Raw genomic sequence first — 51334 nt, 5'->3', positions numbered from 1 at the left:
AAGGAGCTGGCCGGCGCTTTCTATGATGGGCAGGACATGTTCCGCGATGGGCGGATGACGCGCACGGAGCGTTTTCGCATCAAGGCGGGGTCGCAGTCGCAGTTCGTCGCCACCTACTGGAAAGACTTCGTCGTGCTGGCGCGCGGCACTCTGGCGCAGATGCTCAACGATCCCGGACGGTCGCAAGCGGACAAGGATGCGATCTACGACGCCCTGCTCGAGGAGCGCGGCGCTTACACCGACGAACAACTGGCCGCCCCCAGCATCATCCAACTCAACTGAAAGGGCCGCACCATGGCCAAGAGCAAGTCCGTATCCGAGCCCGTCGTTGAAGTGGCGGAACAGACCAAGTGGCGGGCAGAGGATGCCCTTCGCGACCTGACCCGGGCTGAAGAGCACCGCGCCGACGCCAAGCTGATGAAAGAGGTCGAGAAGATGCGCAAGGAGAAGATGAAGGCGCTTGCGGCGATCAAGTGTGAGACTTCGCCGATGACGCGGAGCGGAAAACAATGAGGCCAGACGTAGATGAAGTTGTTGTCGCAGAGCTGGGTAACGGTGTTGTCTTGATGCAGGAAGGCGGCCACGGAGTGCCGTGCACGACATGCAGTGGAGATGGCTACATCAGTTCACCGGCAACAGCCTTCCGCCCGGCCGGCCGCCCGTCCAAGTGCCGATACTGTCAAGGTCGTGGGTATGTGGTCGACAGTTGGACAGATATATTTGTGCCCAAGATGAATGACATCCCGCTAAGCGCTCGCAGTCGTCATTTGATGACGGAACCGGTTCAGCTTCTTCTGGCCGAACGCACCAAAAGCGAGATTTGGGCCGCGTGGGAAGCCGAGAACGGAAGCTCCGTCCCGGCATAAAACCCGAACGGAGGCGGTTCCTCCGATATCCAACCCTGAAAAGGTGAAAATCGAATGGCTGATGAAGTCGTAGCCCCCGTTGCCGATGCGAATGTGGCTGTTGCCCACGCCTCTGATGATATTCCCGTCGAGACTTCCACCCGCGAACCGCTGGTCGTTGCCAAAGAGCCGGCAGCCGATGACGCGGCAACCGGTGCGGATGCCGGCGAAACTGACGCAAGCGCTGCCACTGCTGCCGCCGACTCTGGCGGCTCCGACGCCGAACGCAAGAAGCCGCCGAAGCTCCCCGATTGGGCGCAGGCGCAGCTCAACAACATGGCCGCCGAAAAGCGGATTGCCGAACGTGAGGCCAAGCGCCTGGCTGATGAAGTGGCCGCCCTCAAGGCACCGAAGACCACTCCTCCCGTCGCTACCCAGGCCGACGCCGCCGCTGCGCAGAACACCGCGCCTCCCGGCGGCTATAAGACCGACGCCGAATTCAACGCCGCGGTTGAAGCTGCAGCGGCACAGCGTGAGGCAACGGCCCGCGCCCAGCAGCAGCAGGCCGAATTTGATGCGGCGTGCAACACCGCCTACACCGCCGGAAAGTCGACCTTCGGGGAAGATTTCGACGGCGCCGTTGCCAACCTGCAGTCGGTGGGCATCATGACCCGCGATATGCTCGATCTGATCGTTGCCACCGACGACCCGGCCAAGGTGCTCTACGAACTCGGCAGCGACCCCGACAAGGCGTCTGCCATCCTCGCTCTGCCGCCGGCCAAGCGCGCGGTGGAGATTGCTAAGCTATCCGTGGTGCCGGCCGCCAAGAAGGTGCCGACGCCGCTCTCCAATGCACCTCGTCCCGTCACCCCCATCGATGGCAGCGCCCGCACCAGTGCGGAGCCCAGCGACAACGACAGCGACGAAGTGTTCTTTGCCAAGCGCGAAGCCCAGCTCCGCGCCCGCAACGCCGCCTGAGACTGCTCTGATCCGAACGCGACCCGGACATCGGCCGCTGATACCGCTCGCACAAACCATGCGCCCTACGAGCAGCGCATCGTACCCGGCACGATAGCCCCGAGACGGCCCGCTTTCACCTCGCTTACGGGCAGCGAGAACGTCACCGGCACAACCTAGGCCTAACCCATCCGCATCCCTGCGGACGCCTTCGCGCGTGCCTCGAAAGCAACTCGGCCAATCGAGGACATCCCCCATGGCTAACTCTCTGCTCACTACGAGCCGCATCACCCGCGAAGCCGTGATGCTGTTCGTCAACTCCAACGCCCTTCTGGCCAATGTCGATCGTCAGTTCGATAGTGACTTCGGCAAGGCCGGCGAAAAGATCGGCTCGCAGCTCCGTATCCGGCTGCCCAACGACTACGTTCCGGTCAAGGGCCCGGCGGCGTCCATCCAGGACACCACGGAACAGCAGACCGTCCTGACGCTCGCCACCCAGGCGCACGTCGACGTGTCGTTCAGCACCGCCGATCTGCTCCTGAGCGTCGACGACTTCCGCGAAATCATCCTCAAGCCGATGATGAACAACCTGGCGGGCCAGGTCGCGGTCGACGTGATGGCGACGATGGAATACGGGTATATCCCGCTGCCCAACGTCAACGGCTCTTCGCCTATCGCTGCGCCGCTGACCGCCACGACCGGCGGCATCTGCAACATCGCGCCGAACTACGCGGCCGATGGCACGACGCTGATCTCCCCCTCGAGCGGCACGCTGCTCGATGCCCGCGCCATCCTCGCCAATAACTCGGCTCCGAGTGGTTCCCGCAAGCTGGTTTTCGATCCGCGCACCAATGCTCGCGTCGTCAACTCGCTGACTGGCCTGCTCAACCCTGCGACCAAGCTCTCGTCGCAGTACGAGTCCGGCCAGATGATGAGCGGCCTCGGCTATGCAGCCATCTTCGAAGACCAGACTGCTATCAAGCACACCACCGGCACCTTTACCGCCGGCACGGTGAACGGCGGCAGCCAGACCGGCTACACGCTGACCACAAACGCCATCACCGGCACCCTCAATGTTGGTGACATCATCACCATCGCGGGCGTCAATGGTGTCAACCGCGTGACCAAGCAGACCACCGGCGAACTGCGCACTTTCGTGGTGACGGCCAATGTGGCCAGCGGCGCGACCTCGATCCCGATCTACCCGGCGATCGTGCCTCCGGTGAACGGCAACGCGGTTCAGTACCAGACCGTGACCGCCTCCCCGGCGACTTCCGCGGCGATCACCATGATCATCGCGCCGGGCGTGACCTACCGCAACAACGTGGCGTATGCGCCGGAATGCCTGACGATGGTGAGTGGCGAACTTCCGCTGCCCAAGAACGTCGACGCAGCCCGAGCCAAGTACTCCAACGTGTCGATGCGCATGGCCACCCAGTGGCAGGTCGGCACCGACCAGGAAGTAACGCGCTTGGACACTTTGTATGGGGCTCTCCTGACCCGTCCGGAGTGGGGCGTTCGTGTCCCGGACGTGACGCCGTAACCGTCCACTTTTTGAACCCACGGGCCGCGAGCAATTGCGGCCCGAATTCCCTTGGAGACATTCCATGACCGAAGAGCGCGAATATCCCCGGTGGGTACATTGCCCCGGCACGATCCCCGGCAAGAAGTCGGCACTGGTGAACAGTTCCGAGGCCGAAGCCGCCCAGCTCGCGGCGTGGGGCGTTGCAGACGAGCCGGCCCCCTTGGTCGTCAACCCTCTCATTCCCGCCCCGCCGGCAAGCGAGCCATTCGACCACGATGGCAACGGCAAGCCAGGCGGCTCGCTGAAACCGGCTGGCGCTGATCTACCAGCCCTTCGCCTCGCCTACAAAGCGAAGTTCGGCAAGCGAGCTTTCCCCGGCTGGGACGCTGCCGAGATCACCAAGCGCATGGCGGCTGACTGATGAGCGGCCTCACCAACTCCACGTTTGGCGATATCGTTCTCGCGGCGCTGCGCAACACCGGCATTGTCGGTCTTGGTCAGACAGCGACTTCCGAGGACATGAACCAGGCTTGCGCCGCGCTCAACGACATGATCGCGCAATGGCAGCAGCGCCGGTATCTGGTTTATCGGCTGGTGGAGCAGTCGGTGCCCTGCAATGGGCAGCAGTATTACGAGATCGGACCCGGTGGCGATATCTCGGTGGCCGAGCGCCCCGCGGCGATCAACGCCGCCTTCGCGCGCCAGACCATCAGCGACAGCCCCAACCAGATCGACTACCCGATCACGGTCCTGCCGTCTCGGGAGACCTACTCGCAAATCGCGATGAAGTCGCTGCAGAGCTTTCCGCAGTGGTGCTGGTATGACGCCGGCACCCCGTTGGGGAAACTCTACGTCTACCCAGTGATTTCGAACCAGTTCGAACTGCATGTCATCTTCCGCCAGCAGCTTCAGACCGCGCTAGCATTGACCGATGAGATCACCCTGCCGGGGGAGTACCGAGAGGCTCTTGTGTACAACTTGGCCATTCGGCTTTCGGCCAATTACGGGGTTCCGCTGAGTCCGAACGTTGCTGGCTTGGCCAAAGCAGCGCTTGAAACGATGCGTTCGGTCAACGCTCAAATTCCGACGATGTCAATGCCAAGCATCCTGCGCAACGACGTTCGTTGGAATATCTTCAGTGATCAGGCCGGCCCGGGCACGTACTGATGACTCGCGTTCCCCTCCTTGGCGGCGCCTATCAGAGCCGCTCGCTGATCGCATCCGCCTCCGAGGCCGTGAATCTGTACAGCGAGCGCAATGCCGAGGACGGGCAACCCACAACCCCCGCAACGTCCTATCCCACGCCGGGGCTCGCACTCGTCACGGCGCCGCCCTATCCGTCCAACATGCGGACGCTCTACCGGGCCTCGAATGGCAGCCTCTACGGCGTCATCGGCCCCACGGTCTATGCCATCTCGAACACCTATGACTACACGCTGCTGGGGACCATTCCGAACGATACCTCCCCGGTGTGGTTTGCGGATAATGGGCAGGCGATCGTGCTCGTCGATGGGTCGGCGGTCGGCTACGCCATCGACATGACGACGGATGCGTTCGGGACGATCACCGACCCGGCGTTCTATGGTGGGACTTCGGCGTCCTACCAGGACACGTTCTTCATCTTCAACCGGCCGGGGACGGACCAGTTCTATATCTCGCTGAGCAATGTCAGCTACGATATGCTGACCGGCACGCCGGGCGGGGTCTACGTTGGGTCGATCACGACACCCGGTTCCGGCTACGTCGATGCGACCTATACCAGCGTTCCTCTGACAGGCGGGACTGGCTCGGGAGCGCTGGCGACGATCACCGTATTGGGCGGGGCAGTTACCGCTGTCACGATCACCGACGACGGCCAGGACTACACCATTGGCGATGTGCTCAGCGCCAGCAACACGAACCTTGGCGGGTCGGGTTCGGGGTTTGCATACTCGGTCGACGGCATTCATGGGTCGGCGTTCGATCCACTCGACATCGCAGCCAAGACCGGCTCGGCCGACAACATCGTTGCCGCTCCTACGGTGCATGGCGAGCTGTGGTTGATCGGGGAATTGACCACGGAAGTGTGGTATGATGCCGGCGCCGCGGACTTCGCCTATCAGCGCATCCAGGGCGCGTTTGTGGACCACGGGTGCGCCGCGCCGTACTCTATCGCCTCGGTCGATATTTCGCTGCTGTGGCTGTCTCAGGATCGGCAGGGCAACTGCATCGTCCTGATGACGGAAGGCTACTCGGTCAAGCGCGTCTCAGTGCATGCGCTCGAGGCAGAGTGGCAGGCCTACGAGACCATCGCGGATGCCATCGGCTACGTGCACCAGATCGAAGGGCATGCCTTCTACGTCCTGACGTTCCCGACTGCGGACACGACCTACTGCTACGACCTGTCGGAAAACCAGTGGCACCGCCGGGCATCGATCGATGGCAACGGGGTTCTACATCGGCACAGGTCGAGTTGTTTCGCCTTCGCCTACGGGCTCAACCTCGTTGGGGACTACCAGAACGGCAACCTCTACAACCTGACCAACGAGGCCTTCACCGACAACGGAGTAGATATCCCGCGCATCCGGAGGTTTCCGCACCTGATCGAAGACGGCAAGCGCGTCGTCTATGACGGGTTCCAGGCTGACATGGCAACGGGGCAGATTACCTCGGGAACGACGGACGATCCGCCGAAAGTGTACCTGCGGTGGAGCGATAATCGGGGCTTCAGCTTTGGCAACTATGTCAGCCAGTCGATGGGCGGGCCGGGGCAGTACGACGTTTCGATGCAGTGGAACCGGCTTGGCTATGCCCGTGATCGGGTGTTTGAGCTGAGCTGGTCCGCCAATACCGATACCGCGCTTCAGGGGTGTTGGGTCAAGGTCAGGCCGGCGATTTCGTAGTGACGGAATCTGGCGGATTTGCTATAGAAAACGGGTGCGAAGCAGTGGTCGAAGACTGCCGCGCACCCCTGAGCAAATCGATCGAAAGGTGATCAAAATGCCTAATGAGAACGTAGCCCCCGAAGCCGACCCGTACAAGCTTCTGCCGTGCCCGTTCTGCGACGGCGAGGCTGAGACCGGGTTCGAAGATTCCCATAACGGCGGCCATGTCAGATGCACCCAGTGTGGAGTGATAGGCCCGGTGTGGGCAAACGACACGCTAGAAGCGGTGGTCGGGTGGAATAAGCGTCATCTGGGGTACATGCGGTTGCCAGATGGAGTCGACGCCATGCTGCCGGAGCGCAGCAAATGAGCAAGACATTCGACGTTTGGATGGAAGGCTACGCGGCAAGTGGCGATAGTGCTGATGCTACGCTTCTCGCATCAGGTGTGGAGGCGGATGACTTTGCGGCTGCCGTCGAGATCGTGGTTGAAAAGCACAAACTGGAGCATCCCACCGAAGTGGACTACTGGGGCAAGCGCAACGACGGAAGCTGGGCCTTCTATGCGTGCCGCCTGTTCCAGACCGAGGCAGAAGCCAGAAAGTCGTTCGGCTAAATGCCTAACGTCAACAACGCTGCCATCGTCCCAAGCTCCGCCCAGCCCATCGCTGATGCACGCGGCTTCGTCACGACGCCATGGCAGCGGTTCTTCAACGCCATCGTGAGCGCGGCGGCCCCAATCCAGCCGGTAACGCTCACTGGCTCGCCTTTCGCCTATCGTGCCGGCTCTGGCGGCAATCTCGCCATCAGCGGTGGCACGGTGAGCGCAATAACCATCACTCGGGGCACCACGGCAGTACCGACTGGCGCGACCTCGGGGACGTTCCCGGTGGCGAACGGGGATGTGGTTTCCATCACTTACACGGTCGCGCCGACTGTGAGCTTTATCCCGATCTGAATCGGAGAGTGGAATTGAACCGACCTCAATGGGGAAACCTAGCAATCGCGTTGACCCTCCTCTTGCTGGTTCCTGGCTATTTGCTTTTGCGCGGCTTCGGCGTTGAGCCGTTCTCCGATTTCCCACCGCAGTCGGTGATCTTGGCGTCGGTTCCTGCCATGTTGTTCGTCGGACTTCACGCGCTCAAGAAGGCATAACCAGTCGTAGCCTCCGTCCGATTTCCAAGGCCCCTTCACCGGGGCCTTTTCTATTGGAGCCACCTTGCCCCTGCCAAATCTTTCAGTCTGCCGAGAGTTCTCGGCGGAGCGCATCAACGCGATCATCGCTCACCCCGAGGTTCGCCCTTGGGTCGGCATGCCACAGCAGGGCTACATCGACCTGACCCCGATGGTGGCAGACCTCCGCAATGTCCTCCTGATGGGGCAGGGCGGTGGCTTTTTCTTCCACCAGCTCTTGCCGGGGATCTACGAAGTCCACACGCAATTCCTCCCCGAGCATCGCGGCGCCAACGTCCTTCAGGCTGCGGCCGATGCTGAGCGGTTCATGTTCACCCGCACCGACTGCCTCGAAATCCGCTCCAAGGTGCCGGAGCATAACAAGGGCGCCATCGGGTTCGCCCGGGCCATGCACTACGAGCTTCAGTACGAGCGGGCCACCGCCTGGCCAACGGACAACGGCCCTGTGGCGGTCAAGTACTTCGCCCGCACCCTGAACCAATGGGCCAACCGCTGCGAAGGCGTAGAGGCGACCGGGCATTGGTTTCACGAGAAACTCGAGGCCGCCAAGCACGCCGCTGGCGCAACGTCACCCATCCACGATGACGATCTAATCCATGACCGGTTCGTCGGCGCCACCGCAGAGATGATCATGGCCGGGCAACTGGCCAAGGCGATGGGTTTCTATCGCCAGTGGGCAGTGTTCGCCGGCTACGGGCCGATTTCGATCATCGCTGAGTATCCAGTCGTTCTCGACATCGGGGACGCGCTTCTAGCCATCAAAGACCAAGATTTCGAGGTGTTGCTATGCCGGTAGGCGCGGTAGTCGGAGGCGTTCTCGGCGCGGGCGCGTCCCTCGTCGGCTCGGGGATGCAGGCGAAAGCCACGAAGGATGCCTCCAAGGTCCAGTCCGAAATGTACGAAAAGACGAGGGGCGACCTTGCGCCTTATCGGACGGCTGGCGAACAAGGTACGAACGCGCTCATGGCGGCGCTTCCCGACCTCAACAGCAAGATCAACCTTGATCAGGCATGGCTTGAACAGACCCCAGGCTACCAGTTCAACAAGGCTCAGGGGCTCAAAGCTGTCCAGAACAGCGCTGCGGCTCGGGGCCTTGGCACTTCTGGCGCTGCCCTCAAGGGGGCGGCGGGGTATGCTACAGGCCTCGCTGACTCCACGTATCAGACCCAATTCGGCAATGAAATGGCACAGCGAGACGCTCGGTATAACAGGCTGATGGGCGTATCCAGCCTCGGCCAGAACGCTGCTGCACAGACGGGCAATTTTGGGACACAGACCGCCCAGAGCATTGGTCAGAACACCATTGCCGGCGGTACGGCGCAGGCCGCGGGACTCGTCGGGGCCGGCAATGCCCTGATGGGCGGTGCGCAGAACTATCTCGGCTACAATCTAGGCATGCAGCAGCTCGGCAACCCCACGAAGAACCTCTGGGGCGTCAATAGCGGCACTGGCGGTTACACTGGACGGGTGGGGTAAGGGCAATGGCTGAAGTCGATACGTCGTTTTACCCGCGCGCCCCTGAACCCGGCGCCTTCCTGAACACGGCAGCCGGCTATGTCGGACTGGCGAACGCGGGCGAGCAGAACAAGCTCCTCCAGACCCAGAACAAGCAGACCCAACTCGACCTCGTGAACAACCAGGTCGGCACGTTGGTCAACGGCTTTTCGACGCTGGCGGCAGTCCCCGACCTCAGTGCCGACCACTTCGCAGACTTCGGCCAGCGCATGGTGCAGGAAGGCATTATCAGCCCGGAAATCTACGCTGCCGAAATGAAGCAGGTTCAAGCCGCACAGGGCAATCCTGATGCGCTTCGGGCCCTGGCTGGCAACTACAGCCTTCGGGCCCTCGATGCCGGCCAGCGCTTCAGCGCACAGTACGGCACCGCCGGGACGATTGATCAGGGCAACGCGCTTCTGCCAGTCACGACCTCGCCAATGACCGGCATTCACCCGATCGGAGCGCCGATCCCCAAGACGCTGTCGCCTTCGGAGCTTGCGACGCCTGCGACCATTGGCACGACGCCGGAAGGCCAGCCCATTACCGGAACCACGGGCCAGTTGCTCGAAAAGGCCGGCGTCAACCCGCTCACCGCCATGCCGAACCCGCCTGCGCTCGATCCGAATAATCCGCTGATGCCAGTGGCTCCAGCCGAGGCCGGCGTGGTGACGACCCTTCCGGTCGGTGACGTGGCGGCCATGGAAAAGGTTGGCGGCGCATCCGGTGAAGACCTCGCGGCAGCCCGGCTTCGTGAGACCAACTTCCAGCGCGATATCCTGCCGCTCAGCAAGGCTATCCCCGCCTTGGAGGCTCTCGGCACCACCGGCACCGGTCCCGGCACGGAACAGATCAACGAAATCGCCTCGTTCCTGCAGTCCATGGGCGTTCCGGGCATCGACGCGACGAAGGTCAAGAATTTCGATGAGGTGCGCAAGTACCTGAGCCAGTACGCCCAAGCCGGCGATCCGAGCACGAACGACAAATTGGCCGCGGCGTTCGCGGCGAATCCGAGTGTCGGTGTTTCCAACGCGGCGGCCGTTGATGTGGCCAAGACCGCGCTCGCCCTACGCAAATTGCAGAATGCCCAGCTCAAGGCATTCGAAGCGTCGGGCCTGCCGGAAAGCCAGTTCACCAAGTTCGCAGCCCAATTCAATGCCGAGCAAGACCCCCGCGCCTACGCCATCGACATGATGGATGACAAGGCGCGGGCTAAACTGCTCGGGGACTTGAAGGGCGAAGAACGGGCCAAGTTCGCCAAGTCGCTGCGCAAAGCGATCGATCTTGGTCTCGTGACCGCGCCGCGAGTCGCGAATGGCCAGTAATCCGGCAAAGACGTATATCGACGGCTTCGTTGCGCGCGGCTTCTCGCCCGTGCAGGCAGCCGTGCTGGCGGGAAACTTCGCTCAGGAGAGCGGGTTCAACACGGACGCCTACAATCCCAAGGAGGATGCGTACGGCGGTATCCAGTGGCGGCTAGACCGCAAGACCGGGCTCGAGCAGTACGCCAAGGATACCGGCCGCAAGGTCAACGACCCCGATCTGCAAATGGACTACGTCGTCAAGGAGATGACCGGCAACGAGGCGGCCAACGCGGCTGAGTTCCTTGCCGCTCAAGACCCGTTGACGGCCAACAAGTCGCTGAAGAAGTTCATCCGATACGGCGACAATTCCGAGAACGCCCGGCTCAACAACGCGCTGTCCTATATGGGGCAGCCGAGCACTGGCGGTGGCAATGCCCTGATGGCTAGTAACGCTCCGGCCGGTGGTGGTAATCCTCTGTTCGTCAACCCGTCGTTCGGCGGAGCAGAGATGCCCGCACCTGCTGCATGGCCGTCCGCCTCGCCAGTTGCCGCGCCTGCCACGGACGCACCTGCGAATGATGATGCGCTGCTCAATCAGTTCGCGGCTCCTACGGCTCAACCTGGCGGGCAGAGCGACGACGATCTGCTGAACTCGTTTATGCCCGGTGCGGCTGCCCCGGCTACGACTGGCGGCGATGCTGCGGATGAAGATCTGCTTCGGTCCTTTCTCCCCGCCACGCCGGGTGAAGGCGATATCGCCACGCCGCCGGCCGGACTGGTGCCCGGTTCGAAGGAATACGCCGATTGGGCCGTTGAACAGGCGCGTGCTGGCAAGAGGTTGCCACAGGTCAGTGAAATACCAGAGGACCAGGCCGGGGCGCCTACCGGTTTGCTAGACAAGGCGCACGCCGCGGCTGCCTCCTACATGGATGCCATGCCGGTCGTCGGGCCAGCATGGCTAGACCTGGCTGAGAAGGCCCGCGCCTCCGTCCAAGGCATGCCGCTGGACACAGTGAAGGAGGAGACGGCCGCCGCGCGGGAGGCTAATCCGATGACATCCAATGCCGCTGGTGTGGCCGGTACTGTACTGCCGATGCTGGCGGCCGGCGCAACGACTGCGGGCGGCAATCTCCTTGGCGTAACCGGCCCGATCGCACAGCGCGTGCTGATGGGCGGCGCCAGCAATGCGCTTATCTCGGGTGCCGATACACTCGCTCGAGGCGGGGATCTGGAACAGGCTGGAAAGAACGCGCTGATCGGCGGGGCGCTCGGCGTGGCGCTCCCCGCCGTAGGTGATGCGGTGGGCCAACTCGGCAATCAGTTTCTTGGCAAGACAACGCCGGCCGTTGCGCAACTCGCAGAAGCCGCTGTGAACAAATACGGTATCCCGATTGGGCCCGGCCAGATTACCGAAAGTCCGATGGTCAAGTTCGCGGACTCGGTCGTCAACAAGATGCCGTTCAGTGGCGGCACGGTCTCGAACGGGCAACAGGCTGCGGCCTTCAATAAGGCTGTTGCCAATACCTTTGGCGAAACGGCGGAAAAGATCACGCCCGACGTGATGGCTCGGGCTCGGGACCGGATCGGTACGGCGTTCGAAGATGCCGCTGCAAAAACGCCTGCCATCGCGGCCGATACCGCATTCGACCAGGCCATGCTGGATGCCGTCACCAATGCTCAGATGAACCTCACTGAACAGCAGATGGGCCCCATCCTGAAGCAGTTCGACAACATTGTCGGCAAGTTCCAGCAGGGCAGCGGTTCGATCACCGGTCGAGCCTACCAGGAGCTTACGAAGAAGGGGGCTCCGCTGGACGTTGCGCTGCATTCTGCCGATCCCGGCATTCGGGCATTCGCCCGGCAGGCGCGCGAAGCCCTGGACGATGCATTCGAGCGCTCGGCCGCTCCGGACGTGCTGGATGGGCTCAAGAACGCCCGATCGCAGTGGAAGGCGATGAAGACCGTCGAAGACCTCGTGGAGAAATCTCCGGCCGGAGATATCAACCCCGCGCTCTTGATGGGCGCTGTTCGCAGCTCTTACGACAACATGGCGTATGGGGCGGGTGGCGATCTTGCCGAATTGGCGCGCATCGGGCAGCAGTTCCTCAAGTCGCCTCCCTCAAGCGGCACAGCGGAACGGCTGGCCGTGATGAACATGCTGACCAAGGTCGGTGGGGCAGGTGGCTTGGCGGCCACCGCAGCGATGAACCCTGGGTCGATTCCCATGATGGCGGCGGTCGGTCTGCCGGCGGCGGGAGCCTACCTCTTGGCAGCCAAGGGCGGGGGGGCACTGCTACGCTCTGCGGCGCTTGGCAATAAGCTGATCGGCAATTCGCTTGGTCGGGCGGCAAACCCGGCGACCATGACTGGCGGGAATTTGCTGCTCCGTAGCGTTGCAGGCGCGACTGCACCTCGTGCGCCAGTGGAAATCACCGTCAATGGCGGAAATCCATTGCTCAGTCAGTAGCTCTTGCGGGCCGAAAGCCCTAGCAGTCCGCCCGCGAACAAAGAAAACATGGCGACGACCCCGAACAGGGTTTCGGAAGTCATCTCGTCGCGGCGGATGAACAAGAAGATCAACACGCCGATGAGGACGATGCCCAAGGCGCCCGCCAGTTTCGGATTGGCCGGGACGTGCCAGCGTCCGGTTCTCGGGTCGCGGATTTTGTAGTCGTCGGGACCAAGGTCAAGATCGGGCATGCGCGGCAAGATAGAGCAGCAGCCTTCAGTTCGCTAGAGGAGAGATGCAATGGCCGCATCCGCTTTTCCTTATGATCTGGTGCTTGTCGAGTGGGTAGATGCCTGTCGGCTCAACAATAGCTGGATCGACGTTTCGGAAGTGCCTGAGCCGTATCAGCACAAGTGCGTTTCGGTTGGCTTCCTATTTTCTGAGAACGAACACGGGCTAGTTGTCGTCCCTACCATTGGGGACACTGCCCATCCGGACAACAGCCACACCTACGGCGGCATGATGATCCCTGCCTCCGCTGTTATTCGGCGGAAGAAACTTCGGTAGCGAGCGCCTTGTCAACGAGGATGCGTATCGCCTCTGACTTGCTTGGGATGCGCTGCTGTTTTCGGCGCCATTCCTCAATGCGCTGTACCCAGCTTGCAGGCGCAACGACCTGAACCCGTTCGGTGGGGGAGTTATCATCAAGTCGGGGCGGCATTGTCGTTCCGGTCTGAATCGCCACGGGCATCCTTAACAGTCTCTTGCGTGTCGTGCTATGGTGTGTAATATCGGATGATAGCTTGATTGGCAAGATGGGGTAATCAGCCGATGAACGCAGCGGCCGAAACGATCACCGAAACGGCGACGATCTATGATCTGGCGCTCGAAAGTCTTGAAGCCGAGAGCGGCGATGTGCGTGCAGCAGCTAAGCGCCTCGGTGATCGCTTGCTTTCCGATGCTGACTTGCTGAGTTCGGTGCTTGAAGATGTAATCCAGGTTGCAGTCAGCAAGGTGCTCGACAGCAAGAACATCGGCCTGAGGCGGAGGATTTGGCGCTCGGAGGCCAATGGACCGGCATCGGTCATCGCCCTCGCCAATGGCATCTTCAATTCGATGTACGACTTCCCGCTGGCGGGCGGCGTGAAGCTTGGGGACGCGACCAAGGATCAGGTCTTGGCGCAGGCGAATAGCTACGGCACGGTCATTCAGGACATTTCCGTCAAGCGCCGGTTCATGCTGGCGGTTGCCGACAAGCTCACCGGCCCCGCTGTGAAGGTGCGGGATGTGCTGAGCGAGGATGAACTGCGCACGCTCAAGAGCGGGGCGCTCAAATGAACGATTTTCACGATACCCACTCAGTGGGTGAGGCCGGCCATTTGAATGTTGCGACCCAAAACGAGAGTGCCGGCCTCGTATTTCCCCCACAGGGGGGTGTGACCGGCCATTCTTCTTACGTGACCCATATCGATATAGCCGGTCACGAAATTTCCTCGCAAGAGGACGAGAGCGGCCAAGGTTGCCATGTAGCCCAACCAGTCCCCGCCGCTCTCGACAATTCCGCTTCGGCGGAGCCCGGCCATTGCTCCCCAGATGTCCAAACAGAAAGCGCCGGGCTATCTCATTCCGGGCAACCGGACGGCAGTGACCACAATCGAGACGAAACCCTCAAATCGACCGTCGCTGCCGACAATTCGTCTGTCAGCCCCCATTGTGCGGCAGATACCCATTCGCGAGGAGGGGCTGACAGACGGTTCATTGACCCGCAGGTAATGCAGATTGTTCAACTGCACCGCCTTCGCCGCCGATGGCTCAAGGCCCGCAATTCCCTCGTGTTGCAGGGTAAGGCTATATGCCGGTCCTTCGCAGCGGGGGACAAGGTCGCGGGATCGAAAGCATTCGCTCGCGTGATGGACGGGAAGCCGACTGAAGCGGATGCTTTCGTGGAAATGGCACTCATGCCCTTCATCCCAGCCATCCAGAAGTTCGACGCCGAACTGACCATGATCGAAAACCAGATGGTCAAGCTGGCGAAGAAGCTGCCGATAGCGCGGTGGGTGAATGACGTGCGCGGACTCGGCTGGGCTTCGGTCGCAGCTATCGTTGGCGAGGCAGGCGACCTGTCCGCCTACCCGACCGTCAGCGGGGTATGGAAACGCCTAGGGCTGGCGGTAATCGATGGCGGCCGGCAGCGCAGGGTAGCCAATGCCGAGGCCGCGCTTGAGCATGGGTATTCGGCGGAGCGGCGTTCCGTCGTTTGGGTGATGGCGGACTCTATGGCCAAGCACCAGCGGACCTGGATCGACAAGGAAACCGGCGAAATCAAGAAGGCACCGGGGCCCTATGGCGTTGTCCTTGAGACTGAAAAGGCCAAGGCGCTCGCGAAGGAATGGACGCCGCTCCACGCTGAAAACCACGCCAAGCGCGTCATGTCGAAGGCCGTTCTTCGAGACTTGACGTTGGAGTGGCGGAAGGTTGCTGCGCAATGACCGATAAGAAGAGCATGGCGGAGCTTGGGAGCCCGTTCTTCAACAGGCTGCCGGCGGACCCATACCCGGAAGGAATTGGTCAGAACATGGATTCAAACGCGAGTAACTCCAGCCGAGCGCTGGAAATCACCGGCGTGCCTGAGGCGGATGCCATCGACAAGGCTCTCGACAAGTACGACCGCCTGGCTGTCGCCATCGATCTAGTCCGAGAGTATTTGGCATCTGACTGGATATCGGAGGACTGCAAAGAGCACCCCCTGTTCGGGTGTGGCTCCTGCCGCGCCTTGGCGCTGGACTATGAATTGGTGTCTCTCAAGAACACGTTCATCTCCTTCGAGGACTCGGCAGAGTGACCGACATACCTGAAGACGTGATGAAGGCGGCGACAGAAGCGGTTTGTACCGCTTACGACGAGGGCGAGGCGATCATGACCGTGGCCCTCGCCATCCTAGCCGAGCGCGAACGGTCAAAGAAGGAGATAGCCGATCTCACCCGCCTCGTTTCAAAGGCGAGCGATTGGGCCATGGATCGCCGCTACGACCACGTCGATGGTCTACCGTTTTAGTCCGGTTTCTCCGCCAAGAACATCGCCAGCACTTCCTGAAGCTGCTCGGCAACCCCCCGGTTGATGCCGAGGGCAATGAACCCCTCGAACTCTGTTTCGAGCTCCAAGTACGCGGTTAACGGCTCAAGCGAGACAAGCCGGTAACTGCTGCCGAACAACCGCACGGGGTACTCCACCCCCAAGTGCAAATCCGGATTGAACGGCTTGGGCAGCAGCGGGTCTGAACCGTCGAAGTCGCGCACTTCTTAGCCCTCCTATTACCCACCGATCACCGCACACAACCAAACCGAACGTCAAGGCTCCCATCTCGGGGGCCTTTTGTATTGGAGCCCACATTGGCAACCCTGCTTCCGACACCTGAGATTTTCATCTGTGACGCCAACGGCAACCCGCTGGAAAGTGGCACGATCACCACCCTGATTCCGGGCACGAATACATCCAAGGCGACCTATCAGGACGCAGATCAACTCATTCTGAATTCGAACCCGATCGTTCTGGACTCGGCAGGCCGTGCCATCATCTACGGCAGCGGCTCGTACAGGTGGATCATCCGCGACAGTGCCGGGAATCTGGTTTACGACCAGTTGACCAGCGACACTTCGTCAGGCGGCATTGCCACTGGCGGAACATCGACCGGCTCTGCAAATGCGCAGATCGTGGCCGCCTCGAGCTTCAGCCAGCAGGACGGGCAGGCGCTAGAGTTCATCGCGGGGTTCTCCAACTCAGGGCCAATGACGGTCGCCCCGGGTGGCGGCTCGGGCATTCCAGTCCTAGTCGACACGTCGGCCGGCCCGACGCCTCTCGCTGGCGGTGAAATCGTTGCGGCAAATGCGGTGTTGCTGCTCTACGAGGCATCGCGGGGCGCCTTCCATGTGGTGAACCCAACGCCCGGCAGCTTTACTGGCGCGACGATCAGCAATTCGACGATCACCGGCTCTACGATTTCCACGACCACCATTACGCTGAAGCAGGCGACGGACCCAACGCCAACTGACGAAGCGGATATGCAGTGGTCGACGCTGTTCGACAACCTCAAGATCGGGGGCAACGGCGTCACCAAGCGGTTCTGGGCTGGCGCGGCACCAGGTGCGATCACGGGCTGCACGATTGCCAACAATGTGGCAGACGCCACCAACGATATCGACTTCGCCGCCGGCACGGTATCGGACAGCACCGCAGCGTTCTACATGACGCTGGGCTCGACGATCACGAAGCGCCTTGATGCAACGTGGGCGGTCGGCAACAACCAAGGCGGCTTGTTCTCGGGTGCGATCGCGAACACGACGTATCATTGCTTCATCATCCAACGGCCGGACACCGGAGTAGTTGATGCTGGCTTTGACACCGACCCTAACGCGGCCAACCGTCCGGCGTCCTATACCTATTATCGTCGGGTGGGGTCGATTGTCCGGGCTTCAGCGAGCATCCGGGCATTCAGCCAGAATGGCAACTATTTCTGGCTATCGATCCCGCTTTCCAGCTTCAGCACGACAAATCCTGGGACTTCTGCCGTAACGGCAACGTTGAGTGTCCCTACTGGGGTTGTCTATACAGCGATATCGTCGTGGAGATACCAGGATACCAATGCCGATATTGGCGAGTCTCTGTTGGTAACTGCGCTGGCCCAAGCCGACACGGCGCCGTCATCCACAGTGTTTTCACTTCGGTTTTTGGATAACAGCGGCGATGACGGTTCAGCGTCCGGGCAGTTGCAAGTGATGACCAATACGTCGTCACAAGTCCGCTACCGAGTGGATTACTCGGATGGCAATGTGAACGTGTCGGCGGTGACGTTTGGCTGGATCGATGACCGCGGCCGGTCGTGACCTAGAACTATCGTTGAAGGGTGGCAGAGGCGACGAACTCGCCCACACCGCCAAAATGGCTCGCCCATCCAGCCGACCAACCGACCGCCAAGAATAGCACCGCCCCAACGGTGCAACCGATCGCTACGATCAGATCTATCTTCTTAAGCATGCCGGGCAACGTAGCCCCAATTCCCCTCCCCATCAATCCCCGGAGTCCCCCATGTCCCAAACCATCCTGGGCGTGCTGGCGCTTGTCGTCGGCATTGCCTTTACCGGCTGGTACCTCATCGACCTCGCCGTTGTGAGCTACGCCCACAACACCACAGGCGGGGTGGTTGATCCTCCCGGCTTTTGGCTGCTCGCTATCGGCCTTGTGGGGCTGGCTGGCGGGCTGCCGCTGACCTTCCACTGGATCAACATCTGAGGCTGCCATGAACCCAAACGTCCCACCGGGCGCTTGCGGAGATTCATGGTCTGTTCTACAGTTTATGCGTGAGTGATCCGAAATTCATTTCCCTTACCAGAAGGGCCAGAGACCTGACCGGCCAACGGTTTGGCATGTTGACCGTCATCGGGCCAATCGGACGAGATAGTGCCGGTCGCCCTCGGTGGTTGGCACGGTGTGATTGCGGTGGTTCGATAGTAGACCAATCGGCCAACATAAGCAGGAACACAAGTTGCGGGTGCCACAGGTCCAAGCGAATGGGCGCGCTAAGGTTGGTGCATGGGCATTTTCGAAACCGCACGAGAACCCGCACCTACAATTCGTGGCAGGCGATGATAAAGCGCTGCGAAGAGATCGGCGGAGAGCACTTCCACCGCTATGGCGGTCGCGGCATCAAGGTTTGTGAACGCTGGCGCGACAGCTTCGAGGCGTTTCTGTCCGACATGGGCGAGCGCCCCGTAGGCAAGACGATCGACCGTATCGACAATGATGGCGATTACGCGCCTGGCAACTGTCGGTGGGCCACGCCTAAGGAACAAGCTGCGAACCGCGGCTAACTGACTACCAAAATCGGAGATAGACAATGGACCTTGCGAAGTTCTTCGCGGAGGTGCGCCCGCTATTCGGCGGCGCTCTCACGCAGGAACAGGTAGACGGCACACAAGCCATCCTCGACGGTTTCGAGCAGCATGGCGACGGCGACATTCGGCACCTGGCCTATTTGCTCGCCACTGCCAAGCACGAGACGGCGCACACCATGCAGCCGATCTACGAGCGCGGCGCCAAGTCCTACTTCAACAAATATGCGTCAACGACCGACAAGGGCAAAGCGCTAGGCAACGTCGAACCCGGCGACGGCTACCGGTATCGCGGCCGCGGATTCGTTCAGCTCACTGGCCGCGACAATTACCGGCGCGCTGGCGAGAAGATGAACACCAACCTGCTCGGCAGCCCCGACCTCGCGCTCGAGCCGCATGTTGCGGCCTGCGTGCTCATTCGCGGCTGCACCGAGGGATGGTTCACCGGCAAGAAGCTCGGTGACTACGCCACGTTCCACGACATGCGACGGGTGGTCAACGGCCTGGATCGCGCCGACGACATTGCCATGATCGCTGAAGGCTTCCTGCGGGCACTGAACGCCGGCAACGCAACCGCAGCGAAACCCGACCCCACCCCGATCAAGCTCCCGAAGCCGAAGCAATCGCTGCTCGGTCTCATCATCGAACTCATCCTCTCGCTGTTCAAGAAAGGGCCGCGCAAATAGCTTCAGTTCGCGATTTGTGCTATGAAAAAAGCGGGCTGATTTGGTGCTTCCAACACCGCCTCAGCCCTAACCAGCCCAACCTGTAAGGAGGTCGCGATGGCTGCAAAATCCATATGCACTGTTGACGGATGCGGCAAGCCCGCGCGCGGGAGAGGACTATGCCAGGCCCACTATCAGCGATGGCGCGCCCACGGCGATCCGCTGGCCGGGCGAACCGCTGAAGGCGAACCCGCTCGGTTCGTTGCCAGCATACTAAATACCGACAGTGACGCATGCATCATCTGGCCTTTCGCAACAAAACCGAATGGCTACGGGTCGGTCTCTGGGACTTCGGCGCACCGCTATGTTTGCATCGAGGCCCATGGCGCCCCGCCGACGCCTTCCCACCAAGCCCTGCATTCATGCACGAACGGCAAGAGAGGCTGCGTCAACCCAATGCACCTGCGTTGGGGCACCGCTCAGGATAACGCCGATGACGTTTTGCGGGACGGTCACCGCCAACGCGGCGTTGCGAACCACCGCGCGAAACTGTCGGCAGATGACGTACGGGCCATCCGGGCAGCCATAGGCGTGATCCCGCAGAAAAACCTCGCCGCAAAATACGGCGTTGCCGCATCGACGATTTCACTGATCGCCACCCGGAAGAACTGGAAACACTCACCATGACTCCTATCCGCTGGTTCGCCAGTAAGACCATTTGGCTGCAGATCGTCGGCCTCGTCATCACTCTGGGCAATATCGCCCTGACGCAGCTCCCGGGCCTTGGCCTCGATGCCCGCCCGATGCTCTGGTGGACGCTAGGGCTCACGGCCTTCGTCAACATCGCCACCTGGTATCTCCGCGCCGCACCCAATGAGCCCGCCCCGCCCGTTGGCACCAAGGCCGAAGTCGAGGCCACAAAGTGACGTGCCTCCTAGATCCGATTGGTTGCTTCACCGAGGGCCTGTCCTCTTGGTTCCACTCGATACCCCTGCTGTGGCTGCTAGGCGCCGCCGTAGTGGCCGGAATGATCCTCGGGGCTATCCTCGGTCGCTGGGGCGTCGGGGCCGCTGTGGGCGTGCTGGTGGCCATTCTGGCGCTATCGCGGAACAAGCCGGCTGAACCCGAGGTGTTCGAACACGAAGACCCAAAGCCCATCCGCCGCGTGAAGCCCCGGCCCGCGCACCGCGAAACCGTGTCCGACTGGTTCAAGCGAACCACCGGGCAGGACTGAACTAGTACCGCGTCTCCCCGTTACCTCTATCTATAGGACTTCGCCGGCAAATGAACGAGGCGCACGAAATGACGCTAGAGCAGTTCGTTCGGTCAAAATGGTTCATCGCTGCAGCTCGCACCATGGCTATAGTGGGCGGTACAGCGGTGACGATGGGTGGCGGCTTCGTCACCTGGGCTGTGCTCGATACCAAGGCGCAATCCGCCGCGGCCGTAGCTGCCGTCTCCCGCGTCGAGGTCGTGCAGGATCAGCGAGCCGACAAGGGCGATGATTTTCAGACCGGCATTACCATGCGGGTTGATCGGCTCGAGGATAAGGTCGACTCCGCGAACTACTCGCTGGCGAAGATTGAGGGGATCGTGTCGCAGATCGCGGGCAGGGCAGAGCCTAAGCCGGCGGCGTGGGCCACGACTGATCCGTTACCGTAGCTATTCCCCCTTGGGCTGAATGCTTGGAAGGGGACGCCTTAGGGTTAGTGGTGGGGAGGGGGGGCACAGCCCGGCGCAGCTTTGCGGCCACCACGGCAATTTGCTGTTCAGTGAGGCGTTGTCCGAATACCTCAGAGGTGACGCGGCGGACAAAGTTTTCGGCAGTTTCGCTCATCTCGCCTCTCTCAGGGCTACGGGGTGGCTACGAACCCGCCGCTAAACAAGTCCTCGGGAGCTTCGAACGCGGCGCGGCGGTCGGGGTATCGTTCCCAAGCGGCGTTCAATGCTTCTAAGAAGCCCTCGGATACGCCAAAGGCGCGCTCAAGCTGCCGATACATGTCGGCGCCGATCACGACTTTCTCTCTCGGGACACCCTGAACGGCCAACAGGATATCCACCGTCAGAGCGTCGAGCGACAGGTCTTTGCCGCCCATCCGGGCGGCCACATCCCAGGACGTCCATCCGCGCTCGTCCATTTCCTCTCCGAGGTACTGCGCAAGGCTGAAAACTTCGACTGGTTCAGGTGCTTCGCTCATCTCAAAAACCTATCATTTCCGGGCCAAATCGTCTATAAGAAACGGGCTGGCGAGTAGCGCGGGGGACAAACCGCGTGCCCCCGATCGGTGTCGGATACGGACCGCTTGCGGCCAACGTTACAAAGCCGACTGCCCGCCAGCTTCATCTTCCAAAGCCCATGCCCGTCCACTACTCCCTCGGAAGATCAGCATCATCATGAACCCGCCGGGTGGGTATGGGGGTTAGGCCTTCGGCGGGGCGTCAGGAACTTCCGACCAGTGCGTCACCACTTGCCCGTTTTCGTGCGGCCAGTAGTCCTCCCACTCGCCACCGAAGTCAGGCTCGCCGCGATAGACGCGAAGCCCGTGCGGTTCGCCGCCGCCGATCACCTCAACGTCGGGCCACCTGAACCCGTCGTCTAAGCCGCCCTCGTCGTCCGCGACATTCCAGACCCACACGTCGACTTTGATGCCTTCGGGGGCGCTTTCGATCTTCTTCCAGGTCGTCATTTCCTTCTCCTCAGAACATAGGGGTTAAGCGGGGAGGCGCGGGCCAACGATCAGCGAGCCGTTATCTCGGTTCCAGTAGATCACGGCATCCTCGCCAGCGGCCTTGCGCCGGTCGCGTTCGGCCATAGCTCGAGACGCGGCTGTTTCGCTTCCGAGGATATGCGCTATCCGCTTCAGGAACTCGTCGTCTGCTTCGGTGACCGTCATCTCGTTCTCCGTTGGGGCTAGGCGGCTACAGACTTCACGGGAAAATCCCGTGATCTATTCTGCCTTTTCGGACGGCTAACTTTTCAGCCGTCCTCTGGTGTTTTGAGACGGTTGGGTGGCACCGCCCCCGGGTTTCGGATGAGGCTATATCCTCTCGTGTAGGTATAGCCTAGACCGCCAGCGGTTCGGACTCGCTCGGCCAGAATGGCTCGCGCGATAATGCCGACCTCCGCCTCCTCCATGTCTTTGAGCGGCAGCAGACCTGAGGCCAATTCAACCCATACTGCCTGAGCTGCCTTCATCACGTCATTGGGTATGTCAGTCATCAGTGCCTCACTCCTTCTGGCGTAACGCCCTCGCACATGCGTTGAATTGAAGTTGCTGGGATGCCATGCTTCGCCTCGAGCTTTCGCCATGAGAGCCCGGTGGCACGGTCCGCACGAACAGCAGCGACTATCTTAGGTGAATCATTGCGGCGCTCGCGCCCGAGGGCGGTCAGCGCAAGGTCAACAAACTTGGGGCCGTATATCTTGCCATAGTGCGACCCTGCAGCCCTCTGTTTGTCAGATGGGCCGAACTCCGCAATCTTTGCAGCAGCCTTCTGAAGGTTCCTCATCACGGCTGCCTTTTTTGCCGGGCTCTGGCCGTGCTTTCGTTCGTTTTCTCGCATGACGCTGCGCATCTTCGCCGTCGTGGTTGCGTGCCCTTTCCTAATGATCGGGGCGTCAGCCATGTGCCGGTTGGGCACCTGTTGGCGCTTAGCTACGCTCCGAAGCTGTAGCTCCTTCATTCTCTCAGGTGTTGCTGCTGCAGCCACCTGCTCCCGCACCTTGTCCCGCAACTCTGGGCACGCGAGCCCAACCGTGTAGGGGATGCCATGCTTCTCGCGGTAGTCGTCTGGATCGACCCCGTGTATCGCTCGCAAATGGACGCCGAGCTTCTTGAGCCGACGCCCGCATTCCAGACATTCAATCCGAGGCTGCCCGAGGTAGTGCTCTAACTCTTCTTTCGTTTGGAACATGGTCACCTTTCCTCAGACAGTGACCGCCCCGTGCAGTCGAACAAATCTCGGGGAACATGCACGGAACGAAGCTAGCACATATTGGCATTGCTGACTCCCGTAAACGCCCGGAAACCGCCAGTTTTGCATAGGCCTCGCGCCTTCACACGGCGGGGGTCACAGGTTCAATCCCTGTCGCACCCACCATCCTATCAGGGGTTTGCACCGAATAAAAGCGGTGCTCACCCCGTGCAATCGATCCAAGAGCCTCAAAATTCGAGGCTCTTGGATGCCCTTCTCAGGTGAGTCGGGCTGAACCGTGCATAGACCTTGAACGTCACGGCAGACGAGCTGTGGCCGAGGTACTGCGCGATTTCTTCGAACGGCACGCCGTCCTCCGCCATCCACACTGCGGCCGTGTGTCGCAGGTCGTGCGGCGTGAGGTCGCCCAGCCCCGCGCGAACCGCAGCGGCGCCAAACCCCTTCTTGATATTCCCCACCTTCTCGCCAGCGTATTCGATCACGTATGGCGTCTGGGCAGCCTCGTGCGCGGCGCGCAACTCGGCCTCGAGCTGTTCCCCGAATGGCACGGTCGCACGCTTCTTGCGGTTCTTCTCACCGACCACGGTGAGGTTGATCCGCTTGTGTTCGAAGTCCACGCGGTCCCAGGTCAGCCCTAGCACCGCGGACTTGCGGCCAGCGGTCTGCAATGCCAGCCGCACAAATAGCTTCACGTGCGGTTGCACACAGCCCTCCAGCAAGCGCCGGGCCCCATCCTTGGTCAGGTAGCGGTCGCGCGGCGGTGGGGCCGCTGGGGCCTCAAAGCGGGCCGTGGCGACCTTGTTCCAGTTGAGCCCTTGCCGGATGACGTTGATCTCTTTCAGGATGGTCCCGTCGCTCCGCCCCATCGCCCGCCGATGCGTGGCATATTCCTCGCATAGCTCTGGCGTGATCTGGTCGGGGCGCAACGCGCCGAAGGTGCCCTTGGCGTTCGCCCATGCACCGATGAGGCGCACGTGGTCGCGGATTCGTCCGTCTTTGTAGTCGAGGTAAGCCTGCACGTAATCACCCACTGTAGATCCGACCGGCGCCGCCATTTCGCGGCGGAAATCGACTATGCGGCGTTCCGCCTCTTCGCGGTCTGTGGTACGAAGGGACGCTCTTTGTGTCTCTCCCTGCTCGTCGCTCCAGACGGCGTAGAACTTGCCTCGGAAGAGCTTGACCCTGTAGACTGGCATTCTTCGAACTCGTTGACGGCTTTTGCGGGGATGCGGATCAAGCGCCCAACGCGGAAATGGCGCAAGGTGCCGAGCCGGATGAGGTCGCGAACGTGCTGCGCTGAGACGCCCCAACGTTCCGCCAGTTCCTCGCTGGAAAATGGGCGATCGCTGATCAAAGCCACCCCCCGATCAAATCCCGATATGCCCACACAGCCCATGCAACGAGAACAGCCAGAGCTATAAGCAGGGCCTTGGTGGGTACGCGACGGGGAGTCATGGCTTCATCTCCGGCACCCAGACGATCATGCAGCGCAGGCCCGGAAACTTCGCCTCGCAATCGGCGCGACTGCCATCAACTCGCACCCCGCCGCCCGTGAGTACATTTACCACGAGAGCCGAAGCCAGCACCATTACACCGAGGCCCAACAGTCTGATGATAGCTGCCTTGGGGTTCATGGCATGGCCTCGGTTTCAGCGAGCTTGCGAAGGATGGCGTCACCGTGGCATCGTTGGGGCGCGCACCAACACACGAGGTTCCTGCCACGCAGCGGTTCAACGTCCAGCGTCGGCAGCACTTCGCGTTCGAAGCGGTCGCAGACCTCGTCTCGGTTGCCGTGCGTTCCGATCTTGAACGGATTGCCCCAAGGCGAACCGCGGCCGATGTAGATGTCAGCGCCGGGCGCGATAGGGTCACGGCGCTTGTTGAGGACGCGGCTCATGGCTTGCGCTCCTCTACCTGAAGAGCGGCCGGTTGGGCGTCATGGTCAGCGACTTTCATCCACCTACTGGCCGCTGCCTCCGGTTCGGTGTTCACAGGGTTCGCCTGCAGCAACGGTCCGCGCTGACCAAGTTCGGCCTTCAGTCTCTCGACTTCTGCTTGGGAGGCTGTGAGGGCGGAGGTTACGCGCTCCATCTGCTCAGTCAGGCGGGCGTTCGCATTGGCGTTTTCCTCCAGTTCACGCTCAAGGGTTGTGAGGGCGACGACGGCTTCGCGCTTCAGAGCGTTATTGGCAACGATTTCCCGGCTCAGGATATCGGCGCTGTCGTTAGCGCCCATCTTCCGAAGTGTGGAACCGATGATGCTCAGAAGCTCGTCGGCCTTCCAACTCGGAGCCAAGCGCTCCACCAGTTCGCCGGTAGTGGTTGAGCCCTGGGTCATGGGCGCTGCTCCTTGGCCCGCCGAATCATTGCCGGCCATGTGGGCGCAGCCTTGTCGCGGTTCGACCTGAACCAGTGAAGAAAGTACCCTTTCTGCGCAAAGGTGAGCGCGTCGAACGATGCTTTCTCCTTGTCATCGAGCAGGATGAAGGCGAGGCTTTTTGCCTTGAGTTCCGGATTGCTCACGGCCTCTCCCCCTGTTCGAGGGAGAGGAGGGCAGCAAGGCGAACGGACAACTTCGCGAGAGCCTCCGCAACGATTTGATCGTCGGTTCGCTTACCGAGCCACGGATAGCGGCGCATAGGGGCGGGGAGTATCGTCAGCTTCGTCATAGACCACCACCGGGGTTGGAGAGGGAGCGGACGGCGGGCTCAGTGATTTCGAGCTTTGTTCCAGCCGGGAACGTGTCTGCCGACAACTCGATTGTGGTGAGGCTATCGCCATCACCTCGGTCGCCTTCGGTGTGGCAGTCCCAGCGCAGCGAGCCGTCGTAGTCGCTCTCGACAACAGTTGCCCACATAGACGGGTCGCGCGTCGGGTTGTCCATGCCGTCCACGGTCCCCACTACCGACACATCGCAGCGCTCCGTCTCCCCGCTTCCCGGTGCCGGGATACCTGAAAGGGCGGAGAGCTCGCGCAATGCGATGCCAAGTTTGTGGTCGGCCGGCCCGGTCGGCTTGTTGGCGCGGACGAGACGATCATGCTCCGCTAGGCATAGCGCTCCGGCTCGGATAAGGTTGGAGCGTCGGTCCTTTGGCTTCCACCACTGCGCGTCCCACGGCCAACCCTGAGGGACGTTGTAGTCGGCGGAAAGGATGAAGACCTGGTTGGCCTGCCTATCGGTTCCGTGCCAGATGTAGAGCACAGCCGCTCGAAGCATTGCCCCGTCGTCGTGCTCATCATCGTGGGCCGGCGTCCAGCCCTCCACCGAGATTTGCCGCTGCCGCTCGGCAACGATCAAGTTCCACGGTAGCAGCTTCACTTCATGCTCTGACATGGGGATTAATCCTGGAGGGAGGCGCGAGCGCGGGCGACATTGGCGAAATGAAGAGCGTCCGACGCAGTGTCGAACTGATAGGGGCTCCACCAGTCTGCGGCGATCCAACGGCCCATCGGCACCCAAAGGAAGCCGAGCACGAGCCGATCGACGCGCCAGTCGAAGGACGACTGCCTAACCCTGGTTCGCATCGCGCCACCTCTTTGTCAGCAGGTCGGAATGGGCATCGCTGAACGCCTTCAGCACGAGGTCATAGGCGGCGTGAAGCTCTTCGATCGAATGCACCTTCACGGTCACGTAGTAGTCGCCAAACCCCGAGGTGCTGGTGATGAACGGCGGCGATGCCTGCCAGTCGATCTCTCCGAGCCGTCCGTCCGATATAGCTCTAGCTTCGGTCACAGTGTGGAATCCTCATCGATGAAAACGATGCTTCCGAAGCCGCTGCGAACACCAAAGCGGTCGCCTTCGTACTTCGGCTTTACGGGGGTGGATGCGCGCTTTTGCTTTGCAGCCTTGCGGAACCCGGCGCCCTGCATCTTTGGCTTGTCGCCACGGTCCCAGCCTGCCGTCACCAGACGGTCGCGCTTTGCCTTGCTGGCTGCGTCCGTAGCGTCCTTGGCGGCCTTGCAGCGGGTATGAGCCGGGCGAGCGTTCTTGTCGTCGTCAGCCCCGCCCTGAGCTAGGCTTTCGACGTGTTCAACGAACCACTTCTCACCCTGACGGATTTGCGTGGCGCAGTTGCAGCAGATGCCGTTGGCGTCGAGAAAGATGCGGGCCGCGCGGGCCTTGGTCATGCCGCGGCGCTTGGTGGGGGCGATGAACTCAAGCGCCATCTATTCCCCCATCCCGCGAACGCGCTGGATAGCAGCCCAAGCGTGCTTCTTCAGCGCCTCTTTCAGCGCCGTTGTGGCCCGGTGAGCGGCCTGCCCGTGCGTCAATCCAGGGCCGCCCATGTAGTATGAGAAGCCAACGTGCTGAGTGTTGAGTAGCGCGGTTTCGAGCAGTTTGATTTTCTCGCGCAACACCGCCTCGCTCACGCCGACTGACTGCGCGTAGCGATACTTGGCAAGCGCCTTTTCGTCAGTGTTCATGCCGCTTGCTCCTCACCACGCATCCAGAAATCGTATTCGGCCTTGATGCGACGGAAGGTGATCGCAGCGTCCTCGTTGGTATCGAGGTCAGCACGCGATACGACGTTGCAGTGGCCACGTAGCCAGTTCGCAGCTTCGTCAGCATTCTTCGATCCGCTGAAGCGGAGGAACGCCCCCTCGTTGCACATGATGCCGGCGAGTTGTGCCAGCTTGGCGGGCTTGCGAAGCGGCGGCTCGGGCTGATGCTCGATTGCGGGCGGCTCAACCGTTGCAATTTCTGCAACAGTTGCTTCAGGACGTAGCCGCGCGATGGCAACCCACGTCTCGGCATCCGGCATGGGAGTGCCAAGCGCGGCCTGAACGGCGGCTTGCGCCTCCAATGGCACTTCGAAGCTCAGCACGAGAACCTTGCGGGTCTTGACCATCTTCCACTCGGAGTAGGTCGCCTGGATGATCGCTGCGTCGGTCACCGCGCCTCCTGCCCGGCCCGTTCCTGCCGCTCAAGATTGTCGAGGTGGTCGCCAAGGGTACGCGCCGCCGGCATGTCGCCGGGGAAGGCGTCATCATCGACTGGCGCGGCGTCAGCCGGGGGCGACAGTTCATCCTGCTTGGCGTCCTTCTCCTGCTTCAGCATGAGCTTCAGGTTGCGGGGCAGGGCCACTGCGGCGCTATGGTTCTCAGCATTGGTCCAGAAGTCATCGAACGCTTCGATGCTGGCGAGGCCGGCGTTGCCAGTGCTCAGCCGGTCGTAGGTAGCCTGGCTGTCCTCCGGCGACGGCTTGTGCTCAACAGCCACGCGCTGCTCGGTGTCAGCGCCATTGCTGGCCTGCGCCATTTCGTCGGCGGTGTAGAGCCCGGAAAGTTCCTGCGGGAACGCCTTGCGCAACGCCAGCGCTTCCGCGCACTTGGCGATCATCACGTCGCCCATAACCTGCCACATGCGCGTCAGGTCGCCTTCCTTCTTCCGCTGGGCGTAGCCGTCGAAACGAGCCACGCCGTAGCAGGGTTCGGAGAAGTCGGAGCGTAGGACGCCGACACGGGCGGCCACGGGCGGCTCATTGGACAGCCACACGTCCACCCAGCGGCCATCTTCCCCGCACCAGAACGGGCCAACCTGTCCGGCGTATTTGCCGCTGCGCTCCGCAATGAGCCGGAAGCCGTCGATGCTGGTCTGCACCGACATGACTTCCCGGCGCTGTTGCCCGTCCCAACGCTTCACCGCGTAAATCTGGCGGGCGAACGGATCGAGGCCGGTGCGCTTGCACTGGTTGAGGAACAGCGCCAGTTCATCGTCGGTCGAACCCTTGGCGATAGTGCGCTTGATCAGGTCGATGGATTCCGCGTCGAACGTGACGACGCCGCGCGGCTCGATAGTGGCAATGGCGTTCATCAGAGTGCCTTCCTGATTTCGGTGATGGTGATGCCGGGGATCATCCGGGCGCCGCGCTGGACTTCGGTCATGGCGAGCCCGGCGATCAGCGTTGAGAACTCGGCTCGGCTCGTGCGCCAGTAGTACTTCACGGCCTCGTTGAGGTCGGACACTTCCACCTGGTAGGACTTGCGCAGCCCAAGCCCGGTGGTCGCCGCCTTGACGGCCTTCTTGGCGTCTCGCTCGGCAATCTTGGCGCCGCTCAGCATGTGCTCTGCATCGACGCGGGCGGTGAGGTTCCCGGCGCTCTCGCGGATCAGCCTCTCGGCTTCGATGCGCGCCGCTTCCGCTTCTTCGCGGGCCTTCTGCGCCTCGGCTTCCTTGCGCTGGCGTTCCTTCTCTTTCCACGCCGCGCGGAGCGGGTTCAGGGCGGCGCGGGCGATATCGACCTTGCCCTTCTTGGGCTGGATGAACGGGTTGTACCGGTCCTGAATTGCCTGTACCTGTTCGTCCAGCGGGCGCTTCTCTTCCACCCGCAAAGCGTCGAGGCGCTTGCTGGCGTCGAGTAGGTTCTTGTCGAGTACGTCGAGGGCATCGCACTGCGCCTGGTTCTCGACGGGCGAACCGTCCGCCCAATGCGCGGCTTCCTCAAAGAGGTCTTCGATTTCCAGCGCGACTTCATCGAACGGCGTGATGTTGCGGAGCGGCTGGCTATCGGTGGTGACGTGCGCGTTCACGGCTTCGCTCCACTTCGGGTAAGGTCTATCGTCGCCGTAAGGGCGGACAGGGAGAGGATGAGGGCTAAGAGACGGGGGTTGCTCACGATGCGTCCCTCGGATGCTTCGGCCACGGCTGCCACGCGATTGGCGCTTCGTCCTTGCCGAGCATTTCCCAGCGCTCAGTCTTCGGCAGCCACTGGCTCAGCGTGACGGTGCCGTCCTCGGTGGCGACGATGATGGGATCTCCCACGAAAGCTTCGTACGGCTGCCCCTTGGCAGTGCGCGTTTCGGTGTGGCCACGCGGCGCGGCGCTGATATCGAAGTTCCAGTCGGTCATGGCGTCCACACTCCAATCATGCGTGCTACCAGCCCGACGAAAGCTGCCATCCCGGCAACGAACAGGCTGAACTCGGAAAGATCACCCGCGCGGAAGAACAGCGACCGTGTTTCAGCTATGGCTTCGGACAAGATGGTCTTGTTGATGGTGGGAGAGGGGTTCATGTTGCCCTCGCGATCGGCTTTTCCTCGCAGAACAGTCCGCATTCCGGCATCTGCAACGACGCCAACGGGCGGCCCTTTGCGGCGGGGTCTAGCTCATCGAGGTAGATGCGTTCGTTATTGACGCGGACCAGTTTGGAGCCGAGGCGGCGCGACTGTTCAGCCCGGCTGGCGAACACCTCGGGATGAACCTTACGGACATGGTTCCAGTAGGTTGGCGAGGTCGCCTTGACGCAGCCGACACAATTCGCATTCGGGTATTTGAGTTCGTAGATGCGTGGCGGCTTTAGGCCAGCGTTAACGATGTACTCGTAGCAAGCCTGCCGCGTCATGCCGGCTTCGATGAGAACGGGAAGCGTGTTGCTCCGTTCAGTGAGCGCAAACATCCTGGCGCGGTCCTGCTCTTCCGCACCAAAGCCCATGACGTGCCAGCACCCAGGACCCATCGGGCTGCCGGAAATGTTCGCCGCTTCCCACTGCTGCCGAGCCTCTTTCTTGAGGCTGACTGTGCATGGAGCGCCATGGGGGAATGACATCCCGCCACGAATGTCCCATACTTCCTCTGCTGAGGCGTTCGGGTACTTCGAGTTGCGGGCGTCCTCGATGGTGACGCCAAGCCAATCCTGAACGTCAGCGAGAAAGCGGCGGTTGTCCTCGTCCTCTTCCATGACGGGGTTATTGACCACCCGCACCTCGCAGAGGTTGCCGTAGCGCTCCAGCGTCAGCTTCGCCGCAACGGCGCTGGCGGCGCCGCACGAGAACCACACGGCGATGATATCGCCTTCCTTCGGGGAGCTCATGCTGCCACCTCAGCCGCACGAACTGCCTCGATCAAATTCACCGCCCCCGCGCATGTCGCAGCCGGGGCTGTGGCTATTAGCTCAAGGTCAGGATCACGGAGGATTGGGTTGCTCGCGAGGGTGTCGAGATAGGCGTCAAGACGGGCTAGGCGCTCGTCACGGTCGCGGGCGAGGGCGACGAAGTCGGGAGAGTGCGCGTCCATCAGAACCCCCGGTCATCAGGTTCGCGGGGCAGGTCGCCTGCATCGAGGCGAGACACCTGCATCTTCTTGCCCTCGCGAGTGACGAGGAACATTGGGCGGGTCTTCCAGACGTGATCGACGCGAACCTCGTCCGTGTCGTCAAGCTCAAGACCGAACTCTTCGTCCTCGGTCATAGCCTCGGCTTTTGACCTTGCGTCTTCCGGGCTTTCGGCGTTGATGGTGAGGCGAATTTCGCCGCGCACAGAGAACCGCACCTCGTATTCGTTAGCGCGCTCATTCACCGAAAAGTCGGCGGGGTTTGGTGCAGTTGCCATCAGAACACCTTCTCAGCGTAGGAGAGCGGACGAGCGCCCTGCCGGTGATGCGTGAACGGGTCTTCGTACTCAAGCCGCTCAGCGATCCACGCCAACTGCGCATCCCGGTTATCGAGGACAGCTTCGACCTGTGAGGGATCGACCTCGAACTGGGCGGCATAGTCAGCCCGCCATGCATCCGTGAGCCACGAATAGCTGCGGGCTGGCGTGTACGGCTTACCGGCAAGATCGGTCGGCTGGGGAACAAACCCGGCTTTTGAGGTATGGGCTGACATGGCGGTCACGCGGCCGGCTTGGCGGTAGAACGGCGGGCGCGGAGTGCCTTGCGCTCATCGTAGCTCAGTGCGTCCTCACAGGCGGCGCACCACGGCTCGACGGCGAACTCGTCACGCTGGCGCTTCGCCTCGGCGGATGCCTCGCGCATCACCTGTGAAGCCTGCTTGATCGAGCCGTCAGCGTTCTTGTTGAACGGGTTGACGGTGTGTTCCGCAACGAACGTGCGCGTGCGGTTCGGCTTGCTACAATGCTCGCAGGTGAAAGCCATGCGGGCGCGGCCCTTGTAGCCCTGAAAATTGTAGGTGGTCATGGCGGTCACGCGGCCTCAACCGGAGCGCCAACCGACCAATCGACTTCGCCGGTTTCAGCGAGGTGGCGAAGGGTCAGGACGGCCTGCTGCTGATCGATTGACCTCCACAGGTCGGAGTCGATGTTGCGCGGGGAAAAGAGCGCCGCAGGGTCATCGTTCTCCCCGTCCATGCCGAAAAATTCGGCCGCAACTTCTTCCGAATAACTGTCCCTGATCATATGTCCGGTGGCGACCCGCGCCGCCCAGCCTGCGATGCAGGCGACAGTTCTGCAGTTGTGCCCAGAGTGGTCTGTGACCACACTGTCGGCCGCATAAGTCCAGTTGTGCATGTTGAAACCGAGGTCCGGGATCGAGTGCTGCTCAATCGCGTCTGCGACCTTGAGGATGTTTTCCTTGTTCATCGGCTTTTCCCCATCTGCCCCGGTAGTCCGGTGGCGTTGTTCGATGGGTCCATTATGCACGCTATAGCGGGCACGTCAACAGTGTTGCACGCAAAAACATGCACACGTAGATTTGCGCCGGGGACAATCTCCGGTTAGCGTAGGGTCTGGTATCGCTTGACGGGATGAGAACAAAATAGGAACATCCTCCCATTAGAGGATCGATGTCCTACAGGCGACCTGGGGAGAAGTGCGAAATGGCGAAGGGGAAAGCGGAGTGCGCCTGGCGGGCGTGGTCTTCGCTAGATACAGAAGCCCAATGGGCGCTGCTGGTTATCGCGAGGCGGTTTTCAGCTGTCGGGCCAAATCAAGCAAAGTCGTCAGGTGCTCTGTCTTCATATCCGAGAGCAAGCCGAGCATTTCTTCGCTCTGCGGCGAGACCTCGGAACCCGTGAGTATGTAAGTCGCGCTGACCTTTAACTCGACGCACAGGCGCAACAATTTGTCTACGCCGGGCTCTTTGCCTCGGTTGAGCATTTCCGAGACATAGTTGGGGCCGAGGCTGGCGTCGAGGCTAAGCGCGCGGGGCGATCTGCCGTCCGCTGCCAACGCCTCTTTGAACCTAGTGAGCCAATCGGAATCCATGGCCACAAGAGTTACCAGTTTTAGCGAAATGCGCTTGCACGTCTTAGCGGGCACTTGACCTACCCGCTATAGCGTGCATATTGGCGGCATGAACTCGCTGCTTTCCGACATCGAAGCCTTCCTGAACGAAACCGGCATGACGGAGGCGACCTTCTGCCGTGCCACCGGAAACGGTCGCTTGATTGAGCGGCTGCGGACGGTTGGCAAGCGGGGCAAGCCCGGGCGGCTGTGGCCGGAAACCGAGCGCCAGATACGCGACTTCATGGCTATCGAGCGCGCCAAGCGCCGGGTGGCGGCATGACGAGCTTCGCAGCAGTCATTCGCGCCGCCGTCCCCGATGCCGATGATGAGGTCATCCACTTCATCGTATGGGCGCGCACGCCCTACCCGATGGGGCGCGTCACCGCTCGGAGCCTCTTCAAGGCCGCCAGCGGTTGGCGCAGAGCATGCGATCATAGGCTGCGTCTCTGCGATCATTGCGACCGTATTGCCATGGCTGGCCAATGGGAATGCCGACGCTGCCGTGACGTTCTAGATCGGGCGAGGGCCGCATGATCATCATGGCCCTCACCTTCGCTGCTGGAACTATATCCGGCATCATCCTCATCCTAGTAGCCGCTACCATTGGGCTCGTGGTCCTGTCGGGGGATGCGGAATGAGCGGCCTCTCCGACGATGCCATCCGCGCTTATGCCGCGAACATCTTCGACCTTGAGGATGAACGCGAAACCGCGCAAACGGACCTCAAGGACGCATGGTCCCATATTCGGGAAGCTCACGGCAAGAAGTTCGCGGACTCGCTGAAGCTGGCCGTAAAGCGCTCGCGCCAGGATGCGGACAAGCGAGCTGCCGCCGACGAGGTTGATGCCGAAGCCGAGCGCATCATGGCGGTGCTTAGCGCGCCGCGCGCCAGGCGCACACGAGAAAACATTGAACAATTTGGCAACTCGAGCCCCCACTCGAGCATCCCAGAACATGACGCTGATGGCGTCATCATCGAATCCGAAACCAACCATGGAGGCGAACATGGTCGATCCGCGATAACAGAACCCAATAGCTCGACGGTAGCCGCGGCCGATGTGCCAGCGGCGGTAATTGAAAACGACGACATGGCTGCTGGAGCCGGTTCCAGCGCGGGAGGCAGCTCGGATGTACCTGCCAGCGACGTGGAACGCGTCGCACCCCATTCCGAACCGGAAGCCGCGATGCTTCCGCAGACGGTCACGGCCACGATGCCGGTCGCAATCGCCTCCGCCGGGCAGGCGTCCGTCGAAAGCCCGGCAACCAAACCCGACCTCAGCAAGCCTAACCCCTGGTGCGTCGATCCCGACGACTGCGGTGTTGAGGCGAGCTGGAACCACATGTGTAGCACGTGCATGCGCCGCCGTGATGCACAGCGTCATCAAGCCGAGGCGGTGCACTGATGCCCGCCCTCGATCACAACCAGTTTGCTCCTGCGGCCCCTCTCCGCGGTAGAGCGATCGGCGGCCGACGTTCTCCCACCCTGGCGTCGGCCGCCACCCTCATTATCGATGACCAGAAAAATGGACCGAGCCGCGCTGGGGCTGCGCGTGGGGGTTGCTCGATCCATATTCCTGCTCACCAGCAGGGCCGCGATCCCATGGTCGCGGTTGGCCGAGGTTCCGCCTCCCGGAGCTTCTGCCTCATCGACGCCTCCCTGATAACTCGCCGGGGCTTCGGCCTCGGCATTTTTCCCGGCATCGGGTGCGGCGCCAACCGCCCCGTAGCCACCAATCATTCCCTTCGCGCACGCGCTCATCAAAGCCTCGCCAAGGGTCACAGCCATTTCCAGAACCTCCGTACCTGCGACCCCGAAACTATGTGCGGAGGCTTCGCAGGTGCCCGAAAATCGAACGGAGAAATCCAACATGTCTGATCTCACTTGGGCGTCGGACACGCTCAGGAACCACGTTGCGCCGGTTGGTAGCGCGCAACAGGTAAAGGCCCGCATTCGTACTGCGGCCCGCGCCCTCGGATGGGAATACGAGCGCGCGAAATCCATCTGGTATGCTGACGAGCGCGTGGCGGTGCGGCCCCGCGAATTGCGCGACATCGAAAGGTACACAGGTCTCCAATATGGGCGGCAAGAACTCACCGAAATCGACCTACTCATCAGCCGAGCAGACGCGCTTGTCGTGGGCCACCAGGACAAGGATTTCTACGGCGCGTTCGCTGCTGGCCTCCGCGCGCTGGCTAGCGCTCTTGATCGCTCCAGAGCTTCGGGAGACGGCAAGTGAGCCAGAGGAAACTCCGCGCCCTTGACCTGTTCTGCTGCGCTGGTGGCGCCAGCATGGGGCTGTGGAAAGCCGGGTTCGAGGTCGTCGGCGTCGATATCGAGAACAAGACCCGGTATCCTTTTGAGTTTCACCAGGCCGACGCGCTGACCTTCCCTCTGGATGGGTTCGATTTCATATGGGCGTCACCGCCATGCCAGGCATTCACCTACGCGAACAATATGGACGCCAAGGGGAAACACCTCAACCTCATCCCGCCGATCCGCGCGCGGCTTGCCGAGACTAGTGCCGTCACCTGCATTGAGAATGTCCCTGGCGCTCCGGTGCGTGCGGACCTGGTGTTGGACGGGACCATGTTCCCTGGCTTGCGGGTTATCCGCCGCCGCCACTTTGAACTGAATTTCCCAGCCCCCTTTCTGCTCGGGTTCCCCAGCCGCAACCTAGTGGCTGAGGGCTGGAGTTCGGTCACGGACGGCGACAACAGCTCGCATGTGCGCGCTGCTCGCAAGAGGCGCGGGCTTCCCCACAGGGACAGCAACGAGAAGCGAGCGGCGGACATGGGCATCGATTGGCACGCCAACCGTCACGACTTGGGCGAGGCCATCCCTCCCGCATTCTCAGAGTTCATCGGGCGCGCTGCGATCGCTCACATCGAAGCAATGCGGCTCGCAGCCTAACCCCATCCCCTGACGGCAACGACTGAAACAAGAGGAAGAGAGAATGGCGATCTGGATTTGTCGATTGCTGCCGTGGGCGTTGTTCGTGCCCTCGATCCTCTGGGTGCCTTCGCTGGAGCCCGGCTGGTGCTTCTTGCTGGGCATCGTCAACGGCGGGTTCGCCTGCTTCTGCGGCACCGTTGCTGATGACATCAAGCGGGGGGCGCGATGAACTTCCACTGGCCATTCCGCCGTCCCAAGCCCGCTCACACCGCAGTGCGCTACGTGGTGCCCACTCGTCACGAGCAGACCGAAGCTCAACGCCGCGAGGCCAACCGCCGCGCCAGCATCAATGCGCAGCTCGCGGTCTACAGCGCTGTCACCACGGCAGAGCAGCGCCGCACCGAGACTGAAGCCTACATCGCTCGCAAGCGGGCTGAGAGGGAGATGGGGAAGTGAGCTACGACGCCTTTCTCGCTCGCAAGCGAATGGTGGACCCATCGACTGGCATGGTGACCGTGCCAGCCCTGCCGGCGTTCCTGTTCCCGCACCAGGCCGATATCGTCTCGTGGGCGCTACGCCGGGGCCGGTCGGCTGTGTTCGCCGGCACTGGCCTCGGCAAGACGGCTATGGAGCTGTCCTGGGCTGACGCAGTGGCCGCGCACACCGATAAGCCGGTGCTGGTGTTCGCGCCGCTAGCTGTCGCCGCGCAGCATATTCGTGAGGCGGGCAAGTTCCAGATCCAGGCTCGGCTGGTACGGGAACAAGCAGACGTTCGCCACGGCATCAATGTCACCAATTACCAGAAGATTGAGCACTTCGACCTTACCGCATTTGGCGGCATCGTCCTAGACGAAAGCTCCATTCTCAAGAGCACGGACGGTAAATATCGGACGCGGCTGATCGAGCAATGCGCCGGCGTCCCGTTCCGCATGGCAGCTACGGCAACCCCGGCGCCGAACGATTTCATGGAGCTTGGCAACCATGCCGAGTTCATCGGCGCCATGTCCTACACCGACATGCTCGCAACCTTCTTCACGCACGATGGCGGCGAGACGCAGAAGTGGCGGCTGAAAGGCCATGCCGAGGATGAGTTCTGGAAGTGGATGGCATCGTGGGCGGTGATGCTGCGCAAGCCATCCGACCTCGGCTATCCAGACGCCGGCTACGACCTCCCGCCGCTGCGCCAAATTCAGCACCTTGTTGCGGCTGACTACTCGCCAAGCATGGATACAGGTCTGCTGTTCCCGATGGAAGCGCGGACCATGCAGGAACGGCTTGGCGCCCGCCGTGACACCGTAGACGAGCGTGTGGCGCTGGCAGCGTCGATCACGCCGGCAGACCGACCGTTCGTCTGGTGGTGCAACCTCAACGGCGAAAGCGAAGCACTGGCAAAGGCCATTCCCGGCGCCGTTGAACTGCGTGGGTCGGACTCCGACGACGCCAAAGAGCAGAAGATCGCGGCGTTCCTCGATGGCGGCATTCGCGTCCTCGTCACCAAGTCATCTATCGCCGGCTTTGGCCTGAATTTCCAGCACTGCGCTGACACCGGGTTTGTCGGGCTCAATGACAGCTTCGAGCAGGTGTTTCAGGCCGTGCGCCGGTTCTGGCGCTTCGGGCAGACCAAGCCCGTCACCGCCCACTTTATCGCCGCCGAAACCGAGGGCGCCGTTGTCGCCAATCTTCGCCGCAAAGAGGCCGATGCCGAGCGCATGGCCGCGTCGATGGTGATGCACATGGCCGACCTGTCGAGCATGGAAGTCCGCGGCGTCACTCGAACCGTACCTGACTACAACCCAGCGCAGCCGGTTGTGCTGCCGGATTTCCTGAGGGCAGCATGACAATCCAAGCCGTCGATCAGGTGGTGACGCCTGACTATGCCATTTACCAGGGCGATGCGTGCGAACTGATCCGCGCCATCCCTGCCGAGAGCGTCGACTTTGGCGTCCACTCGCCACCGTTCGAGGGGCTCTACAAGTTCTCGAATTACGACCGCGACATATCGAACAATGATGGACCGCAGTTTTGGGAGCATTATGCCTTCCTGATTTCCGAGCTGATGCGCGTCACCAAGCCCGGCCGACTGCATAGCGTCCACTGCATGCAGTTGCCGACCTCGAAAATCAGGCACGGCCATATCGGCATGCGAGACTTTCGAGGCGAGATTATCCGGGCCTACGAGGATGCCGGCTGGATTTTCCATTCCGAGGTTTGCATTTGGAAAGACCCCGTCGTTGCCCAGCAGCGCACCAAGTCGATCCGCCTGCTTCACGCGCAGATCATGAAGGACAGCACGATCAGCGGGCAGGGGCTCGCTGACTACATCGTGACCTTCCGCAAGCCTGGCGACAACGCCGATCCTGTCGATGGTCCGTTCCAGCAGTTCATCGGCACCGGCGTGGACGTGAGCGAGGAAGCTTACGCCAAGGAGTGCGCCGCGTTCGCCGCCGATGGTCGCGAGCCGTGGCCCTACGACAAGTGGAAGTCGATCCTCGTCTGGCAGCGCTACGCCTCGCCGGTGTGGATGGATATCAACCCGACCCGCACCCTGCAGTATCGCGGCGGCCGGGATGAAAAGGACGAGGTACATATCTCGCCCCTGCAACTCGACGTAATCGAGCGCTGCATCGACCTGTGGTCACTCCCTGGCGAGACCGTACTTACGCCATTCCTCGGCATCGGCAGCGAGGTATTCGCGGCCGTGGAAATGGGTCGTAAGGGCGTCGGTTTCGAGCTCAAGCCGTCCTACTTCGCCCAGGCCAAGCGCAACCTTGCTGACCTCGCTAAGGCGCGAACAGACGACATGTTCGGTGCTGTCGCATGACCCCACACACTGAACAAATCGGAGAAGCGGTAATGGGACAGTCGGGACCGATCAAGCTGGATCGAAAGGTCGTCGTCGCGATCAACAAGCGGCACCAGTCCAATAAGCAGAAGCTCCTGAACGTGGCCAAGAGGGCTGGTAAATGAGCCTCGATTTTGAGCCCGGCCCTGTAGAGGCTTCGATGCGCGCCAAGGCTGTCGATGCGCGGCGCCGGCTATACCGGGGCAACTTGCCGCCCCCGAAGCAGATCATCCACTTGGCACCGCCGTTGTCGCCGTTCGACCCGCGCCGTATAGCCGAGGAAATTGCCAGAGCCATTGAATCGCACCCGCCGGCGCCGATCCCGGCATGGAAGTCTATCCTGGTGCAGACCTCCAACAAATACGGGCTGCCGATAGCCGTACTGGTGGGCGTCGGCCGGTCGAAGAAGCTCGTAGCCGCCCGCAACGAGGCGGCCTACCGCATGGTGATGGAACTCGGCATGAGCTACCCGGCGACGGGCCGGCGCATCAACCGAGACCACAGCACTACGATCTACGCCGTCCGGCGGCACATCGAAACGCACCCGGCTTTGCAGCCCATCATTGAGCAGAAGGCCGAGGATGAGCAGGCATTGCGGCACGTGCTCGAGGACGAGGTGATCCGCCTCTACTTCGATGAGGAGGAGACACCGACCGCTATCAGCCAAGCCCTCGATATCACCCGCAACACTGTCCATTCGGTCGTGCGGCGTGAGGTGATGCGGGTACGTGCCGAGCGGAGGGCCGCGGCATGACCTCTAACGTCCACCGCCTGTTTGATGAGCCTGCGCCGGTAGCTAGTCACTTGAGGCGGGCTTCGGCCTGTCGCTGGCGAGCCTTGGCCGTGGCGCGTGCCAGTAGCTCGCGTTCGATGGCTTCGCGGATGAACTCGCCGCGCTTGTTCGGGCCGACTAGGGCGTCAATCCGCGCCGCCACGTCCGCTGTGATGCGGATCGTCGTGACCACGGTTTCGGTGTTCAGCTTGAGCGGCGGGCGACCCATTCGCCGCGTTGTGCCCGTTTCCATCAAAAGCGTCAATTCATCCTCCGTAACGTATTCTCTTACTTGACTAGGGTTAACGTATTCGGTTACAAACGTCAATCGCCTACAAATCAGGGGCATAGGCATGGGGCCAGCCTACTACAACGAAATCGACCCAGCTGCCGCCGCGGTGCTCACGCACCTCATAGCCGATGGCGTCGTCGCGCCTGGGGTGGTGGACACTCGATCAATAAAGGACGTGCAACCTGATGACCTCGCCGGCTTCACGCAGTGCCATTTCTTCGCTGGGGGCGGCCTCTGGTCGGTCGCCGCCCGCTTGGCGGGATGGGATGACACTCGACCTCTTTGGAGCGGAAGCTGCCCATGCCAGCCATTCAGCGCGGCTGGAAAAGGGCTCGGAGCAGATGACCCAAGGCATCTGTGGCCGGACTTTCATCGGCTCATCAGTGCCTGCCGGCCCCCTGTCGTCGTGGGAGAGCAGGTTGCGGGAAAGGCTGGGTACGGTTGGCTCGACGGAGTCCGCTCTGATCTGGCGGGAGAAGGTTACGCCAGCCGGGGCGTCGATATCCCGGCTTGCGCCGTCGACGCGCCACACCAACGGAACCGGCTCTATTGGGTCGCAGTGGTCGACGCCGAGAGCGAGCGATGGGGAGAAGGGCGGCCCGAACATGTCGTTCGGGGCGGGCGGGCAACCGCTCCCGGCTCAGATGCACCAGGCCCACTGGACAACCGTGTCAGCGACCGACTGCGCTGCGCGGGAGAACCGGTACGCTCAGGGTGGCAACCCGCTGACCATGCAGATGGCCAAGGCGATTTGGCCGACAGTGCTGGCTTCAGACGACAAGTACCGCCTGCAGGGGGACAGCCAGCAATCGAACGGGCTGTCAGCAACGCTCATTCATACCGAAACGGCAGCGCATGGGCGGGAGCCGACTGGATTGATTGCCACGACGGCAAGGCGCGGCGCACCAAACCCGGAGTTCGCCTTTTGGTTGATGGGCTTCCCGGACGAGTGGACCTTTGGCGCGTTGGCGGCAATGCGATTGTACCGATCCTCGCGGCGGAAGTCCTCAGCTCCCTCATCGAAACGGAGCTAGCGTGACACGCCCCTGGTATCGTCGCTTCCCCGACAACTTCATAGCTGGAACGGCAGGCCTCACTCTCGAAGAGAAGGGGGCCTATAGCCTTGTTCTGGATCTGATGTACGTCCGCGGCGGCCCGATACCAGACGAGCCGCGCTATATCGCGGGGGTGTGCAACTGCTCCGTTCGGAAGTGGAATGCCATCCGTGCGCGGCTCATTCAGGTAGGCAAAATCACGGTCGTTGACGGGTGCCTGATGAACGCTCGCGCAGAAAAAGAGCTCGAAAACGCCGCGAAAGATGCGCGAGAATTGGCTGAAAACGGCGCGAAAGGTGGAAATAAAACCGCTGAAAATCGCACCGCATCAAGCAAAACCAATAGCTTAGGCGCAGCCCCGGTGCAGCATGCGCGCGCCACTCAACTTCAATATCAAGATTCAGTCTTAGAGAAGGCCGAAAATGGTTTGGAAGAACCGGCAACCGAACCGCTGGTGGATGTGAACAAGTACGTCGATACCCAACTCTACGCCGCCTGCGTTGCCCTGAGCCCGGAGAAGGTGCCGAAGTTCCTAGACCACAAGCTATTCCCCCTGAGCCTCGTGACGCAGGCCCAAGCCGCCATCGCAGCGCAACCGACCTCGGACGAGGTGCACTGATGGGCCGCCAGTGGACCGAGATCGAAACCTTCCGGACGCCAGCGCAGCATCGGAGGAAAATCCAAGGGCTGGGGAATAGCCCCAAGCCGATCGTTCAGCGCGTGAAGCCTCCGAAGTCGAAGAAGAAACGGGCCAAGCTGGCGAGGATCGAAGCCGAGGGCACGTCATCGCTTCAGGCGCGGCTCTACGTGCTCGGCTACCGCGTCTATGCCGACTACCTCGCAAGCCCGCATTGGCTGGACGTGAGGGCGCGCTGGAAGGCCGGGAACCTGTTCAAGGGCTGGGTGTGCCACTCGCTGGGTTGTGACGGCAAGGGCGAGCTATCCTTGCACCACTGGACCTACGCCCGCCTTGGCAACGAGCAGCTTAGCGATCTGATCCTGGTTTGCCGCGACTGCCACCAGCATATCCACCGCCTTGAGCGCCGCGGCCTCCCCCTGGACGAAGCCACGACCAAGGTAACGCGGCAGCGCTTGACCGGTATTGCCTAACGAAAGGTTAACGCGATGCGCCTGAACCTTAATCGAGACCGACAGGGCTACGACATCGGAAGCCCGGAAGAGGGATTTGCAGCATGAAATTCTGGTTCGACACTGAGTTCATCGAGGACGGCAAGACGATCGACCTGATCTCGATTGGGATTGTGGCTGAGGATGGGCGCACCTATTACGCCGAGAGTGCCGAGTGTGACCACAGCCGGGCTGGCGAGTGGGTGAAGGCCAACGTGCTGTCCATGCTTGTTGCCGGCGATTATCTGAAGCCCCGCGCCCACATCGCCGCGGACATCGTCGCCTTCGTCGGAGAGAAGCCCGAGTTCTGGGCCTACTACGCCGACTACGATTGGGTCGCGCTGTGCCAACTCTACGGCACGATGATGGACCTGCCGAAGGGCTGGCCGATGTACTGCCGCGATATCAAGCAACTCTGCGATTCTATGGGAAATCCGCGGCTTCCGCAACAGACGGGCACCGAACACAACGCCATGCAAGACGCGCAGTGGAACCGGCAGGCCTGGGATTTCCTCGGCATCGTCAAGTCTATGGCAGCTTAACCCCCTACAGTGAGGAACGAAGGAATGAGCAAGATCACCTTGGAAGATCGCATCACCGCCGAAACCATTGCAGCGATGAAGGCGCATGACGAACGTCGCATCGACGCCATGGTGGCCGCTATTGTCCCCGAGAGGGTGCGCATCCTTCAGGATGGCGCTGGGCTCACCCACGGCAACCGCGACAAGGAATACGGGCCGCCGGCACTCAACCTCGCTGCTGCTGGCGAACTCAAGCTGGTGTTCCGCCGGCATCTTCGCCGCGATATTTCCGCCGCCGAGCTTGAGGCTATCGACAACGTGCTCACGAAGCTAGGGCGAGTTGCCACCGGCATGGACCCGAAGCGGGATACCTACGTGGACGGCGCGACCTACTTCGCCATCGCTGGCGAGATTGCGCTGTTCAAGGCCGGTCAGCCCCAAGGAGTCTAGAACCATGGATATTGCAGAGGACGTGAAGGCAATACCGGAGGACGCATATGCAGTCGCCTCGTTGGCGGTGAGCGCGGCGCTGCGCGATGACAGGTGCGGCGTCTCGGTGCGCTTCGGGATGGTGGGTGATACCGGCGCAGCATTTCTTGAGCACGTCGCACGAGCCATCCTAGCCGAACGCGAGCGATGCGCCAAAGTCGCTGAGGAACACGGCGCAACGGTTTCTAACGAGCCGATCGGGCAGGCCTGTTCCCGCAATATCGCCTCCTCCATTCGTTCAGGAGCTAGGACATGAGCCAGACCGATTTCGCTTTCGCAGCTGTGCTGGTGGTGGGCTTCGCGAGCCTTTGTGCTCTGTGGTATTCGCAACGAGCTTTGAAGCAGGCAACGTCCATGCTAGAGACGGCTGGCGAATATTGGCGACGTTCTAGCGAAGTGTGGGACGCCATCGACGCTACTCCCGGCGAGTATATCACGGAAGAGGCCGCGCGCAAGATGGAGGCATTTCTTGCAGAAGAAACCGATCAACTTGGGCTAACCCCATCTGACTACTTCCAAGCCAAGGATAAGCCATGACGACGAGTACGATGGTGGAGCGGGTTGCCAAAGCCATATTCGAAGTCCAGCGCGGATCGTGGGGGGATGTATCTGGCGAAGTCCTCGCCCGTGCCTCTATCGAAGCGATGTTGGACCCAACCGACGAGATGCTGGCTGAGGCCGAGCTTGGCTACATTACCAGCATGCTAGAAACCGAGCACAACAACGCCATCGCCAAGGGCATCTATCAGTCGATGCTCCGCGCCTCTCTCACCACCTAACGCACTGTATTTCCACACCAGCCGGGCGATATCATCATGGGGCGTAAGCAAATGAAAACCGCGACAATCGAAACCGGGCCAGACATCCGGGAAGCGTTCGTGCCAGCCGCCCTTCAGACATGGGCAGGCTTCCTCCACCAGCTAGACACCAATGCACCCAACCCCGGCCGGGAACGGGCCATGGTGGACCGCAAGACGCTCATGGGTGGTGCCTGCCGCTTCCACTGCACTCCATCGCAGGAAGAGGCTGCAGCTCGCTTCCGGGCCATCTACGAGCGCAGCCAGGTCGGTGGGGCAAAGGCCGTGGATCCATCCCGCGAGGCAGTCGACGGTGGCGGCATCAATCCCGAGAGCGTCATTGAGATTGGGGCAGATGCGCGGGCATCGTACAATCGGCTGTTCACAGCGCTTGGACTGCCGAAAATGCGCTGCCTCGAGTTCGTCGTCATTGGCGAACATGGGCCAACCGCATATGCTAGGTGGCGGTATCGGAACAACAAGCCCAATGCCCGCATCGTAGCCGATGGCATGGTGGAAATCCGCGGCGTGCTGGAAGAGGTGGCGATTGTGGAGCGGCTGCAGAACAGGAGGGCAGCGTGATCGACAAGGGGGCATACGTGCTAGCCACGAAGTACGCAGATGGAGATCCAGGCGACCAATGGTCCATCGGCTTCTACGATCGCTTCGAAGGCGGTAGGCACTATGTCGTTGACGAGGATGGTCAGCAGTTTCGCGGCAATGGCTTTCGGCGGTGCGAGCCGATAACCAGCGAAGTTGGACGCCACCTTATCCCACGCATGCCGGAGCTTGAGCGCACGCCGCCGGGCGAAATCAACGTTTGGGATATCGTCGCGAACCTCAACCGCACTTGACATTTGGCGTAAAAATCCGGCATGTGTGAAACGCTGCATGCAATCGTGATTTGCGCGGCGCCCTTCCACACATTGCTGGCCCTTCCCGATGCCGATGGTTCAACCCATTACGGCCTACGATGCTCGTCGTAAGCCGCAGCGGACTGCGAGATGGTCGCTACCCGACGAACTCATGGTCTACTTTGCCATGGTCGGCAACAGTGGGTTGGTGAAGGTCGGGATGACCAAGAACATCTCGAAGCGTTCTCAGGGGCATGCCCACGAAACCGGCCAGACTTGCCGGTACGTTGCCCAGCTTTTGGTGCATAGTCGCGAAGATGCTGCCGTGCTGGAGAAGCATGCGATTTCTGTAGCGCGCGCATCAGGCTTCGAGGGCGTAAAGAGGGAATGGTTCGCTATCGCTGAGAGCGATATCCCTGGCTTCGTGTCAAAGGTTGTGGCGTCGTCTCCGGTGGAGATCAATGCGCAGCGCGGCGCGCCGGAAGCGCCCGAGCACGAACTGCCGAAGCTGGTTTCCTATGCGCATGAGGCCTTCTCGGTGGCTAAGGCATCGCATTTGCGTCACCGCAGTAACGGGCTCCGCATCCGCTATTAGTTCCAATTTGACCCGCCCGGTTCGCTGTGGCGGGTTTCCGCTTGTTCCGAACCTCGGAGAACTCACCATGGCCATACGCGGCAGAGGCTCGGGTTCAACTCGACAGACCTCGGAAACGAAGCAGTCGAAGGCAGTAGCAGCAGCCGGCATGAAAGCCCTCGCGAAGGCCAAAGGCCAGCCTATGGGCACTGACTGGGCTCGGAACGCTATTGATGCTGCAGAGCAAAAAATGTCGTTCAGCGCCGCGAAGGATCGTGAGCGCGGCCGGTCGAAACTGCCGCTGAAGAAGTAACCGGCTCAACAGCCCAAACCTAGCATTTCCGCCAGAATCCGACAAGCACAGCCCGCCATTTGAGCGGGCCTTTTCGTCTTGAACGAAAGGACCGTCCGTAATGGTCAAAAAGCCGATTTCGCAAAATGTGACCGTAAGCGACGAGTCCGGTGACTACCGGATTAAGGTCAATTCGGACGGTTCGATCGACACGAATGCCTCAGGTAGCGGCCCCGGTGGTATCGCTCAGGTCGAAATCCTCGATAGTCTGGGGAATCCTCTGACCTACAACGCCAATGGCCAGGCGACCATGGCCAGCAGTTCACCTGTGGTCATTGCCAGCAACCAAAGCGCCGTGGCCAGCAATATCACGCAAACCGGCGGGAACGTTCTAGCGGTGGACGATGCTGCGGCAGGCACTACGGTGCCGGTCCCCGTAGGCGGGCGAGTGAGTACAACCTACCCAACGTATTCTAATGGCGATAGGACGCAGCAGCAGTTCTCTACTGGCGGCGAGTTGATCGGCAACCCGCGAGTCTCATCGGCCGCCCTAACGGACACATTCAGTAACACGGCTGCTCAACCGTTGGGCATTACAACGACTGCCGGCACAACGTCGCAGTCATTGCGTGTCTTGCCCATGGGCTTCAACGGGACTGATTGGGACCGTGTCCGCCTTGCCGGCCCGCTGCTTGGTCTTTTAGTCGAGAATGGCCCCTACGTATTCGGCCGTGTCACCGCTGATGGCCAGATCAAGGGCTCCGCCGGGTTCATCCACACCATCACCATCACGCCGACTGGCGCCGTGACTGCCGGCGTGCTGACCGTCTACAACAGCACGACCGAGACCGGCACGGTGGTGGCCAGTTTCTCGCTGCCGGTCACGACGTTCACTCCGTTCAGCGTCACCCTCGACGTGGCGTGTTCCGCTGGTATCTTTGTCGGGTTCGATGCCACGCTAGCCAATGTCGGGTGCACGGTCAGCTATCGATGAGCGTGGGAAGTGGGGCATTTCTATCGGTTGGCCGAGGCGGGGTTTTCCCATCGGCTCTGGAAGATAGCTTTCGACGCGCCGATGGTGCGATCGGTGTGGCCGACAGTGGTCAGGTGTGGGAGCAAGTGCCCACTTCGATCGGGCCTCAAGTCGTGCTTGCGACTATCAGCGGCAACGCACTGGTCGCTCCCGCTAGCGGAATCGCCACCACCGCGGCCTATAGCGGGGTCGCGCTGCCAAGTGTCTGCAAGAGGTTCGAAACCACTGCGGCATGGTCGGCTGGCGACAATACTGGCTCACTTGGAATGATCACCAATCCTCATGGGCTTGGGCTAATCACCGACATTACGACGGGTTCGCTGCACGTCATCATCACCCCGGCCAAGATCGATATCGGTATCTATGCAGGGTCGCTGAATGTCCTCCGTACCATCAGTTTCGCCCAACAGATGCAGAAGGACGGGACGATCTACCAGAACATCTACGAAGTGGATGGCGACGAAATGAGTTATTCGCTTTGGGATGGCACAGAGGGGGCGGTATCGCACGCCGACATCTTGGCCTACAATGGCCAGTTCGTGACGGTGGAACATTTTCGCAATACAGCTCTGGGTACGCTGCCAGTATTTCACTCGGCTTTTGCGTCGGTGCTATAGCCATCGACATGCCGGTCGAACTGGCAAGTGGCGCCAAGGGCGGCGCCCCGCGAGCACGCCAAGATCGCCGCCTTCGGCTGGTAAGGCGCGGACAACCCAACATCACCGACTCTCTTGCGCCCGGCGGGGCTGGCCTACCGCCGCCGGATGAACTTGCGCTCGTGACTGGCTAAATAAGGAGGCCCGCAATGGCCAATGTCGTGACTAAGCTATTCACCGCGGGCTCCCGCCTTATCGATGGAAGCCTGCTCAACGCTGCCTTCGCGCAGATCAATGCCGCCTTCGCCGGAACTACGGCTGGTGTCTATACCGGTACGTTCAACGGCGTCGTCGGCGGCACAACCCCGGCTGCAGGTGATTTCACCTACATCAACGAGAGCGTTGCCGATGCGCTCACCGCCGCCGGCACAACTCGAGCCGACGCCCTGCAGCTCGCCGCACAGGAAAACGTGCTGTCCACCGTAGCCTCCGGCACTGGCGTCATCCTGCCATCGGCTACAGCAGTCGGGGTAGGTGGGTCGGTCATCGTGTTCAACGATGGTGCCAACCCCGCCAAGGTCTATGCGACCGGCTCGGAAACGATCGACGGAACGGCGGGCTCAACCGGCGTCACCCTGACCAACGCGCTTCGGTGCGAATTCTACCTGACGACCACCCTCAAGTGGAAGTCCTCCAAGCTCGGCGCGACGAGCACCTGACCCCCTTCCATCCATCGCTATCTCACGAAAGGAACCTGACCAATGTCCGGTTTGATCAACAATGGCCTTCCCCAGCAGTCGGTGTTCACCGGCTCGGAACAGCTCAACCTCGACACCCAGCTCTCCGCCGGCCAGGCGCCCCAGAGCGCCATGTCGACGCTGATCCAGTTGGCATCGGCCCTCAAGTACCTCGGTAACGCTCTCGACAAGACGATGGTCGCCGGTACCCGCTACTACGTCAACTACAGCCTCGGCACTGCCGCACTGCTGACGGGTATCCAGGTTCTCGTCGGTTCCACCGGCGGCACCGACCTCTGGACCTTCGAGCTGCATGACTCGACCGGCGCCCTCGTTGCGACCTCGCTCGCCACAGGCACCACGGCCGGCACCGCCAACACGTTCCAGCGGCTCGCCTTCACTGCGACCTACCAGGCCGCTGCGGGGACCTACTTCCTCGTCGCACAGTCCAACGGCACCACGGCCAAGCTTGGCACCTACGCCTCGCCCGGCCTGCCGCTGCTGACCGGCTCTGCGACCGGTACGCTCGGAACCGGTGCTGCGATCACCCCGCCGACGACCTACACGGCCAATCTTGGGCCGATCGCTTCGGTCTACTGACCGTAGCCAAACTACCAACCCACGCCGTGCACGCCGCCTCAGGGCGGCTTTTTGTTGAGGACTAACCGATGGGCAAGTCGCAAACTACCAGCAATAATTTGCTCAAGCTGGTCTTCAACGCCACGGCGTGGGCGAACATCGCTGACAACACCGTCACGTCTCCGAACACCAATCTCTATGTGGCTCTCCACACTGCCGATCCGGGCACTGGCGGCACGCAATCGACAAGCGAGGTGACCTACACCTCGTACGCCCGCGTTGCAGTCGCCCGCACGACCGGTGGCTGGACGGCATCGACCACGGCCTCCACGTCGCCTGTAGCGGCTGTCACCTTCCCGGCGGGCACAGGTGGCTCCGGTACGGCGACGTACGCCTCGGTGGGCATGCTGGCGTCTGGGGCGGGCATCATCCTCTACAGCGGCCCCATCACGCCGAATATCGTCACCGGTTCGGGCATCACGCCCCAACTCACGACCGCCAGCACGATCACCGAGTCCTGACGATGGGCGAGACCGTAACAGCAGTCGCATCCATGACCTCGCACGGCATTCTTGGCGAGGACGTGAACGTCAACGCGCGGATCATCGACGCCATGGTGGAAGCGGTGAAGAAAGCCCAAGCCGCAGGTATCACTGACCCTGAGGCGATCCGCCACGCCCAGATCGAGGCCCGCGACAAGGTGCTGGCGTCGTAAATGGCTGGCCCGCTGTATTTCGACAGAGCCCAGGAGACCACGACCACCTCGGGTACGGGCGCCTATACGCTTGCCGGCGCTGTGGCGGGGTTTCAGTCGTTTGCCGCTGTCGGGAACGGCAACACCTGTTACTATGCTGCGACAGACGGTGTGGACTGGGAAGTAGGCCTCGGGACCTACACCGCAGCCGGAACGACGCTGGCGCGTACAACCATCCTTGCGTCGTCGAATGCAAACGCTGCGGTCAACTGGTCTGGTGCTACCAAGAATATCTGGGTCGACGTGCCCGCGGCCGCACTGGCCCAGCCGGCAACCGTGGCCCCGCTGGGCAGCAACCCAACAGCGGCAGTTGGCACGTCGCTGCTTTATGCCCGGCAGGATCATGTTCATCCCGGCCGGCAAAAGCTGTCCGCCGATCAGATCTACTCTGTTGGCGCCAACATACCGACGCCGTCCATCTCGATAGCCACGCCAGCCGTTGTCACATCTACCGCGCACGGCTTAAGCGCTAACAGTCCGGTTGTCTTCAATGTCCCGCTGAACACTGTGACGGCAACAGTCTCGGCTGCCAATCCAGCCGTAGTCACAATGACGAACAGTTTCGCGGCCGGCCAACCTGTGACTCTTGCATCGACCGGGTCGCTGCCGATCCCCATGATAGACAACACGACCTACTATGTCATTGCGGCTGGTCTGTCCGGTAGTTCCTTTCAGATTTCCGCCACGGTCGGCGGCGCCGCGATCAATACGAGCGCCCCGACTGCGACGTTCACCAACGGCTCCGCGAATATCGGCATTACAACCGCGAACACATATCTTTCGGTTGGCAAGCGCGTACGGTTCGCTACCAGCGGCTCGCTGCCGACGAACTTCGCGACGGGGACAGACTATTTCGTTCTGACGGCTTCCAGCACCCTGATCACAGTGTCAGCAACCAATGGCGGGAGTGCGATAGTAGCCGGGTCCGCTGGGTCTGGCACACAGACGGTGCTCCAGGCCGGCACGCACTATCTGTCACGCGCCGGCAGCCTTCCCACCGGGGTAACTGCTGGAACCACGTACTATGTCCTGTCGTCAGGCCTCACCAGCAACGCCTTCCAGTTCTCGACGAGCATCGGTGGGGCTGCCGTCAATACCAGCGGCTCTGTCACGGGTTCGCCGGTCTATGGCGCCTACACGGGCAACGATGCCAACGACGGGGTTTCTGGCCCGGTGCTCACGATCCAACGCGCGTGGGATTTTATCTGCGATTCCGTGGACTTGGGGGGAAAAGTCGCCACCGTTAAAATGGCTGACGGGGTTTATGCCGGTGGGGTTTCGAGCAGCAAAGCAGTCGTCGGTGGCAGTGGTCCAAACAGCGTCATTTTCGAGGGCAATACGACCTACGACGATGCTGTGGTCATATCTACTAATAATGCTGCATGCTTTGAGATAGGCGGCGGTGTTGGCGGAAACTTCCAGGCGAAGGTCCGCTACCTGAAGATGCAGACGGCAACAGGCGGTAACTGCCTCAACATCTTTGGAGGAGCCTGCTACCTGCAGTTCGAAAACGTGGTGTTTGGTGTCTCGGCTGGCTATCATATCTTTGCTGGACATTCTGCGTTTATCATCGCGACTGGCGGTTACCGCGTCACGGGGAATGCACAGTTCCACTTGATCACCCAAACGGCCGGGCAGATCGCAATCCATGGACAAACGGTAACAACGCCTGGCGCGCTGACGTTTACGATATTTCTGCTCGCACAGCTTGGCGGGCAAATCTTCGTAGCAAGCTGCGTCTTTGCCGGCACCGCCATATCCGGACAGCGATACAATGCCCAAACTAACGGCATTATCGACGCTGGCGGCGGCGGCGCAAATTTTGTCCCCGGCAACTCGGCTGGTGGAACTTCAACAGGCGGCCAGTACGGCTAAAGATCGGCCCACCGATAGCCAACTGAGGGGGCCATCATGCTCGGTCTAGCGGCCCTTTCGCAGGTTCCAATCACCACCCTGCCTTCGGTAGGGGGAGTTACCACAACCGCTATACTCAATGCGGTCGGTGCAGGCACCTTCAACGCAGTCGGTGCATCGTCTGCAGTCAGTAATTG

General features: G+C 61.5%; 84 protein-coding genes and 1 pseudogene (1 of these 85 cut by a window edge). 55 read left to right on the top strand and 30 right to left on the bottom strand.

The window, feature by feature from the left end; all coding sequences use genetic code 11:
- From JWR51_RS23630 to JWR51_RS23570, 14 genes are all read left to right on the top strand, one after another.
- Positions 1-282: the 3' portion of a hypothetical protein gene (locus tag JWR51_RS23630; RefSeq protein ID WP_299753542.1), read on the top strand. 39 nt of this gene lie to the left of the window's left edge; only the last 282 of its 321 coding nucleotides appear in the window; its start codon lies off the left edge, out of view; the stop codon is at positions 280-282.
- Positions 283-294: 12 nt separating this feature from the next.
- Positions 295-513, top strand: coding sequence for a hypothetical protein (locus tag JWR51_RS23625; protein WP_299753540.1), 219 nt, complete (start codon positions 295-297; stop codon positions 511-513).
- A gap of 407 nt (positions 514-920) precedes the next feature.
- Positions 921-1823, top strand: a complete 903-nt coding sequence (locus tag JWR51_RS23620; protein WP_299753538.1) for a hypothetical protein — start codon at positions 921-923, stop codon at positions 1821-1823.
- Positions 1824-2058: 235 nt separating this feature from the next.
- Positions 2059-3345: a P22 phage major capsid protein family protein gene (locus JWR51_RS23615; protein ID WP_299753536.1), complete on the top strand. Its 1287-nt coding sequence runs from the start codon at positions 2059-2061 to the stop codon at positions 3343-3345.
- A 64-nt stretch (positions 3346-3409) separates the two neighbouring features.
- The gene (locus JWR51_RS23610; protein WP_299753534.1) at positions 3410-3748 is read left to right on the top strand and encodes a hypothetical protein; all 339 of its coding nucleotides are present in this window, start codon (positions 3410-3412) and stop codon (positions 3746-3748) included.
- The gene (locus JWR51_RS23605; RefSeq protein ID WP_299753532.1) at positions 3748-4494 is read left to right on the top strand and encodes a hypothetical protein; all 747 of its coding nucleotides are present in this window, start codon (positions 3748-3750) and stop codon (positions 4492-4494) included. The genes JWR51_RS23610 and JWR51_RS23605 overlap by 1 nt, the downstream gene beginning before the upstream one ends.
- Entirely contained in the window at positions 4494-6209 is a 1716-nt protein-coding gene (locus JWR51_RS23600; RefSeq protein ID WP_299753530.1) for a hypothetical protein, read from the top strand. The genes JWR51_RS23605 and JWR51_RS23600 overlap by 1 nt, the downstream gene beginning before the upstream one ends.
- 97 nt (positions 6210-6306) lie before the next feature.
- Entirely contained in the window at positions 6307-6561 is a 255-nt protein-coding gene (locus tag JWR51_RS24090; RefSeq protein ID WP_366525644.1) for a Lar family restriction alleviation protein, read from the top strand.
- A complete protein-coding gene (locus JWR51_RS23595; RefSeq protein ID WP_299753528.1) occupies positions 6558-6806 on the top strand; it encodes a hypothetical protein in 249 nt (82 codons plus the stop codon). The genes JWR51_RS24090 and JWR51_RS23595 overlap by 4 nt, the downstream gene beginning before the upstream one ends.
- Entirely contained in the window at positions 6807-7148 is a 342-nt protein-coding gene (locus JWR51_RS23590; RefSeq protein WP_299753526.1) for a hypothetical protein, read from the top strand. It abuts the gene before it with no gap.
- Between the two features lie 261 nt (positions 7149-7409).
- Positions 7410-8180: a hypothetical protein gene (locus JWR51_RS23585; protein WP_299753524.1), complete on the top strand. Its 771-nt coding sequence runs from the start codon at positions 7410-7412 to the stop codon at positions 8178-8180.
- Positions 8171-8860 (top strand): DNA transfer protein p32, encoded by a 690-nt coding sequence (locus JWR51_RS23580; protein WP_299753522.1) that lies wholly within the window; start codon positions 8171-8173, stop codon positions 8858-8860. Before JWR51_RS23585 ends, JWR51_RS23580 begins: the two co-directional genes overlap by 10 nt.
- Positions 8861-8865: 5 nt before the next feature.
- Positions 8866-10203: a hypothetical protein gene (locus JWR51_RS23575; protein WP_299753520.1), complete on the top strand. Its 1338-nt coding sequence runs from the start codon at positions 8866-8868 to the stop codon at positions 10201-10203.
- On the top strand, positions 10193-12649 hold the full coding sequence (locus JWR51_RS23570; protein WP_299753518.1) for a phage tail tip lysozyme: 2457 nt from the start codon (positions 10193-10195) through the stop codon (positions 12647-12649). The genes JWR51_RS23575 and JWR51_RS23570 overlap by 11 nt, the downstream gene beginning before the upstream one ends.
- Here JWR51_RS23570 and JWR51_RS23565 read toward each other — a convergent pair.
- Positions 12643-12882 (bottom strand): hypothetical protein, encoded by a 240-nt coding sequence (locus JWR51_RS23565; RefSeq protein ID WP_299753516.1) that lies wholly within the window; start codon positions 12880-12882, stop codon positions 12643-12645. The genes JWR51_RS23570 and JWR51_RS23565 overlap by 7 nt on opposite strands.
- 49 nt (positions 12883-12931) lie before the next feature.
- Here JWR51_RS23565 and JWR51_RS23560 point away from each other — a divergent pair, with 49 nt between their 5' ends.
- The 5 genes from JWR51_RS23560 to JWR51_RS23540 all read left to right on the top strand — a co-directional run bounded on the left by JWR51_RS23560 (position 12932) and on the right by JWR51_RS23540 (position 15685).
- Positions 12932-13198: a hypothetical protein gene (locus JWR51_RS23560; protein ID WP_299753514.1), complete on the top strand. Its 267-nt coding sequence runs from the start codon at positions 12932-12934 to the stop codon at positions 13196-13198.
- Between the two features lie 264 nt (positions 13199-13462).
- Positions 13463-13969, top strand: a complete 507-nt coding sequence (locus JWR51_RS23555; protein ID WP_299753512.1) for a hypothetical protein — start codon at positions 13463-13465, stop codon at positions 13967-13969.
- The gene (locus tag JWR51_RS23550) at positions 13966-15120 is read left to right on the top strand and encodes a hypothetical protein (RefSeq protein WP_299753510.1); all 1155 of its coding nucleotides are present in this window, start codon (positions 13966-13968) and stop codon (positions 15118-15120) included. Before JWR51_RS23555 ends, JWR51_RS23550 begins: the two co-directional genes overlap by 4 nt.
- The gene (locus tag JWR51_RS23545) at positions 15117-15473 is read left to right on the top strand and encodes a hypothetical protein (protein WP_299753508.1); all 357 of its coding nucleotides are present in this window, start codon (positions 15117-15119) and stop codon (positions 15471-15473) included. Before JWR51_RS23550 ends, JWR51_RS23545 begins: the two co-directional genes overlap by 4 nt.
- Positions 15470-15685 carry a hypothetical protein gene (locus tag JWR51_RS23540; protein WP_299753506.1) on the top strand — a complete coding sequence of 72 codons (216 nt, stop codon included), beginning with the start codon at positions 15470-15472 and terminating at the stop codon, positions 15683-15685. The genes JWR51_RS23545 and JWR51_RS23540 overlap by 4 nt, the downstream gene beginning before the upstream one ends.
- On the opposite strand, the gene JWR51_RS23535 is transcribed toward JWR51_RS23540, so the two are convergent.
- Entirely contained in the window at positions 15682-15927 is a 246-nt protein-coding gene (locus tag JWR51_RS23535) for a hypothetical protein (protein ID WP_299753504.1), read from the bottom strand. The two genes, JWR51_RS23540 and JWR51_RS23535, sit on opposite strands and share 4 nt — an antisense overlap.
- A 93-nt stretch (positions 15928-16020) precedes the next feature.
- Between JWR51_RS23535 and JWR51_RS23530 the strand changes: the two genes are divergently transcribed.
- The 8 genes from JWR51_RS23530 (at position 16021) to JWR51_RS23495 (ending at position 20843) form a co-directional block, all read left to right on the top strand.
- The gene (locus JWR51_RS23530) at positions 16021-17511 is read left to right on the top strand and encodes a hypothetical protein (RefSeq protein WP_299753502.1); all 1491 of its coding nucleotides are present in this window, start codon (positions 16021-16023) and stop codon (positions 17509-17511) included.
- Positions 17512-17713: 202 nt separating this feature from the next.
- Positions 17714-17917 (top strand): hypothetical protein, encoded by a 204-nt coding sequence (locus tag JWR51_RS23525; protein WP_299753500.1) that lies wholly within the window; start codon positions 17714-17716, stop codon positions 17915-17917.
- Positions 17918-18195: 278 nt separating this feature from the next.
- Positions 18196-18495, top strand: coding sequence for a hypothetical protein (locus JWR51_RS23520; RefSeq protein WP_299753498.1), 300 nt, complete (start codon positions 18196-18198; stop codon positions 18493-18495).
- Between the two features lie 26 nt (positions 18496-18521).
- Entirely contained in the window at positions 18522-19202 is a 681-nt protein-coding gene (locus JWR51_RS23515) for a glycoside hydrolase family 19 protein (protein WP_299753496.1), read from the top strand.
- Positions 19203-19298: 96 nt separating this feature from the next.
- Entirely contained in the window at positions 19299-19868 is a 570-nt protein-coding gene (locus JWR51_RS23510; RefSeq protein WP_299753494.1) for a hypothetical protein, read from the top strand.
- Positions 19865-20107, top strand: coding sequence for a hypothetical protein (locus JWR51_RS23505; protein ID WP_299753492.1), 243 nt, complete (start codon positions 19865-19867; stop codon positions 20105-20107). Before JWR51_RS23510 ends, JWR51_RS23505 begins: the two co-directional genes overlap by 4 nt.
- The gene (locus JWR51_RS23500; protein WP_299753490.1) at positions 20104-20415 is read left to right on the top strand and encodes a hypothetical protein; all 312 of its coding nucleotides are present in this window, start codon (positions 20104-20106) and stop codon (positions 20413-20415) included. Before JWR51_RS23505 ends, JWR51_RS23500 begins: the two co-directional genes overlap by 4 nt.
- A gap of 50 nt (positions 20416-20465) precedes the next feature.
- Complete coding sequence (locus tag JWR51_RS23495; RefSeq protein WP_299753488.1) at positions 20466-20843, top strand: hypothetical protein; 378 nt, start codon at positions 20466-20468, stop codon at positions 20841-20843.
- 191 nt (positions 20844-21034) lie between these two features.
- Here the strand turns inward: JWR51_RS23495 and JWR51_RS23490 are convergent, their stop codons facing one another.
- The 26 genes and pseudogenes from JWR51_RS23490 to JWR51_RS23370 form a co-directional block, all read right to left on the bottom strand.
- Entirely contained in the window at positions 21035-21379 is a 345-nt protein-coding gene (locus JWR51_RS23490) for a hypothetical protein (RefSeq protein ID WP_299753486.1), read from the bottom strand.
- A gap of 222 nt (positions 21380-21601) precedes the next feature.
- Positions 21602-21868 carry a hypothetical protein gene (locus JWR51_RS23485; protein ID WP_299753485.1) on the bottom strand — a complete coding sequence of 89 codons (267 nt, stop codon included), beginning with the start codon at positions 21866-21868 and terminating at the stop codon, positions 21602-21604.
- 24 nt (positions 21869-21892) lie between these two features.
- A complete protein-coding gene (locus JWR51_RS23480; protein WP_299753483.1) occupies positions 21893-22075 on the bottom strand; it encodes a hypothetical protein in 183 nt (60 codons plus the stop codon).
- A gap of 83 nt (positions 22076-22158) precedes the next feature.
- On the bottom strand, positions 22159-22401 hold the full coding sequence (locus tag JWR51_RS23475) for a hypothetical protein (protein ID WP_299753481.1): 243 nt from the start codon (positions 22399-22401) through the stop codon (positions 22159-22161).
- Positions 22401-23096, bottom strand: a complete 696-nt coding sequence (locus JWR51_RS23470; RefSeq protein ID WP_299753479.1) for a MucR family transcriptional regulator — start codon at positions 23094-23096, stop codon at positions 22401-22403. Before JWR51_RS23470 ends, JWR51_RS23475 begins: the two co-directional genes overlap by 1 nt.
- A 248-nt stretch (positions 23097-23344) precedes the next feature.
- Positions 23345-24313: a site-specific integrase gene (locus tag JWR51_RS23465; protein WP_299753477.1), complete on the bottom strand. Its 969-nt coding sequence runs from the start codon at positions 24311-24313 to the stop codon at positions 23345-23347.
- A 17-nt stretch (positions 24314-24330) separates the two neighbouring features.
- A pseudogene (locus tag JWR51_RS24085) lies at positions 24331-24513 on the bottom strand (helix-turn-helix domain-containing protein); the annotation flags it as partial.
- A gap of 234 nt (positions 24514-24747) precedes the next feature.
- On the bottom strand, positions 24748-25014 hold the full coding sequence (locus tag JWR51_RS23460) for a DUF4326 domain-containing protein (RefSeq protein ID WP_299753475.1): 267 nt from the start codon (positions 25012-25014) through the stop codon (positions 24748-24750).
- Positions 25011-25454 carry a hypothetical protein gene (locus tag JWR51_RS23455; protein ID WP_299753473.1) on the bottom strand — a complete coding sequence of 148 codons (444 nt, stop codon included), beginning with the start codon at positions 25452-25454 and terminating at the stop codon, positions 25011-25013. Before JWR51_RS23455 ends, JWR51_RS23460 begins: the two co-directional genes overlap by 4 nt.
- Positions 25451-25639, bottom strand: coding sequence for a hypothetical protein (locus JWR51_RS23450; protein WP_299753471.1), 189 nt, complete (start codon positions 25637-25639; stop codon positions 25451-25453). The genes JWR51_RS23455 and JWR51_RS23450 overlap by 4 nt, the downstream gene beginning before the upstream one ends.
- 142 nt (positions 25640-25781) lie before the next feature.
- The gene (locus JWR51_RS23445) at positions 25782-26450 is read right to left on the bottom strand and encodes a hypothetical protein (protein ID WP_299753469.1); all 669 of its coding nucleotides are present in this window, start codon (positions 26448-26450) and stop codon (positions 25782-25784) included.
- Between the two features lie 5 nt (positions 26451-26455).
- On the bottom strand, positions 26456-26641 hold the full coding sequence (locus tag JWR51_RS23440; protein WP_299753467.1) for a hypothetical protein: 186 nt from the start codon (positions 26639-26641) through the stop codon (positions 26456-26458).
- A complete protein-coding gene (locus JWR51_RS23435) occupies positions 26625-26849 on the bottom strand; it encodes a hypothetical protein (protein ID WP_299753466.1) in 225 nt (74 codons plus the stop codon). Before JWR51_RS23435 ends, JWR51_RS23440 begins: the two co-directional genes overlap by 17 nt.
- On the bottom strand, positions 26846-27283 hold the full coding sequence (locus JWR51_RS23430; RefSeq protein ID WP_299753464.1) for an HNH endonuclease: 438 nt from the start codon (positions 27281-27283) through the stop codon (positions 26846-26848). The genes JWR51_RS23435 and JWR51_RS23430 overlap by 4 nt, the downstream gene beginning before the upstream one ends.
- Positions 27284-27541 (bottom strand): hypothetical protein, encoded by a 258-nt coding sequence (locus tag JWR51_RS23425; protein WP_299753462.1) that lies wholly within the window; start codon positions 27539-27541, stop codon positions 27284-27286.
- Positions 27538-28011 carry a hypothetical protein gene (locus JWR51_RS23420; protein ID WP_299753460.1) on the bottom strand — a complete coding sequence of 158 codons (474 nt, stop codon included), beginning with the start codon at positions 28009-28011 and terminating at the stop codon, positions 27538-27540. Before JWR51_RS23420 ends, JWR51_RS23425 begins: the two co-directional genes overlap by 4 nt.
- Complete coding sequence (gene bet / locus JWR51_RS23415; protein ID WP_299753458.1) at positions 28008-28931, bottom strand: phage recombination protein Bet; 924 nt, start codon at positions 28929-28931, stop codon at positions 28008-28010. The genes JWR51_RS23420 and bet overlap by 4 nt, the downstream gene beginning before the upstream one ends.
- A complete protein-coding gene (locus JWR51_RS23410; RefSeq protein ID WP_299753456.1) occupies positions 28931-29647 on the bottom strand; it encodes a hypothetical protein in 717 nt (238 codons plus the stop codon). Before JWR51_RS23410 ends, bet begins: the two co-directional genes overlap by 1 nt.
- An 82-nt stretch (positions 29648-29729) precedes the next feature.
- Positions 29730-29966 carry a hypothetical protein gene (locus tag JWR51_RS23405; protein WP_299753454.1) on the bottom strand — a complete coding sequence of 79 codons (237 nt, stop codon included), beginning with the start codon at positions 29964-29966 and terminating at the stop codon, positions 29730-29732.
- Positions 29963-30130: a hypothetical protein gene (locus tag JWR51_RS23400; protein WP_299753452.1), complete on the bottom strand. Its 168-nt coding sequence runs from the start codon at positions 30128-30130 to the stop codon at positions 29963-29965. The genes JWR51_RS23405 and JWR51_RS23400 overlap by 4 nt, the downstream gene beginning before the upstream one ends.
- Positions 30127-30927 carry a hypothetical protein gene (locus JWR51_RS23395; RefSeq protein ID WP_299753450.1) on the bottom strand — a complete coding sequence of 267 codons (801 nt, stop codon included), beginning with the start codon at positions 30925-30927 and terminating at the stop codon, positions 30127-30129. Before JWR51_RS23395 ends, JWR51_RS23400 begins: the two co-directional genes overlap by 4 nt.
- Before the next feature lie 202 nt (positions 30928-31129).
- On the bottom strand, positions 31130-31444 hold the full coding sequence (locus JWR51_RS23390) for a hypothetical protein (protein WP_299753448.1): 315 nt from the start codon (positions 31442-31444) through the stop codon (positions 31130-31132).
- Positions 31444-31719, bottom strand: coding sequence for a hypothetical protein (locus tag JWR51_RS23385; protein WP_299753446.1), 276 nt, complete (start codon positions 31717-31719; stop codon positions 31444-31446). Before JWR51_RS23385 ends, JWR51_RS23390 begins: the two co-directional genes overlap by 1 nt.
- Before the next feature lie 5 nt (positions 31720-31724).
- The gene (locus JWR51_RS23380) at positions 31725-32030 is read right to left on the bottom strand and encodes a hypothetical protein (RefSeq protein ID WP_299753444.1); all 306 of its coding nucleotides are present in this window, start codon (positions 32028-32030) and stop codon (positions 31725-31727) included.
- Positions 32031-32035: 5 nt separating this feature from the next.
- Positions 32036-32431 (bottom strand): hypothetical protein, encoded by a 396-nt coding sequence (locus JWR51_RS23375; protein WP_299753442.1) that lies wholly within the window; start codon positions 32429-32431, stop codon positions 32036-32038.
- Between the two features lie 312 nt (positions 32432-32743).
- Positions 32744-33061, bottom strand: a complete 318-nt coding sequence (locus JWR51_RS23370; protein ID WP_299753440.1) for a hypothetical protein — start codon at positions 33059-33061, stop codon at positions 32744-32746.
- A gap of 82 nt (positions 33062-33143) precedes the next feature.
- Here JWR51_RS23370 and JWR51_RS23365 point away from each other — a divergent pair, with 82 nt between their 5' ends.
- Both JWR51_RS23365 and JWR51_RS23360 read left to right on the top strand, forming a co-directional pair.
- On the top strand, positions 33144-33356 hold the full coding sequence (locus JWR51_RS23365) for a hypothetical protein (protein WP_299753438.1): 213 nt from the start codon (positions 33144-33146) through the stop codon (positions 33354-33356).
- Positions 33357-33710: 354 nt separating this feature from the next.
- Positions 33711-34478: a hypothetical protein gene (locus JWR51_RS23360; protein ID WP_299753436.1), complete on the top strand. Its 768-nt coding sequence runs from the start codon at positions 33711-33713 to the stop codon at positions 34476-34478.
- On the opposite strand, the gene JWR51_RS23355 is transcribed toward JWR51_RS23360, so the two are convergent.
- The gene (locus tag JWR51_RS23355; protein ID WP_299753434.1) at positions 34457-34945 is read right to left on the bottom strand and encodes a hypothetical protein; all 489 of its coding nucleotides are present in this window, start codon (positions 34943-34945) and stop codon (positions 34457-34459) included. The genes JWR51_RS23360 and JWR51_RS23355 overlap by 22 nt on opposite strands.
- On the opposite strand from JWR51_RS23355, the gene JWR51_RS23350 reads away from it, so the two are divergent.
- From JWR51_RS23350 to JWR51_RS23320, 7 genes are all read left to right on the top strand, one after another.
- Positions 34944-35312, top strand: a complete 369-nt coding sequence (locus tag JWR51_RS23350) for a hypothetical protein (RefSeq protein ID WP_299753432.1) — start codon at positions 34944-34946, stop codon at positions 35310-35312. The two genes, JWR51_RS23355 and JWR51_RS23350, sit on opposite strands and share 2 nt — an antisense overlap.
- The gene (locus JWR51_RS23345; protein ID WP_299753430.1) at positions 35309-35986 is read left to right on the top strand and encodes a DNA cytosine methyltransferase; all 678 of its coding nucleotides are present in this window, start codon (positions 35309-35311) and stop codon (positions 35984-35986) included. The genes JWR51_RS23350 and JWR51_RS23345 overlap by 4 nt, the downstream gene beginning before the upstream one ends.
- 43 nt (positions 35987-36029) lie before the next feature.
- On the top strand, positions 36030-36197 hold the full coding sequence (locus tag JWR51_RS23340; protein ID WP_299753428.1) for a hypothetical protein: 168 nt from the start codon (positions 36030-36032) through the stop codon (positions 36195-36197).
- Positions 36194-36424 (top strand): hypothetical protein, encoded by a 231-nt coding sequence (locus JWR51_RS23335; RefSeq protein ID WP_299753426.1) that lies wholly within the window; start codon positions 36194-36196, stop codon positions 36422-36424. The genes JWR51_RS23340 and JWR51_RS23335 overlap by 4 nt, the downstream gene beginning before the upstream one ends.
- Entirely contained in the window at positions 36421-37806 is a 1386-nt protein-coding gene (locus tag JWR51_RS23330) for a helicase (RefSeq protein WP_299753424.1), read from the top strand. The genes JWR51_RS23335 and JWR51_RS23330 overlap by 4 nt, the downstream gene beginning before the upstream one ends.
- Positions 37803-38789, top strand: coding sequence for a DNA methyltransferase (locus tag JWR51_RS23325; protein WP_299753422.1), 987 nt, complete (start codon positions 37803-37805; stop codon positions 38787-38789). Before JWR51_RS23330 ends, JWR51_RS23325 begins: the two co-directional genes overlap by 4 nt.
- A gap of 142 nt (positions 38790-38931) precedes the next feature.
- Positions 38932-39564: a helix-turn-helix domain-containing protein gene (locus tag JWR51_RS23320; RefSeq protein WP_299753420.1), complete on the top strand. Its 633-nt coding sequence runs from the start codon at positions 38932-38934 to the stop codon at positions 39562-39564.
- Between the two features lie 46 nt (positions 39565-39610).
- Here JWR51_RS23320 and JWR51_RS23315 read toward each other — a convergent pair whose 3' ends face one another.
- A complete protein-coding gene (locus JWR51_RS23315; protein ID WP_299753418.1) occupies positions 39611-39847 on the bottom strand; it encodes a hypothetical protein in 237 nt (78 codons plus the stop codon).
- 88 nt (positions 39848-39935) lie between these two features.
- On the opposite strand from JWR51_RS23315, the gene JWR51_RS23310 reads away from it, so the two are divergent.
- From JWR51_RS23310 to JWR51_RS23220, 19 genes are all read left to right on the top strand, one after another.
- Positions 39936-40913, top strand: coding sequence for a DNA cytosine methyltransferase (locus JWR51_RS23310; protein WP_299753416.1), 978 nt, complete (start codon positions 39936-39938; stop codon positions 40911-40913).
- Positions 40910-41548 (top strand): YdaU family protein, encoded by a 639-nt coding sequence (locus JWR51_RS23305; protein WP_299753414.1) that lies wholly within the window; start codon positions 40910-40912, stop codon positions 41546-41548. The genes JWR51_RS23310 and JWR51_RS23305 overlap by 4 nt, the downstream gene beginning before the upstream one ends.
- The gene (locus tag JWR51_RS23300; RefSeq protein ID WP_299753412.1) at positions 41548-42039 is read left to right on the top strand and encodes a hypothetical protein; all 492 of its coding nucleotides are present in this window, start codon (positions 41548-41550) and stop codon (positions 42037-42039) included. The genes JWR51_RS23305 and JWR51_RS23300 overlap by 1 nt, the downstream gene beginning before the upstream one ends.
- A gap of 83 nt (positions 42040-42122) precedes the next feature.
- Positions 42123-42599, top strand: coding sequence for a 3'-5' exoribonuclease (locus JWR51_RS23295; RefSeq protein WP_299753410.1), 477 nt, complete (start codon positions 42123-42125; stop codon positions 42597-42599).
- 24 nt (positions 42600-42623) lie between these two features.
- A complete protein-coding gene (locus JWR51_RS23290) occupies positions 42624-43028 on the top strand; it encodes a DUF6378 domain-containing protein (protein ID WP_299753408.1) in 405 nt (134 codons plus the stop codon).
- A gap of 4 nt (positions 43029-43032) precedes the next feature.
- A complete protein-coding gene (locus tag JWR51_RS23285) occupies positions 43033-43323 on the top strand; it encodes a hypothetical protein (protein ID WP_299753406.1) in 291 nt (96 codons plus the stop codon).
- A complete protein-coding gene (locus JWR51_RS23280) occupies positions 43320-43604 on the top strand; it encodes a hypothetical protein (RefSeq protein WP_299753404.1) in 285 nt (94 codons plus the stop codon). Before JWR51_RS23285 ends, JWR51_RS23280 begins: the two co-directional genes overlap by 4 nt.
- Positions 43601-43846 (top strand): hypothetical protein, encoded by a 246-nt coding sequence (locus JWR51_RS23275; RefSeq protein WP_299753402.1) that lies wholly within the window; start codon positions 43601-43603, stop codon positions 43844-43846. Before JWR51_RS23280 ends, JWR51_RS23275 begins: the two co-directional genes overlap by 4 nt.
- A gap of 51 nt (positions 43847-43897) precedes the next feature.
- Positions 43898-44446: a hypothetical protein gene (locus JWR51_RS23270; protein ID WP_299753400.1), complete on the top strand. Its 549-nt coding sequence runs from the start codon at positions 43898-43900 to the stop codon at positions 44444-44446.
- The gene (locus JWR51_RS23265; RefSeq protein ID WP_299753398.1) at positions 44443-44718 is read left to right on the top strand and encodes a hypothetical protein; all 276 of its coding nucleotides are present in this window, start codon (positions 44443-44445) and stop codon (positions 44716-44718) included. Before JWR51_RS23270 ends, JWR51_RS23265 begins: the two co-directional genes overlap by 4 nt.
- A 172-nt stretch (positions 44719-44890) precedes the next feature.
- Entirely contained in the window at positions 44891-45313 is a 423-nt protein-coding gene (locus JWR51_RS23260) for a GIY-YIG nuclease family protein (protein ID WP_299753396.1), read from the top strand.
- 67 nt (positions 45314-45380) lie between these two features.
- Complete coding sequence (locus JWR51_RS23255; protein WP_299753394.1) at positions 45381-45605, top strand: hypothetical protein; 225 nt, start codon at positions 45381-45383, stop codon at positions 45603-45605.
- Between the two features lie 100 nt (positions 45606-45705).
- Positions 45706-46578, top strand: a complete 873-nt coding sequence (locus tag JWR51_RS23250) for a hypothetical protein (protein ID WP_299753392.1) — start codon at positions 45706-45708, stop codon at positions 46576-46578.
- Positions 46579-46730: 152 nt separating this feature from the next.
- Positions 46731-47234, top strand: coding sequence for a hypothetical protein (locus JWR51_RS23245; protein WP_299753390.1), 504 nt, complete (start codon positions 46731-46733; stop codon positions 47232-47234).
- Positions 47235-47422: 188 nt separating this feature from the next.
- Positions 47423-47932, top strand: a complete 510-nt coding sequence (locus JWR51_RS23240; protein ID WP_299753389.1) for a hypothetical protein — start codon at positions 47423-47425, stop codon at positions 47930-47932.
- Between the two features lie 42 nt (positions 47933-47974).
- On the top strand, positions 47975-48550 hold the full coding sequence (locus tag JWR51_RS23235) for a hypothetical protein (protein ID WP_299753387.1): 576 nt from the start codon (positions 47975-47977) through the stop codon (positions 48548-48550).
- Between the two features lie 68 nt (positions 48551-48618).
- Positions 48619-49050, top strand: a complete 432-nt coding sequence (locus JWR51_RS23230) for a hypothetical protein (RefSeq protein WP_299753385.1) — start codon at positions 48619-48621, stop codon at positions 49048-49050.
- 2 nt (positions 49051-49052) lie between these two features.
- Positions 49053-49244 (top strand): hypothetical protein, encoded by a 192-nt coding sequence (locus JWR51_RS23225; RefSeq protein WP_299753383.1) that lies wholly within the window; start codon positions 49053-49055, stop codon positions 49242-49244.
- Positions 49245-51158 carry a hypothetical protein gene (locus JWR51_RS23220; protein WP_299753381.1) on the top strand — a complete coding sequence of 638 codons (1914 nt, stop codon included), beginning with the start codon at positions 49245-49247 and terminating at the stop codon, positions 51156-51158. It begins immediately after the preceding gene.
- Positions 51159-51334: the final 176 nt, after the last annotated feature.

The sequence above is a fragment of the Devosia sp. genome (assembly GCF_028290625.1).
Taxonomy (GTDB): domain Bacteria; phylum Pseudomonadota; class Alphaproteobacteria; order Rhizobiales; family Devosiaceae; genus Devosia.
Note: the sequence above shows the minus strand (reverse complement) of the source record. Positions and strands in the feature narration are given on the sequence as shown.

Bases quoted from the DNA above. Each gene is read 5' to 3' on its own strand.
- JWR51_RS23625 (WP_299753540.1), top strand. From the start codon at position 295: ATGGCCAAGAGCAAGTCCGTATCCGAGCCCGTCGTTGAAGTGGCGGAA.
- JWR51_RS23620 (WP_299753538.1), top strand. From the start codon at position 921: ATGGCTGATGAAGTCGTAGCCCCCGTTGCCGATGCGAATGTGGCTGTT.
- JWR51_RS23615 (WP_299753536.1), top strand. From the start codon at position 2,059: ATGGCTAACTCTCTGCTCACTACGAGCCGCATCACCCGCGAAGCCGTG.
- JWR51_RS23610 (WP_299753534.1), top strand. From the start codon at position 3,410: ATGACCGAAGAGCGCGAATATCCCCGGTGGGTACATTGCCCCGGCACG.
- JWR51_RS23605 (WP_299753532.1), top strand. From the start codon at position 3,748: ATGAGCGGCCTCACCAACTCCACGTTTGGCGATATCGTTCTCGCGGCG.
- JWR51_RS23600 (WP_299753530.1), top strand. From the start codon at position 4,494: ATGACTCGCGTTCCCCTCCTTGGCGGCGCCTATCAGAGCCGCTCGCTG.
- JWR51_RS24090 (WP_366525644.1), top strand. From the start codon at position 6,307: ATGCCTAATGAGAACGTAGCCCCCGAAGCCGACCCGTACAAGCTTCTG.
- JWR51_RS23595 (WP_299753528.1), top strand. From the start codon at position 6,558: ATGAGCAAGACATTCGACGTTTGGATGGAAGGCTACGCGGCAAGTGGC.
- JWR51_RS23590 (WP_299753526.1), top strand. From the start codon at position 6,807: ATGCCTAACGTCAACAACGCTGCCATCGTCCCAAGCTCCGCCCAGCCC.
- JWR51_RS23580 (WP_299753522.1), top strand. From the start codon at position 8,171: ATGCCGGTAGGCGCGGTAGTCGGAGGCGTTCTCGGCGCGGGCGCGTCC.
- JWR51_RS23575 (WP_299753520.1), top strand. From the start codon at position 8,866: ATGGCTGAAGTCGATACGTCGTTTTACCCGCGCGCCCCTGAACCCGGC.
- JWR51_RS23570 (WP_299753518.1), top strand. From the start codon at position 10,193: ATGGCCAGTAATCCGGCAAAGACGTATATCGACGGCTTCGTTGCGCGC.
- JWR51_RS23565 (WP_299753516.1), bottom strand. From the start codon at position 12,882: ATGCCCGATCTTGACCTTGGTCCCGACGACTACAAAATCCGCGACCCG.
- JWR51_RS23560 (WP_299753514.1), top strand. From the start codon at position 12,932: ATGGCCGCATCCGCTTTTCCTTATGATCTGGTGCTTGTCGAGTGGGTA.
- JWR51_RS23555 (WP_299753512.1), top strand. From the start codon at position 13,463: ATGAACGCAGCGGCCGAAACGATCACCGAAACGGCGACGATCTATGAT.
- JWR51_RS23550 (WP_299753510.1), top strand. From the start codon at position 13,966: ATGAACGATTTTCACGATACCCACTCAGTGGGTGAGGCCGGCCATTTG.
- JWR51_RS23545 (WP_299753508.1), top strand. From the start codon at position 15,117: ATGACCGATAAGAAGAGCATGGCGGAGCTTGGGAGCCCGTTCTTCAAC.
- JWR51_RS23525 (WP_299753500.1), top strand. From the start codon at position 17,714: ATGTCCCAAACCATCCTGGGCGTGCTGGCGCTTGTCGTCGGCATTGCC.
- JWR51_RS23520 (WP_299753498.1), top strand. From the start codon at position 18,196: ATGGGCGCGCTAAGGTTGGTGCATGGGCATTTTCGAAACCGCACGAGA.
- JWR51_RS23515 (WP_299753496.1), top strand. From the start codon at position 18,522: ATGGACCTTGCGAAGTTCTTCGCGGAGGTGCGCCCGCTATTCGGCGGC.
- JWR51_RS23510 (WP_299753494.1), top strand. From the start codon at position 19,299: ATGGCTGCAAAATCCATATGCACTGTTGACGGATGCGGCAAGCCCGCG.
- JWR51_RS23505 (WP_299753492.1), top strand. From the start codon at position 19,865: ATGACTCCTATCCGCTGGTTCGCCAGTAAGACCATTTGGCTGCAGATC.
- JWR51_RS23495 (WP_299753488.1), top strand. From the start codon at position 20,466: ATGAACGAGGCGCACGAAATGACGCTAGAGCAGTTCGTTCGGTCAAAA.
- JWR51_RS23490 (WP_299753486.1), bottom strand. From the start codon at position 21,379: ATGAGCGAAGCACCTGAACCAGTCGAAGTTTTCAGCCTTGCGCAGTAC.
- JWR51_RS23485 (WP_299753485.1), bottom strand. From the start codon at position 21,868: ATGACGACCTGGAAGAAGATCGAAAGCGCCCCCGAAGGCATCAAAGTC.
- JWR51_RS23480 (WP_299753483.1), bottom strand. From the start codon at position 22,075: ATGACGGTCACCGAAGCAGACGACGAGTTCCTGAAGCGGATAGCGCAT.
- JWR51_RS23475 (WP_299753481.1), bottom strand. From the start codon at position 22,401: ATGACTGACATACCCAATGACGTGATGAAGGCAGCTCAGGCAGTATGG.
- JWR51_RS23470 (WP_299753479.1), bottom strand. From the start codon at position 23,096: ATGTTCCAAACGAAAGAAGAGTTAGAGCACTACCTCGGGCAGCCTCGG.
- JWR51_RS23465 (WP_299753477.1), bottom strand. From the start codon at position 24,313: ATGCCAGTCTACAGGGTCAAGCTCTTCCGAGGCAAGTTCTACGCCGTC.
- JWR51_RS23460 (WP_299753475.1), bottom strand. From the start codon at position 25,014: ATGAGCCGCGTCCTCAACAAGCGCCGTGACCCTATCGCGCCCGGCGCT.
- JWR51_RS23455 (WP_299753473.1), bottom strand. From the start codon at position 25,454: ATGACCCAGGGCTCAACCACTACCGGCGAACTGGTGGAGCGCTTGGCT.
- JWR51_RS23445 (WP_299753469.1), bottom strand. From the start codon at position 26,450: ATGTCAGAGCATGAAGTGAAGCTGCTACCGTGGAACTTGATCGTTGCC.
- JWR51_RS23440 (WP_299753467.1), bottom strand. From the start codon at position 26,641: ATGCGAACCAGGGTTAGGCAGTCGTCCTTCGACTGGCGCGTCGATCGG.
- JWR51_RS23430 (WP_299753464.1), bottom strand. From the start codon at position 27,283: ATGGCGCTTGAGTTCATCGCCCCCACCAAGCGCCGCGGCATGACCAAG.
- JWR51_RS23425 (WP_299753462.1), bottom strand. From the start codon at position 27,541: ATGAACACTGACGAAAAGGCGCTTGCCAAGTATCGCTACGCGCAGTCA.
- bet (WP_299753458.1), bottom strand. From the start codon at position 28,931: ATGAACGCCATTGCCACTATCGAGCCGCGCGGCGTCGTCACGTTCGAC.
- JWR51_RS23405 (WP_299753454.1), bottom strand. From the start codon at position 29,966: ATGACCGACTGGAACTTCGATATCAGCGCCGCGCCGCGTGGCCACACC.
- JWR51_RS23400 (WP_299753452.1), bottom strand. From the start codon at position 30,130: ATGAACCCCTCTCCCACCATCAACAAGACCATCTTGTCCGAAGCCATA.
- JWR51_RS23395 (WP_299753450.1), bottom strand. From the start codon at position 30,927: ATGAGCTCCCCGAAGGAAGGCGATATCATCGCCGTGTGGTTCTCGTGC.
- JWR51_RS23390 (WP_299753448.1), bottom strand. From the start codon at position 31,444: ATGGCAACTGCACCAAACCCCGCCGACTTTTCGGTGAATGAGCGCGCT.
- JWR51_RS23385 (WP_299753446.1), bottom strand. From the start codon at position 31,719: ATGTCAGCCCATACCTCAAAAGCCGGGTTTGTTCCCCAGCCGACCGAT.
- JWR51_RS23380 (WP_299753444.1), bottom strand. From the start codon at position 32,030: ATGACCACCTACAATTTTCAGGGCTACAAGGGCCGCGCCCGCATGGCT.
- JWR51_RS23375 (WP_299753442.1), bottom strand. From the start codon at position 32,431: ATGAACAAGGAAAACATCCTCAAGGTCGCAGACGCGATTGAGCAGCAC.
- JWR51_RS23365 (WP_299753438.1), top strand. From the start codon at position 33,144: ATGAACTCGCTGCTTTCCGACATCGAAGCCTTCCTGAACGAAACCGGC.
- JWR51_RS23360 (WP_299753436.1), top strand. From the start codon at position 33,711: ATGAGCGGCCTCTCCGACGATGCCATCCGCGCTTATGCCGCGAACATC.
- JWR51_RS23350 (WP_299753432.1), top strand. From the start codon at position 34,944: ATGTCTGATCTCACTTGGGCGTCGGACACGCTCAGGAACCACGTTGCG.
- JWR51_RS23355 (WP_299753434.1), bottom strand. From the start codon at position 34,945: ATGTTGGATTTCTCCGTTCGATTTTCGGGCACCTGCGAAGCCTCCGCA.
- JWR51_RS23340 (WP_299753428.1), top strand. From the start codon at position 36,030: ATGGCGATCTGGATTTGTCGATTGCTGCCGTGGGCGTTGTTCGTGCCC.
- JWR51_RS23335 (WP_299753426.1), top strand. From the start codon at position 36,194: ATGAACTTCCACTGGCCATTCCGCCGTCCCAAGCCCGCTCACACCGCA.
- JWR51_RS23325 (WP_299753422.1), top strand. From the start codon at position 37,803: ATGACAATCCAAGCCGTCGATCAGGTGGTGACGCCTGACTATGCCATT.
- JWR51_RS23320 (WP_299753420.1), top strand. From the start codon at position 38,932: ATGAGCCTCGATTTTGAGCCCGGCCCTGTAGAGGCTTCGATGCGCGCC.
- JWR51_RS23310 (WP_299753416.1), top strand. From the start codon at position 39,936: ATGGGGCCAGCCTACTACAACGAAATCGACCCAGCTGCCGCCGCGGTG.
- JWR51_RS23300 (WP_299753412.1), top strand. From the start codon at position 41,548: ATGGGCCGCCAGTGGACCGAGATCGAAACCTTCCGGACGCCAGCGCAG.
- JWR51_RS23295 (WP_299753410.1), top strand. From the start codon at position 42,123: ATGAAATTCTGGTTCGACACTGAGTTCATCGAGGACGGCAAGACGATC.
- JWR51_RS23290 (WP_299753408.1), top strand. From the start codon at position 42,624: ATGAGCAAGATCACCTTGGAAGATCGCATCACCGCCGAAACCATTGCA.
- JWR51_RS23285 (WP_299753406.1), top strand. From the start codon at position 43,033: ATGGATATTGCAGAGGACGTGAAGGCAATACCGGAGGACGCATATGCA.
- JWR51_RS23280 (WP_299753404.1), top strand. From the start codon at position 43,320: ATGAGCCAGACCGATTTCGCTTTCGCAGCTGTGCTGGTGGTGGGCTTC.
- JWR51_RS23275 (WP_299753402.1), top strand. From the start codon at position 43,601: ATGACGACGAGTACGATGGTGGAGCGGGTTGCCAAAGCCATATTCGAA.
- JWR51_RS23270 (WP_299753400.1), top strand. From the start codon at position 43,898: ATGAAAACCGCGACAATCGAAACCGGGCCAGACATCCGGGAAGCGTTC.
- JWR51_RS23260 (WP_299753396.1), top strand. From the start codon at position 44,891: ATGGTCTACTTTGCCATGGTCGGCAACAGTGGGTTGGTGAAGGTCGGG.
- JWR51_RS23255 (WP_299753394.1), top strand. From the start codon at position 45,381: ATGGCCATACGCGGCAGAGGCTCGGGTTCAACTCGACAGACCTCGGAA.
- JWR51_RS23250 (WP_299753392.1), top strand. From the start codon at position 45,706: ATGGTCAAAAAGCCGATTTCGCAAAATGTGACCGTAAGCGACGAGTCC.
- JWR51_RS23240 (WP_299753389.1), top strand. From the start codon at position 47,423: ATGGCCAATGTCGTGACTAAGCTATTCACCGCGGGCTCCCGCCTTATC.
- JWR51_RS23235 (WP_299753387.1), top strand. From the start codon at position 47,975: ATGTCCGGTTTGATCAACAATGGCCTTCCCCAGCAGTCGGTGTTCACC.
- JWR51_RS23230 (WP_299753385.1), top strand. From the start codon at position 48,619: ATGGGCAAGTCGCAAACTACCAGCAATAATTTGCTCAAGCTGGTCTTC.
- JWR51_RS23225 (WP_299753383.1), top strand. From the start codon at position 49,053: ATGGGCGAGACCGTAACAGCAGTCGCATCCATGACCTCGCACGGCATT.
- JWR51_RS23220 (WP_299753381.1), top strand. From the start codon at position 49,245: ATGGCTGGCCCGCTGTATTTCGACAGAGCCCAGGAGACCACGACCACC.